Here is a 57,671-nt window from a genome sequence, read left to right as displayed (position 1 = left end):
ATCTCTTAAACTAAATACATGTATATTAGTTGCTACTAACAACTCATAATAATCTTGTCTTTCAAGTTCTTCATTAATTGTTCTATCTATTACTCAAGCTGTTCCACCTATGTGATCAATTTCAATTGATGGCTCTTGTAGTTTAAATTTATCTGTTTTTCATTTTTTAAGACCAATAAGTATATTAAAACTTCTGTCATTAATGTATTTATAATAATCAGAATCACTTTTTAAAGATTTTGTATTTTGTTTATCAATTTTTTTATAGTATTTCTCGCCATTGGAGTTGGTTAATAGAATTTCAAATTCACCTTTCTTATCATCAAAATTAGTTTTAATATCGATAACTTTACCAACATTAAATAATTGAGTAATTGATTCAAAATCCATGTAATAAAATAACTGACTTAAGTTTGATGGTAAAAATCCAAAAGGATTTCCTAAAATAAAACTATTAAAATCAAAGTTTAAGGATTTACTAGAACCAATTTCTTCTGCTTTAAAGTTTTTTAAATATGCTTGTTTTACCATTCCATCAACTGATATATGGTCATTATAAAAAGCTACTTTTTCTTCATCAGTTTTACCTAAATCACCATACCAACCAATATCTTTTGTGTGTTTTCAAAATTTATCATCAGTATTTGAATTATAAATACTTCTAAAATCAACTGGATTATTATAATTACCAGTTTTTAAAAACACATTCATATTATGTTTAGCCGTATGAAATTTGTTTGTAGATCTACTAATTGTATAAGCTGAATTATTTAACAAAAAATCTGAACTGAATAAATGGAAATCTGTAAAGTATTCAGGATTTTTTTCAACTTCATAAATCTTGTTAGGTTCATAAACTAATTTAGTTATATTACTTGGTGTGTAGTTAGAGTTTTCTGAATTATCTGAATGATTATTTTGATCATTAGGTTTTAGATTATTGTTGTCAGGTGTTTTAGGAATTTCTGGTTTATTGTCACTATGATTTGGTACATTTTCTGGAATTTTTTCATTTGGAGTTTCAGGTTTTTTATTAGTATTTGGAATTGTTGGAATTTTATTAGTGCATGAATAATTATGAGTACAACTAATAACTAATAAAGATGAACTAGTAATTAAACTAAATAAACTAATTAAACTTAAAATCTTTTTCATAACTTTTAAATAACATTTTTACATATATATTAATTATACTAATCTTTTAAAATAAAAAAATCTCATTTAAAATGAGATTTAATTATTAATATTCATTGTTATGGTATTGTTCTGCTAGTTGTTCAACTTCTTGAGTTCCAGTTAAACCAGTACCAGCTGGAATTAAATTACCTAACATAATATTTTCTTTTAATCCTTCTAATTTATCTTCTTTTCCTTTAATAATTGCTCTAGTTAATACTCTAGCAGTATCTTGGAATGAAGCAGAAGATAATCATGAACTTGATTCTAAAGGTGCTTTTTTAATACCAAAGATTTGAGCTTTTGATAAAGGTGGCCTAATTGATTTAATAATGCAATCTTGTACTACTTCTTTATAGTTTTGAATTGTAATAATTTCTCCAGGTAATAAATCAGAACCACCACTATCAGTAATTTTTACTTTGTTTAACATTTGTTTAATGATGATTTCAATATATTTATCTGAAATTTCAATACCTTGTAATCTATAAACTTTTTGAACTTCTTTTAAAATGTAATTTTGTACATCTTGAATTCCACCAAATTCTAATAATTGGTGTAAATCAATAGCTCCTTCAGTTAATTTTTGACCAGCAACAACACTTGAACCTTGTTCAACACGTAATACTGAGTTAAATTCAGTTTTATACTTTTTAACTTCTTCATTTTCAGTAACAATATTAATTACAAATACACCATTATAATCTTCAATTTCACTAACTACTCCATCAACTTCAGAAATTATAGCAACAGCGCCTTTTGGAGTTGTAACGTCTAATAATTCTTTAATACGTGGAAGCCCTTGAGTAATATCAACATTACCAGCAACTCCTCCTGTATGGAAGTTACGCATTGTTAATTGAGTTCCTGGTTCTCCAATTGATTGAGCAGCAATAACTCCAACTGGTTCACCAATATTAACAACTGAAGCAGTAGCTAAGTTTAATCCATAACATTTTTGACAAACACCACGTTTGTTATCACAAGTTAAAACCGATCTAATAACTACTGAACTAATTCCTGACATAATAATTTTTTCAGCAATATTTTTATCAATTAATGTATTAGCAAAAGCAACTAGGTTTTTATCATCATCATAAATGTCTTCAAATGTAAATCTTCCAACTAATCTATCTTTTAGTGGAACAATAACATTATCATGTTTTGTATCAATAATAGCTGATACTTCAAATCCTTTACTTGGTTCACAATCTTCATTAACAACAACAATTTCTTGACTAACGTCAACTAATCTTCTAGTTAAATAACCTGAATCAGCAGTTTTTAAAGCAATATCAGCCATACCTTTTCTAGCTCCATGAGTTGAAACAAAGTATTCTGAAACAGTCAATCCTTCACGGAATGATGACTTAATAGGAATTTCTTTAATATCTCCCTTAGTATCGTTCATCAATCCACGCATACCAACTAATTGAGTAAAGTTTGAAACATTACCACGAGCTCCTGAATCAACCATTACAAAAATTGGATTTTTAACATCTTTACGCAATACTGTTGCTAATTCATTTTGAATTTTATCTTTAACTTCTGATCAGACATCAATAATTCGACGTTTCTTTTCACTATTAGTTAACATACCCATATTGTAAAAATCAGTAATTTGTTCAACTTTTTGATCTGCTTCTTTAAATTCATCATATTTATGAGTAAAGGCAACAACATCTCCAGCTGAAATTGTAGTTCCTGATTTTGTTGAAAAACTAAATCCTAGATCTTTCATCTTATCTAGCATTTCAGCAGTTTTTCTAGCTCCATGAATTTCAAAGTATCTTTCAATAATAAGTGATAATTCTTTTTTCTTAATTGGTTGTTGAACTTGAATATTTTCAATTACATTATTAATGTCTTGTGAAAAATCATAAATAAATTCTTTAACCGCTTCTTTAGCATTTCAAATATTATTTGAATTGATTCATGGGAAATTATCATCAAAAATTTGATTAAAGTAAAGTTTTCCAACAGTTGTTAGTAAATAAGAATTTAATCTTTGATTTTTATCACTAAATTTTTGTTTAGGTAAAGCTGATAAAGCAATTCCAATTAATGAGTTTAAATGAATTTGACCACTATTATAAGCCATAAACGCTTCATCTAAACTTGAAAAAATCATTCCTTGACCTTTAGCGTTTTTTTCTTCAGTAGTTAAATAGTAGTTTCCTAAAATAATATCTTGACCAGGAGTAACAATTGCTTTTCCATCTTTTGGTCCTAAAATAGCACTTGAACCTAACATTAAAGCTCTTGATTCAGCAACAGCTTCTTTTGTAATAGGTACGTGAACTGCCATTTGATCCCCGTCAAAGTCAGCATTAAATGCAGTTGTAACTAGTGGGTGTAAACGAATTGCCTTTCCTTTAACTAACTTAGGTTCAAATGCTTGAATTCCTAAACGGTGTAATGTAGGAGCACGATTTAATAAAACAGGTCTATCTTTAATTACTTGTTCTAGTGCTTCTCAAACTTTTGGATCATTTTGTAATAACATTTTTTCAGCAATTTTTACATTTTCAGCATACTCATGATCTTGAAGTCATTGAATTACAAATGGCTTAAATAAAGTAATTGCCATTTCTCTTGGTAAACCTGCTTGATACATTTTTAGATCTGGTCCAATTGCAATAACTGATCTAGCTGAATAATCAACACGTTTTCCCAATAAGTTTTGTCTAAAACGGCCTTGTTTTCCTTTTAAAACACTAGTTAAAGATTTTAATGGACGTTTGTTTTTTCCTTGAACTGGTTTTGGTTTTCTTTCATTATCAAATAAAGCATCAACAGCTTCTTGTAACATACGCTTTTCATTATTAACAATAATTGAAGGCGCACCCATTTCTTTAACTTTTTTTAATCTTTCATTTCTAATAATGATTCTTCTGTATAAATCATTAATTTCAGAAGTAGTAAAACGACCACCATCTAATTGAATAATAGGACGAATATCTGGTGGAATAACTGGAATTACTCTCATAACCATTCATTCAGGACGTTGTTTAGAACGTTTTAAAGAATCAAAAGTTTCTAAACGTTTTAATAATTTAGTTCTTTCATTTGGGGTTTTTTTAGAATTTTCAAGTTGAATTTTGATTGCTTCAATTTCTTTAGTTAAATCTACTTTTTCTAATAGATATTCAACAGCTCTAGCTCCAATCCCAAATTTTGCATTAGTATATTTACTAATTAAACTAGTTGCTTCATCAATTGAAAATGGAATAGAAGTATTTTTTAATTCTTCTAATAATCTATTAGCTTTTTTAGTATCTCTATGCTCAGGATCATTAATTTGATCAATAACATCTAAAATTGATAGTTGTAGTTTTTCTCTAGTTTTAGTAATTCTTGATGAACCTAAATCTAAAACTTCTTTTTCTAGAAAATGATTTTGATTACCTTGTTCTAAAACAATATGAGAAACAAAGTAAACTACTTCTTCTAATTCTTTTGCTTTTAAATCTAAGATTGCAGCAATTCTATAAGGAGCAACTTTAAGCATTCAAATGTGAGTAACTGGTTCTTCTAACTCAATATGTCCCATTCTTTCTCTACGAACGATTGATTCAGTTAATTCAACACCACATTTTTCACATTTTTTCCCTTTATTCATAGGGTTAGCTTTTTTATATCTTCCACAAACACATTCATAATTTTTAGTTGGACCAAAAATTCTTTCATCAAATAAGCCATCTCTTTCGGCTTTTAATGTTTTATAGTTAATAGTTTCTGGTTTTAAAACTTCTCCATGTGATCATGAGCGAATTGTATCAGGGTTAGCTAATTCAATTTTTATTGCTTTTTTACGATTTAAATTTTCCATATTTGCCCCCAATTATTCTTCTTCATTATCTAGTTCAAATGATTTTAAAATATCATTTTCATCAACATAAGTTAAATCTTCAAATTCAGCATCAACATCTTGATCATCAATGTATAAATTATCAGTTTTGATTAGAATTTCATCATCATAATTATCAGCTTCAAAGTCTGTTTTATCATATGCATTAATTACTGATTTTTCACCAGTTTCATCAATCATATACATATTAAATCCTAGACCCATAATTTCTTTTGATAAAACATTAAATGATTCTGGAATTCCAGGTTCAGGAATTCTTTTTGATCTAACAATTGCTTCATAAGTTTTTGAACGACCTTTAATATCATCTGATTTAATTGTTAGAATTTCACGTAGTGTGTGAGCAGCTCCATAAGCTTCTAAAGCTCATACTTCCATTTCTCCAAAACGTTGACCACCATTTTGAGCTTTTCCTCCTAATGGTTGTTGAGTAATTAATGAATAAGGACCAACGTTACGTGTATGTATTTTATCATCAACCATGTGAGATAGTTTTAACATATACATAACTCCAACTGCAATTGGTTTATCAAATGGTTCACCAGTTTGACCATCAATCAAAGTAACTTTACCATAATTTGTCATACCAGCTTCAGCCATTATTTCTTCTAATTCTTTTTCATTTAATCCTTCAAAAACAGGAGTAATAACTTTTTGATTTAATTTTTTAGCAGCCATTCCTAAATGAATTTCTAAAATTTGACCAATATTCATACGTGAAGGAACCCCTTGTGGATTTAAGATAATATCAACTGGTGTTCCATCTTCTAGATGTGGCATGTCTTCAACAGGTAAAATTCTCGAAATAATACCTTTGTTTCCATGTCGACCAGACATTTTATCTCCTTCTTGAATTTTACGTTTTTGGACAACATAAACTTTAATTACTTCTATAATGTCAGCTGGTAATTCAATTCCATCAGGATTTGATGCACTTTTTGCTTTAAAACGTTTAATTGACTGAACAATTCCTTCTCCACCATTTGGAACTCTTAATGAATTATCTTTAACATTTCTAGATTTTTCACCAAATATAGCATGTAGTAACTTATCTTCTGGAGAAAGTTGAACTTGTCCTTTTGGAGTTACTTTTCCAACTAAAACATCTCCAACTTTTACTTCAGTACCAATAGCTACAATTCCTTCAGCATCCAAATGTCTTTTAGCTTGTTCTGACATATTAGGAATTTCTCTAGTTACTTCTTCTTGACCTTGTTTTGTATTTCTTACTTCTAAAGTATATTCATCAATATGAATTGAAGTAAAACGATCATCTATAACAATTCTTTCACTCATAACAATAGCATCTTCAAAGTTGTATCCATTATAAGTTGAAAAGGCAACAACAACATTTTGACCAATTGCTAATTCACCTTGATCCATTGATGGACCATCAGCAATAATTTCACCTTTTTTAACAACATCTCCAACTTTAACAATTGGTGATTGAGTTAATGAAGTTCCATTATTTGATCTTTCATAATCTGATAAGATATAAGTTCTAATTCCAGATTCTCCATCAGTAATAATTGTTTTTGAATCAACATATTTAACAATTGCATCTTCTTTTGCAACAATAGCTTCTCCTGAATCACGTGCTGCTTCAAATTCAATACCAGTAGCAACAATTGGTGATTCTGGTTTAATTAAAGGTACTGCTTGACGTTGCATGTTAGCACCCATTAAAGCACGGTTGGCATCATCGTTTTCTAAAAATGGAATACCACTTGTAGCAACTGAAACAATTTGTTTTGGAGAAACATCAATATAGTGAATTTCTTCAACTCTAGCCATATAGTCATCACCATTAAAACGTGAAACTATAATTTCATCTAGAATTTTTCCATTTTCATCTTGATTAACATTAGATTGAGCAATAATAAAGTTTTTTTCTTGATCAGCTGTTAAATATTCAACTTGATCATTTTGAATAATTCCGTTAATAACTTTTCTATATGGAGTTGTAATAAATCCATATTCATTAACTCTTGCATAAGTTGATAAGTTATTAATCAATCCAATATTTGGTCCTTCTGGAGTTTCAATAGGACAAATTCTTCCATAATGAGATGGGTGAACGTCACGTACTTCTAATCCTGCTCTATCTCTTGATAAACCACCAGGTCCTAAAGCTGTTAATCTACGTTTATTAGTTAATTCTGATAATGGATTAATTTGATCCATAAATTGAGACAATTGTGATAAATTAAAGAACTCACCAATAATTGCAGTTAAAGGCTTTGCGTTGATAATTGTTGAAGTTCTAACTTTATACAAATCACTTGTAGCTAATTTTTCTTTAACATTTTTATCAATACGGTTTAATCCCATTCTAAATTGATTTTGTAATAATTCACCAACAGTTCTAACTCTTCTATTTCCTAAATTATCAATATCATCAATTTCACCAATGTTATATTTTAAGTTTAATAAATAAGAAACAGTTGATAAAATATCAGCTACTGTTATAAATTCTTCATTAGATGAACTAGTTAAACCAATTAGACAAGTAGTATCAGTTTTTAGTTCACTATCTTTATAAACTCTAATTTTTTGAACTTTTCTAGTTCCTGGAATGTCAGATAAATATTTTAAATCAATACTCATTATATCTTGATCTAAAATATTAGAAATTTTTTGAATATTATTTTTAGTAACTTCAGTACCTTTAGCTATTAATACATTATTATTAGCATCAAGAATATCTTCAGCTATAACTCTATTTAAAATTCTGTTTTTAATAGAAAGTTTTTGTTTTAGTTTAAATCTTCCAGCTTTAGTTAAATCATATTTTCTTTTATCAAATAAAATACTATTAATAAATTTAGAAGCACCTTCACTAGTTGCAGTTTCACCTTGTCTAATCTTTTTATAAATTTCTTGAACTTGATTTGATCAATCTATTTTAAAATCACCAATAATTGAGTCTTGTTGTAAAGTTTCAACTAATACTTCATCATTATCAAAAATATTTAAAATATCATCTTTACTAATACCAAAAGATAATAATAAAGAAGTAGCTGTAGTTTTTCTTGATTTATCAATTTTTACATATAAAGGATTAATTGCATCATTTCCAATTTTTTTAGAATCAGTTTCATATTCTAATCAAGTTCCTCTACTTGGAATAATGTCTGCAAAATAAATCATCTCTCCAGTTTTACGATTTAATTCTTTATTAAAATAAGCTCCTGGAGATCTTACTAATTGAGATACAATAACTTTTTGAGAACCATTAATAATAAAAGTTCCAGCTTCTGTCATTAATGGAAAATCACCTAAAAACACTTCACCTGATTTATAAATAGATACATTACAAATCAATGAAGTTTTTTTATCTTCAATAATATCAATTTGAATTAGATCTGGTTTTTCTGATTTTTTAATAGTTAATTCAAAAAAGTATGAATTTTGAGATTGTTGTTTAAAAGTTATATTACCATTACCAGTTTTTTCTTCTAGTCAATGAGTTAAAACTTTTAAAGTATCTTCTTGATCAACACCATCAAATTCTTTTTGAATTTCTTCAGTTTTATTAACTGATAATTTTAAATTTGCATAAATTGGGGCATCATAAATTTTTGATTCTTCTCTTGCTTGTCTAACAGATAATCTAGGTTCTTTAAAACCTCAATTTTCTAAAGTTAAAACACTAGATCCATCAAATGATAAAATTGGGAAAAATTCATCTAAAACTTCTTGAATTCCTTTAGTTTTAAATCATTCAAAAGTTTCAGTTTGAATACCAATTAAATTTGGCAAAGAAAGATTCATTGATACTTTAGTATAATCACGACGTTCTACATTACGATTGATTTTTCTAATTTTATAAGCCATTGTATAGTCCTTTCATATTTACTAAATATTTAGATTTTTCTAAATATTTATCAACTAATACATATTTAACAACATGATCATTTGTTGTTTTTAAAACATTATCAAGCACTAGCTTATCTAATGTATTTTTAATTTGTTCTTCATTTAATAACTTAATTTTATTAATTGTTAATAAACTTTTTATGTTATTAAAAGATAAATTTGATGAATTTTCTAAAAATAAAGTTAAAACAATAAAACTAGCATCATCTTCAAATATTCACAACCTTTTTTTATCTTTTATAATTCATTTATAAACACAACTTGCATGGTTATACATATTAATACTTCTTAAATAATCATTGCTTAAAAGATCTATAAGATTATCAGCTTGAAAATCAGTATTAAGATTATTAAATTCTAATAAATAATTATTTAAGTTTTTTAAAAATCAACTAATAGGAATAATTAATTTATTTGAACTATTATGTTGAAATGAAATTCATTGACTAAATAAAGTTATAAATATTAAATTATATTTTTGAAATGGTGAAATCATAATCAAAGTACTAAATAATAAAAAGGTTTGACTATAAGTACAAAGACTATTAACTTGTAAAAAATTTAAATAATTAAACAAATTTTCTAATTCTTTACTAATTAATTGGCTAGATAAAGCATTAGAAGTTATTGTCTTAGTTTTTGGTGTTCTATAATAATTAGTTTTTAAATCAAGATCAAATTCTAATCCTAATAACAAAATACTTATTAGCATTTCTAAATTATCTTCATTAACTAAAACTTTAGGTTTTTTAATATATTCATAAGCATAAATAACATTAAAAATTAATCTTTCTAAATAATTAGTTGGCCTTTTACCTTTTTTAATTTCTTTAAAAATTTTTAAGATAGTTAAAAAATCTAAATTAGTTTTAGTTTCTATAATCACTAAAAAAGCAAGTTCATAAATTCTTAGTTTTTTTTCAACATCAGATTCTAAAAAAACATCATAAAAAGCTTTTGTATAATAACTTAAAAATCGATCTTTAGATACTTTATCAACAAAATTAAAAGTTAATTTTTGTTTTGTTGAATAAAAAAGTGGTGTTTTGAACATATTATTTTCTAATTTTTTATTGATTTTATTAAGTAATTTGGTGTTTAAAAAATAGTCAAAACTCATTAATTTTATCCTTTTATACTTAACCAAAAAAATAAGATAGAGTATAGCAGAAGCTCTTAACAACTAAACTACACTCGATTATTTAATTATATTTTTTTTTACTATAAAAAGCAATTAAACACACAAAAACTCACCCATTATGGTGAGTTTAAAATTTATTTAAAAATTCAACTATTTTAAATCAATTGAAGCTCCAGCTTCAACTAATTTAGCTTTCATTTCTTCAGCTTCTTCTGGTTTTACATGTTCTTTAATAGTTACAGGCATTGTTCCATCAACTATTTTTTTAGCATCCATTAAACCAACACCAGTTAATTCTTTAACTACTTTAATAACTGCAACTTTTTGTTGTCCAACAGAAGTCATAACAACTGAAACTTCAGTTGGAGCAGCATTTGCAGCTTCTGCTGGAGCAGCAGCAGCTACACCAACTGATGCAACAACACCAAAATGATCTTCAATAGCTTTAACTAATTCGTTTAATTCGTTTAATTTCATTTCTTCTAATGCTTTAATAATTTCGTCTTTTGTAATTGACATGATATTAATTCTCCTTTATATTTTTTTAAAAATATTGCTACTAATACATAATAGTTGTATAGCTTATTAATTTCTAGTTTCAGCAACTGCGTTAATAGCAGCCATAACTTTTCTCAATGGGTATAGTAAGCTTGAAGCAAACATTGAGTATAGTTCTTCTTTTGATGGTAATGAAGCAACTTCATTGATTCCAACAGTATCAACAACTTTTCCTTCATAAATACCAGCTTTTAATTTAAGAGCTTCATTTTTCTTAGCAAAATTTGCAACTAATTTAGCTGCAGAAATTGAATCTTCATTTGAAAAAATAAATACATTTTGCTGAGTTAAAAATGGAATTAAATCAACTAAACCTAATTCTTCAACAGCTCTTCTTACAAGTGAATCTTTATAAACCTTAATATCAATATTTTGTTTTAAGGCTTGAACTCTTAATTCAGTCATTTTAGCAACTGTTAAATGCTTGTATTCAGCAATTGCAACACCTTGAGCACTCTTAATTTTTGAAACAATTTCAGCAACTATTTCAGCTTTACGTGCATGAGCAGGTCTTGAATTTGACATTTAGACTCCTCCTTTTATTAAATAAAATAAAAAAATAAAAACCTTGGCTAGTAACACTAAACCAAGGACAAAACAAAAAATGTTTTTTAAAACAAGTTTTTTCCTCGGTAACATAATTAAGGGAATAACCCCGTTACTGTCTTAGGTATTAATAGCAATATAATATTATCATTTATTTTTAATATGTTTATATTTATTTACAAAAAAACGTTGGATTATATTTATTTACAAAAAAACAACTCACATCCCCCCGCTACCATAAACACGGACTAAAAATTTTGGAAAAATATTCAAAAAAAGACGAGATAATGGTTCTATCCCGTCTTCTATAGTACATATTTCTGGAACTTTTTATTTAATTCTTTTCTCAGGCTTTTAATACTTGTTCTCTGAATTTATATGTATGATCGAATATACTACTTGCTTTTTTTGCTACATTATTTTTAATTTTTCATTTTGACAAGTCTTGTGAAAATTTAGTCGCACGAAGGAACATTTCACCTAATTTCTCAACTTTCTCAACATTTCATTTGTCTATTTTTCCATTAAAAGATTTTGCATCTTGAAACATTGATTCCATATCTGTTACATTAGAAACATCTCAATCATTTAAATCTTGGTTAAAATTAATTGCCTCACGGAACATTTCAGACATTTGACTTACATTAGACACATTTCACGAATTAAGTGGTTGGTTAAAATTTTTTGCACCAATAAATAAACTTGTCATTATTTTTACATTTTCAGTATTTCATTTTGAAATATTTTGATTGAATTTTTCTGCTTCATAAAACATTGATTCCATATTTATTACATTAGAAACATTTCAGTTATCTAAATTTAAAACTTTTTCAAATTTAAAGTTTTTAAAAGCATTTTCTAGACTTTTAATTTTCAAAGGAAGATGTTTTGGAACTTTTTTTGTATTTTCTGGCATTTTATATATTTGTATTGTCTTTCCAAAATCATGATCAAGATATCTTTTTTTCAATGAATAACCTATTTGAGTAATAACTACATTTTGTACATTTTGCTCATTATTTTTTAGATTTGAAAACTTGTCATCTTGATCTTCAATAATTTTTTTATTATCATTTTCAATATAATATTTTGTAGCCACTCTATCTTTTAAAACACTTCCCAAGTGTACATCGAATTCATAAGTCCCTAAACGTAATTTAACCTTATTTTCTGGGTTATTATTACCTTCTACAAAAGTTGTATTTTCATCTCCATTAGCCAGTTTTAAGTTTTCAATTCCTTTTTCTTTAGCAAAAACTTTTATTTGGTCTAAGAAGTCTTTACGATTGTGAAACGTTGCAAATGCGTCTTCTTGTTCTTTTACAATAGCTTTTATGACCTCAGAATTTTTTTTATCATTTTCAGTATTTATTGGTTTTGGTTCATTTTTTTGCTTTTCTTCATTATTTTTATCTTCTTCTTTTTCTTCTTTCTTCTCTTCAGTAGGCTTAACTTCTTCTTTCTTCTCTTCAGTAGGCTTAACTTCTTCTTTTTTATCTGGAGTTTTTTGCGAAGTTTTATTACCACAAGCAATTACTGCAGCACTAGTTGTGGCAACTAAACCAACAGATCCTAATATTGTTAATAATTTTTTCATATAATGTCACTTCCAATTGGTTGTTTATCTTTTGATAAGACACATTATAATATATATATATATATATATATATATATATAGTGTCAATATATTTTTGATAGAACTGCTTTTAGAACCATTAGATATGAATAATTATAGAATATAAGATTATAGAAATGAACTTATGAGTAATCTTTAACAAGAAAAAAGCAAGATCTTGAAAATATCAAAATCTTGCTAATTTGTTTAGTATATAGTTTAAACTAAGTGTTTTAATTAATAAATATTGTATTATATTTTAGATTATTCGATTGTAAATTTAATTTTTAATGTACCAGGAGTTTTTGTTGACTTAACAGATCCAGATCCTTTTCTGTTCTCATAATCAACTTTTAATTGTCATAAATCCTTTTCTTCTTGACCTAAAATTTCTGCTATTTTTTTCTTAACTTTTAATTGAGAAACAGCATTATTTTCTTTTTTAAATTTACCCAAATCTAATGTATTAGAGAACGTGAATGTTAGAACATCAGAATACTTAGTAGATTTCAACTGATAAGGATGGGAAATTAGTTACAGGTATTTATGCTGTAGCTATTGCTAAACTTGGTGAAAATATTAAATTAACTGCTCAAGATACTTGAATTATTAATGGTACTTTTCCAACTAATATTTTTAGTTTAACAGGTGCTGCTTTAGTTATGTATTTTGCAATACCTAAAGAAAATAGAAAAATTTATGGTACTGGAATTATTTCAGCTTTATTACCTTCAGCTTTATCTGGAGCTACTGAACCTATTGAATTTACATTTTTATTTACTGCTTCTTTATTATTTGTTATTCATATTTTTTATACTGGATTTACTTATATGTTTATGTATTTATGTGGTTTTGCACAAGTTTCAACTAGAGGTAGTGGAATTATTACATGAGCAATTGTTAATTTAATTAATGCTAGAAATATTCAAGGATTTTGAGGATTATTTGTAATTGGTCTTTTAATGATGGGAATTTATTTTATTACATTTTATTTTATGATTATTAAATTAAATTTTAAAACTCCAGGAAGAAATAAAAATACTGCAAAACTAATTAGTAAAAAAGAATATAAACAAGCAAAACAATTAGAAAAACAAAAACTAGAAACAAAACAAAAAGATACTAAAGAAGATGAATTTGATAATGAATTCATTAACAACATTATTATTGGTTGTGGTGAAGCTGAAAATATTAAAATCATGGCAAATTGTGTAACTAGATTAAGAGTGACAATGCATGATATTAGTAAGTTTGATAAATCAATTGTTGATAAAACTAAACCTTATGGATATAAAGAAATTGGAAATCAAGTACAAATTATTTATGGTCCAAAAGTTACAACTATAGCCACTTTAGTTAGAGAAAAACTAGGTATTGAAGGGTAAATAATTTTTAAAAGGCTAGATAAAAAACAGAAATTTAGTATAATTATTAGTGTAAATATATGAAAGTAAATAATATGAAGAAATTATTAACAATTTTGGGTTCAACTTCTTTATTAGTTTTACCTACATTTTCTGTTTTAAGTTGTACAAATTCACAATGAACTAAAGCACAAGAATATACTCCCGAATCTATCCAAGGTGAAGTAAAAAATTACCTACAAAAAGCTATCTATAAGAATGATCAATGTGTGCAAATTGGGTTTTTTGAAAATAGTGATGGAAAAATCCAAATTGTTCCATTCAAACCAACTACGACAAAAGTACCATCAACTTTACCTAGCCAAATTACTAGTCTAAAAGAAGCATTTAAAGGGTTAAAAACTGCTAAAGTTGATGGAATTCAATACTGAGATACATCAAAAATAACTGATATGACTAGTGTTTTTGATACAACTGATGAATTTAATCAAGATATTTCAGAATGAAATACTTCAGAAGTTACAAATATGAGTTTTATGTTCACAAGAGCTAAAAAGTTTGATCAAAACTTAAATGAGTGAAAAACTAATAAAGTAACTTCAATGAGAGGAATGTTTAAACAAACTGATAGTTTTAATAATGATATTTCTTCTTGAGATGTTTCAAAAGTAACTGATATGCATAGTATGTTTCACTCAGCTAAGAAGTTTAACCAAAATCTAAATAATTGAAATACTGGTTCATTAACTAATATGGCAGCTATGTTTCAAAATACTGAAAAGTTTAACCAAAATCTAAATAATTGAAATACTGAAAAAGTAACTTCAATGACTAACACTTTTCAAAATGCAAAAGAATTTAATGGAAATATTGGAAATTGAAAAACTTATAGTGTAACAAGTATGAAAAATATGTTTACTGAAGCAGTATTATTTAATCAAGATATTTCAAAATGAAATACTTCAAAAGTAATTGATATGGCTTATATGTTTGAGGGTGCTGAAAAGTTTAATCAAGATATTTCAAAATGAAATATACAAGCTGTTGAAAACTTTAATGGAATGCTAAGACGAGCTAAAGAATTTGATCAAAATTTAAGCAGATGAGAATTTAAAAAGAAAATTGAATCTAATAAGAAATATGAATTTGCTAAAGATACAAAAATAGAAGAAAAAGGAAACAAAAAACTTCCAACTTGAAGACAAATTGTATCTAAATAACTAATTTAAATTAGCTATATTAATAACAAAGAGTGATTATAAGGACCACTCTTTTTTTATCTGTATATTAGTAAAAAGTTAAAATAATGTAAATACTATTAGCTGTTACACATAAAAAAACTCATATAGTTAATTATTGGAAAAAATAAGTTATTTTTTCATTATTTTTTTATCTTATTTTGTCAAAAAACTATTGATTTTAAATAAATCAAAATAAAATAAGAACTTTCTGTTAAAACCACTATAGGAATATATGAAAAATAGCTGAAATGCTATTTTTTTTGCTTATTTTGTCAAAATATCGATAAAACCTAGGATTTTTATAGAAAAAAATATATAAAAAAACAGCTAAAAACTATAGAAAAAGAAAGAAAAATATAATACAATTATAGTGACTAAAGCACTACATAAGGAGAAGGAAAATGCCTATACCAAAAGAGATATTAGCTGTCGAAAGACCAAAAAATACAAGAGTAAAGAAAAACGGAAATAGATATGATGTTATTAAAAGAACAAGTGTTTGAAAAAATGGAAAATCTGTTCCTGTAGAACTGGGTAAAATCGGTGAAATAATAAACTTTGAATATGTAGAAACTAAAACAAGTAGACTCAACTTTGCTTTGTGTGACATAAAACAATTCGGAAGAACTGAAATTGCTTATAAATTATCAAAAGATGTATTTGAAGATCTTTGCAAAGTTTATAATCCTTCAGATGCAAAAATAATTTATGCAATAGCAATTATTAGAGCAGCTTATGGAAATATCACTAATCGAGAAATTAATAGAAAATATCAATGTTCATTTTTCTCTGAACAATTTCCAGGTATAGGACTTTCATCTAGTAACATTTCAAGGTTTTTAGAAAAGTTAGGATATAACTACAGATGCATCAAACAATTCATTCAAAATAGAATCGATACTGTTTCTCCTGAATCTACTATTGTAATTGATGGTATGTTAAAAAAATGTAGTTCTAAAAGTTCTGATTTTACAAAATGATCGTGAAAAGCTAGAACTAAAGGGGTGCAAAACATTTCTGTTCTATATGCTTTTGACCTAAACAAAAAAGAACCCATTGCAAGTAAGGTTTTTCAAGGAAACACACTAGATACAATGGCGTTCAATAGATTTATTGATGAATTTTCACTAAATAATTGCTTAATCATGGGAGATAAAGGAATTCTTTCTAAAGAAAGTTTAGATAAATTAAATACTCAAAAGAAAAATGTTAAAAATCTTTTCCCTATTAAAAGAAACGATAAAAGAATCAAAGCTTTAGAGTTATCTAAATATGAAATGACTTTCAATTCTGATGAAGATATTATTTTATGTAAAAAAGCAAAACTAGATCAAGGCGAATTTTTATATTCATTTAAAAGCACAAATGACTACAGCCAAGAAGGAAGAGCTTATTTAGATAAAGTTAATCGTGAACAAAGTTTTAATAACGAACTTTTACAAGAAAAAGAAAATCTTTTTGGAACAATTACTTTTATTTCCAACGAAGATTTATCTTTAAAACAAATATATGATCTTTACAAAACAAGATGAGAAATTGAAGAATTTTTCAACTTCTATAAAAACATTGTTGAACTGGATTTTGTAAGAGTACAGCAAAACACAAGTGTAATTGCTACTGAATTTATAAACTTAATAAGTTCTATAATCACTTCAAGAATGAAAAAAGAATTTGAAGAAAAAGGATTAACAGAGAGATTCTCGTTTAATCAAATAATGGAAAGATTAAGTTCAGCTAATAAGTATTTAGATGGTACAACTAAAAAATGACACTATACAAGTGAAAAGAAATATACTGACAATATTATTGATATTTTAAACCTATAGTGGCAAAAATGATAAATTTCTTAATAAAATATTAAAAAAACCCAGTTTTAATTGGCTAAAAAACTGGGTTTACCATTACATTAACTCCTTTAGAATTAAATCAATTTTTATTTCATCAGAAGCAATTTTATAATAACATATATTAAAAAAGTTACAAGCATTTTTTTAAAAAAAGAAAAAATATTAAAATTTATGATAATTTTTCAATGTTTTTAAATAAGCTACTAATCCCAGATTTAGTAATTTCATAGCCCATTTTTTGCATTTCTTCAATTAGCTCATTGTATGAATAATCTGGAAAATTTAAACGTAAATTAGCTAAAACTTGTGCTTTTTTACTTAATAAATGAAATTGATTAGTTTGTTTTAAATAATTAATAATTTCAATTTGTTTTTTACCAGTAATTAATGTTTTAGTTTGATTAGAAATATCAAAATTATTTACTCTATTTATACTATTATAAACATCTCTAGAAATACGTTCGTTTTCAAATTGCATTACTGAATTAGAAGCATCAATTAATTTTAAAAAATCTGAAACCATAATAGATTTTTTAATATAACAAATATATCTATTACTAGTTCTTTCTAATAATTTAAATTTAAACCCTAAATCATTAGTTAATTCAATAAAATATATGGCATCAATTTTAGTTTTAAATTGTAAATCTAAATGATAATTACTAGTTTTTGGAGAATTAACAGAACCAATAGCAGTAAAAATTCCAGCAATATAAGCTCTTATAATAGAAGTTTTATCTTTAGTTTCTTTTTTAACTTTAAAAACATAAATCTTTTGATTATTTTGATCATAAATACGTAATTTTTGTAAAAACTTATTAATATTACCAATTAGAGTTAAAACAAAATTTTTATTCTTTTTTAATACTTGAGATTGAATAATAGAAATTTCAACTTGACCATCAAAAAGTTGTCTACAAAAACTTAATAAAGTTCTTGCTATTTTATTACTAATTGTTGAAAATCTAATTTTAGAAGTATTGTTTGAAAAGATTATGTCAGAGCTATATCTAATAAAACCTGAAAGATATGCTAGTTTTTGTTCTTCATTAAAACTATGCATTACAATTTCTTCTTTTACTTCTAAGGCAAATGACATAATATCACCTTCTAATTTATTTTTCTAATTTTAAAATATTCAACTTCGTATAATCAACCTGGTTTTCTAAAAACAGATGGTAAAAGATGTTGGCTTAAAATCATACCAATCAATCCCACTATAGCTGATAATCCAATAACAAATAATGAAAAATTCTTATAATGCATAATAAATAAATGATCATTTGGGCGTTGGGCTTCTAAAGCATATCTAACAATGTTTCATACTAAAAAGTAAGAAAACATTTGCACTCCAGCTTTTGTAATTGGATAATTATTTTTATTATTTAATTTATTTAGAACATAATTTTTAATTAGTTTTTTTTCTAAATAATCTTTTGAATCTATATTATTAGTTAAATTTATATAAGTTTGTGATGCATTATCATAAATATTTTCATTCAAAGCTTTTTTTCAAGCATCTTTGCTGCTTAATTTAGTTTCAGTTGACTTTAATCAAGGATTAAAGAATTGATAAAAACTAAATTTATGATCAATTTTATAAACATTATTATTTTTATCAATTGGTTTATCAAATAATTTTCAGATATTTGGAATAATGAACATAATCACAAGTCAACCTAATAATAGCGCAATTGATTCATAAATAAAAATTGGTGATAATAAAACAACATTTCCATTTTCTAAAGAAATATTATTAATAATTTGATTTTCTCCTGAATAAATAGACAAACAATTTTTTAAAATAAAATCAGGTAAAAATAAAGGTCTTGAATTAGTTTGTAAATAAGTTGAAAAAATTTTATCAATAGCTTTATCAGAATGAGATGGAATACTGTTTGCAATTTTTGCAACTGGAGTTCCTAAAACTTCATGATTAAAGAAGTTTCCTCATCTTCCAATAGCTTGTCCTAATAAAATATTTGGAATAATACAATCAGCATAAACTAATAATGAAACTTTAGTTTTTCTACCAATTATATAAAAAATTAATAGTCCAACTATACTTCCAACATAAACTCCACCATGAATTGCCATCCCACCTTCTCAAAATGCAAATAGTCCTCAAAAAGTTGAACCATTAGCATGTCTTCCGATTCCATCAGCATTTAATTTACCAAAAAAAGAAGCTCCAAATAGTGAGCATGGAATAATAAAAATTACTCCAATTGCTAATTCACTTACAGATAAATCTTTTTTATTGAAGTTATATAAACTAAAACCAATAGCAACAATCATTCCAAGTGTCATTGTTAAAGCATAAACTCTAATTCCACCAGTTCCATTAGATTTTGTTAAATAAACATCTTTAACATTTCCATATTCTAAAACAGTATCAAAACCTCTATTTTGTACTCAATCGATTCTAAAATATTTAGATGATAAAACTATTAGACTAATTATTAGAGCTGATAAAATTATTCATAAACTAGTATAAATTATTACTCTTTTATCAATTTTTAATTTTAAATTTGACTCCATTTTATCTCCTATTTTACTTCTTGAACATATTCAACTGCCATTTGTCCAGCAATTGCACCATCACCACAAGCAATAGCAATTTGTCGCAATGGAACATCTCTAACATCACCAGCAACAAATAGCCCTTTAATTTCTGTTTGCATTTTATCATTTGTTGGAATATAACCTTTTTCGTTTTCAATGCATAAATGTTTTACTGAATCAATTAAAGGAGTTGAACCAATATATGGAAAAATTGCACTAACAACTATTTTTTTTTCTCCATCTGGAGTAGTTATTGTAAGTGATTCAACTTTTTCAGTTCCATGAATTTCTTTTACTTGAGATTTTAATAAGAATTCAACGTTTGGTTGAGCTTTTAATTTAGCAACTTTATTAGCATCAGCTCTAAAGACATCTCTTCTAACAATTAAATAAACTTTATCGACCAATTGAGATAAATACATAGCTTCTTGAACCGCTGAATAACCCCCACCAACTACTGCAACTGGTTTGTTTTTATAAAAAGCTCCATCACAAACTGCACAATAACTAACACCTTTACCATACAATTCATCTTCACCTTTAATTCCTAATTTATTTTCTTGAGTTCCAGTTGCTAAAATTACTGAATAAGCTTTTTTAGTTTCGCCATTTGCTAGACTTATTTCAAAAATATCATCAGCATTTTTAAATATACTATCTACTCCAACAAATTCAACACTTGCATTTAAACTTAAAGCTTGAAGATACATTTTAGAAGCTAGTTCTGGTCCTTGAATTGTATTAAAACCAGGATAGTTTTCAATTAAATCGGTTTTAATTAATTTTCCACCTGGAGCAGATTGTTCATAAATAACAGTTTTTAATCCAGCTCTTGCAGTATAAATTGCACTAGTTAAACCAGCTGGACCACTACCAACTATAATAACATCATAAATTTCATTAGTAAGATTTTTCATACAACCATCCTATCTGTCTTCACTTATATGGAGAAATAAATTGCGTTAATAATATTATAAAGATTCCACTTATTAAAATTATACTTAAAATTATAAAATTAATTGCTTTATGATTTTGAATAAATAATTCATGATTTTGCCTAAAAGTTTCTAAAATAATTCTAATAATTAAATATCCTAAAATATAACAACCAGTTAAAACACCACTTCTAATTACTTTAAATTCGTTTGGATTATTTATTTTTTCAATTTCTTTACTAAAAACATTTATATTAAAAAATAAATTTCAAAATCCATATTTTTGATAATAATTATTTTTATTAATCATTAATAGTTCTTTATTTTTTTTAATTTCTTCACTTTTTAGATTAATGATTTTTTGATATTCTAAAGAATTTTTATTTAAATTATCTAATTTAAATTTATATTTTTTATTAATTAAATCTAATTGATGTTTACAATTAGATTTTGTGTTTTTAAAGTTTAATCTATCTTTTTGTTTAACTTTGATATACTCTTCAATTTTAGTTTCTAACTGACTAATTTTTTTATGATCAGGTTCATAATAATAAAATGCTTTATTTCATGCTTGATAAAATGAAAGTTTTAAAACAACAGTTTGTTTATTATCTATATTAACTATTACTTTTTTATACTTAATTGGAACAATGCTATTAAAGTTAATAATTTGTTCTTCATTTAAATATTTATATTGTTTATTAAATCAACCAGGATAAGCTTTAGGACATAATTCTCAAGGCTGAGGGTGATTAATTCATCTAGTTAAATTATTAATAACAAACATAATAATTAATCATAAAAATAAATTAACTATTGATTCATATAAAAATAAAGGTTGATGATAAGTGATTTTTTGATTTAAAACATCTTTAATAGTTTGATTATTATGATTAACAAAATTTTGTACTTCAGATCAAGTATTAGAATTAAAATCTCATCAATTATAATGATTAACTAATAGATCTGTTGGATTATTTAAATGGTGAAACTCAACAAAATTAGGAAAATAAAATAAGTTATTTTTAATAGATTCAGGTAATCAGTACAAACTATTATAATCAACTACTTGTCCTAAAATTTCATGATTATAAAAATTACCTCATCTTCCAATTACTTGTCCTAATAAAATATTTGGAATAATACAATCAGCATAAACTCATAAAGAAATCATTGTAGTTTTTGAACGTTTTAAAAATCAAGCAATACCTGCTAAAATTCCAAATAATAAAGACCCAAACAAAGACATTCCTGGTTCTCAGAAAAAAAAGATTCTATATCAAGTATTTGAATATTGATAAAAAGGTAGAAAAACTTTTCCAAAAATAGTAGCACCTAATATTCCAAATGGAACAATAATAAAAATAGAAATTTCAAATTCTTTTAAAGGTATAGCTTTTAATTTTAAACAAATAATACTAGCTATAATTACACTTGAAATTCCTAAAAACATAAAAATTGGATAAGCTGGAATTAATTGAAAAAATGATCTAGCTAAAGATGGATCTCCGTGTTTTTCTATTAACTCAAAATAAGTAGTTGACATTTTATTCTTTCTATTTTTTAGAACTTAAAAATTCTTTTGTTCTTTTATGAATTACATCAAAAACATTTTCAAATTGTTTTGATTTATTAATTTTAAATTGAGCAACAGCTGATTCAATAATATTAACTAAACTTCTTCCAGCACTAACTGGAATTTGAATATGCTCTATTTCAACACCAAGAATTTTAAATTTACTTCAATCATTTCCTAATCTGTCACTATTATCAATGTTTTGTTCTTTATATTCAACTAGTTCAACAACTAATTCAACAGGACTTTCATTCATAATTACTTGATACCCATTTGATTTAACAATATCAAAAATTCCAATTCCTCTAATTTCAATTAAGTTTTTTAAAATTGGATGTACTCTTCCAATAATTTTATTTGATTTATTAGTTAGAATGATGCGGTCATCACCAATAAATAAATGATTATGTTTAATTAAATCTAAACATAATTCTGATTTTCCTATTCCAGATTTACCTTTAATTAAAACCCCAGTTCCAAATATATTCATTAAAGCAGCATGTTCTTCAGCAGTTGGTGAAAAATAAATATCATAAATATCTTGAATCTTTTGAACTAATTGTATTGTAATTGGATAATCGCTTCTTAATAAAGGAAAATTTAGTCTTTTTGCAACTTTAATTAAAGTTTTATCTTTAAATTTATTAGTAATTATTAAAACAGGAATTCCACATTTCATCAATTGAGTATATTTTTTAATTTTAGTTTCTTTATCAAATTGCAACATATATCCACTTTCTTTAGTAGACATTAAAGTTGCTCGTCATTCGCTTTGGTCTTTAAAAGGTTTAAAATAGTCAGCTAATTCTAAACCAGCTCTATTAATTCCATAACTTTTAATTTCTGTATCTAGTTTATCTTGTCCTGAAATAATTTCAAATTTTAAATTATCAGTAAGATCTTTTATGGTGAATTTTTCCATACAACTCCTTTGAGCGCTACTATAATTTTACTATATTAATTTTTAAACATAAAAAAAGCGCTAATAAGCACTTTTTGTATTAGAATATTACAGCATCATTTCTTAAAATTCATTGTTTATTTTTTGAGTTTAAATCTTTTTTTACTAGAATATAAATTACTCTAATAGAAGTATAAGTTAATAGTGGATATAATACTAATTCTATTGGATAAACTATAAATTTAGTTAGACTATAAGCAACAGCCAAACTAGGTCCTCCAACTGTTGCAAAACTAATTGGATGGACTACAAAGATTACTAAAAATAATCCTATTGCATATGATCAAACCATTAGTCATACTCAATGTTTATTATTTTTAAAAACAAAGACTATTGAACCTAAAAATCCTAACATTGATTTTGCAAAAACAAATCCAATATGTCATTGAGCAGCACCAACAATCATAGTTCCAATTAGATCTGTTGCAATTCCTGCTAAAATTCCAGCAAGTGGTCCAAAAACCATCCCAATTAAAAAGTTAACAAAATAACCTAAAGTAATTCTTGTACCTAAAATTTGTAAAAAGTTTCTATTAACTACATATGATAAAATAACACTTAATGCTACTAGAGTACTTATTATAGTAATATTTTTAATTGTAAAAGTTTTTAATTTAAAACCTTCTATTCATAACCCTAAAACTCACATGCTAATTAGTAAAACACCAAATATAGCAGTAGTTATTCAATAAACTGAAAGACTGTTAAATTCCATTTTAACACCTTCTTTTTATATTAATATTTAATTATTTTTTAAAAAAGTATACACAAGTGGTATAAAGTATAAACTTCCACATATAATTATATTTTTTGAATTATTTTTTAAAAAAATTTTTCAATCTTTTATTTTATTTTTGTAATTTATATGTTTAATAGATCAAGATTTAATATAATCAAATTCACAAATATAAACCTCTTTAAAGTTCTTATCTAATAGTTCTAAAGATTTTAGATATTCTTTTGTAGTAATACTTGCATATAAAACTATAAATTCTTTATTTAATGATTTAACTGATTGGATTATTTTTTTTATTCCATCAACATTATGAGCTCCATCAATAATAATTTGATTTGGAAAAGTTTGTAATGTTGTAAATCTACCTAAAGGCGGTTCAAGTTCAAAAATATCTAGATCAAAAATATCTAGTTCTTCTAATACTTTTTTAACTAATCCTTTATTTGCTTTTTGATAAATAATTTTATCTTCATATAAATCTGTATAAATTAGTTCAACATTTTTATTAATTATTTGCTTATCAATTATCTTTTTATATTTTAAATTATCATGACTTATAAATAGTTTAGTATTTGGTTTTGCAATATTAATTTTATTATAAATAATTTGATCAATACTATTTCCTAGCATATCCATATGATCATATGAAATTGAACTACATAAACTAAATAATTGGTTAGTTAAAAAACTAGTAGTATCTCTTATTCCACCAATTCCAGCTTCACAAACAACAATATCAACTTTTTGTTCTTTAAAATATAAGATCATAATTAAAGTTCAAATCTCAAAAAAAAGTAATTGATATTTTTTAATTAAATAGTCAATTTTATTTAAATAGTTTTTTAAATCATTATCACTAATTGCTATGTTATTAATTTGAATTCTTTCATTTTGATATAAAAAAGCTGGAGAAATAAATAAACCTACTTTTTGATATTTTTTTAATAAACCTTTTGATAAATAAAATGAAGTAGATCCTTTACCATTAGTTCCAACTACATTAATAACTTTTAAAAACTTTTCTGGATGATTTAATTCATCTAAGACTTTATCAAAAACAACTTCTTTATTTAATCTTTGAATGATTGGGAATAATTCTTGATCAACACTAATCATTAATTATATAATCCTTTAAATATTTAGCTGTATAAGAAGTTTGATGATGAATTACTTGTTCTGGAGTTCCAGTTACTATAACTTGACCACCATACTCTCCACCATCAGGACCAAGATCAATAATATGATCTGAAACTTTAATAAAATCTAGATTATGTTCAATACATAAAACTGTATTTCCTAAATCAACTAATTTATTTAAAACACCAATTAATCTTTTAACATCATCAACATGCAAACCAGTTGTTGGTTCATCTAATAAAAACATAGTATTTCCAGTTTGTTTTTTTAATAAGTAAGTAGATAATTTAATTCTTTGAGATTCTCCACCACTTAAAGTTGTAGCATTTTGTCCTAGTTTAATATAACCTAAACCAACTTCTAAAATAGTTTCTAGCTTTTGTTTAATTTGAGGAATATTTTCAAAAAAGACATAAGCTTCACTAACACTCATATTTAAAACATCAGCAATTGATTTGTTTTTATATTTAACTGTTAAAGTTTCATCATTATATCTTTTACCATCACAAATTTCGCAAACCACTTCAACACTTGGCATAAATTGCATAGAAATTGTAATTACTCCATCACCTTGACAATGCTCACATCTACCACCATGAACATTAAATGAAAATCTACCTTTTTTATAACCTCTAATTTTTGCTTCTGGAAGATTAGTAAATAAATCTCTAATATCATCAAAAACTGAAGTATAAGTTGCTGGGTTTGATCTAGGAGTTTTTCCAATTGGTTCTTGAGAAATATAAATAGCTTTATTGATATTTTCTATACCTTTAATTTCTTTAACCTTTCCAATTGGTAAATACTCTTTTGATAAATTATTATGAATTCCCTTATAAACAATATCTTCTAGTAAAGTTGATTTTCCAGACCCACTAACACCTGTAATAGTTATAAATTTATTTAAAGGAATAGTTACATTAATATTTTTTAAATTGTTTTCATTAGCTCCAATAATTTCAATTTTTTTACCATTACCACCACGTCTAGTTTTAGGAACTACTATATCTTCTTTTCTTGATAAATATCTACCAGTAATAGTATCTGATTTTAAAATATCTTGATATGTTCCACTAAAAGTAATTTCTCCACCATACTCTCCAGCTCTAGGGCCAATATCAACAATTCAATCACTACTTTTCATTGTATCTTCATCATGCTCAACAACAATTAAAGTATTTCCTAGATCTCTTAAATGTTTTAAAGTTTTAATTAATTTATCATTATCTTTTTGATGTAATCCAATTGATGGTTCATCTAAAACGTATAAAATTCCAGTTAATTGAGATCCAATTTGTTTAGCTAATCTAATTCTTTGAGATTCTCCACCACTTAAAGTTGTAGCTGTTCTTGATAGATTTAAATATCCTAACCCAACTTCATTTAAAAAGTTAGTTCTTGAAATAATTTCATCTAAAACTAATTTTGCAATCATAGCTTGAGTTGGAGTTAAATCAATGTTTAATAAAAAATCTAATTGTTCAGAGATACTCATATTAGTATAATCAAATATAGATTTTTCATTAATTTTTACAGATAAAGCAATGTCATTTAATCTACTTCCTTTACATTGTTTGCATATTTTAGAAGACATAAATTTTGCATATCATTTTCTAGCTTCTTCTGATTTAGATTCAAAATACCTTCTCTTGATTAAAGCTGCATTACCCTCAATAAAATCATATTTTTCATATTTATTATTATTTTCAGTAACAATTTTAATATCAATTTCTCGATCACTTCCTCATAAAATTATATCTCTTTGTTTTTGAGTCAAATCTTTTAAAGGAGTGTTTAGATCAATATAGTAATAATCACATAAAATTCTAAATTTTTGTCATTCTATATTTTTTGTATGCATAAAATTTTTATAATAAACAACCCCACCTTGATTAATTGATAATTTTAAATCAGGAAGAATTAAATTTATATCTGGTTCTAAACTAACACCTAATCCATTACATAGTTCACAAGCACCAAGTGGAGCATTAAATGAAAATAATCTAGGTTCAAGCTCTGGAACTACAAAATCACAAACTTTACATGAAAAAGAAGTTGAAAATAATTTTTCTTGTTTATTAGAATTTGGAAATGCAATTTTAATTAAGTTATTTGAATATTTTAATCCCATTTCAACAGCTGTAAATATTCTTGAATTAATTTCATCATTATTATGATAAATAATTCTATCAACAACTATATCTATATTATGTCTTTGATTTTTTTCTAAATTAATTTGATCATCTAGCATTCTTAATTGATCATCAACAATAACTCTAATAAACCCATCATTTCTTAATTTTTCTAAAATATCAATATGAGTTCCTTTTTTATCTCTAATTACTGGAGATAAAATATGAATTTGTTCACCATCACTAGTTGACTGTTTAATATTTTCAACAATTTCTTTAATACTTACTGCTTTAATTTGACCATGATTATTAATACAATAAGGTTGACCAATTCTTGCATATAATAAACGTAAATAATCATAAATTTCAGTAACAGTCCCAACAGTTGATCTAGGATTGTGACTTGTGGTTTTTTGATCAATAGAAATTGCAGGAGATAAACCTTCAATAGAATCAACATCAGGTTTTTCATTACCACCTAAAAATTGTCTAGCATAAGCAGAAAGTGATTCAATATATCTTCTTCTTCCTTCTTGATAAATTGTTGAAAAAGCTAATGAAGATTTTCCAGAACCACTTAAACCTGTAAAAACAATTAATTTATTTTTAGGAAGTTCTAAATCAATATTTTTTAAATTATGCTCTCTAGCACCTTTTATAATAATTTTATCTGTTGACATGTTTTCTCCTAATTTGTATTTTTTTCATTTTCTAATTCAATAATTGTATCTCTTAAAATTGCCGCTCTTTCAAAATCAAGCTCTTTTGCTGCTTGTAACATTTCTTGGCGCAAATTATCAATAGTTTGTTGGATAGTTTGAAGTTTTTGTTTTTTATCTTTATTTTTTTTAGCTTTAGCTAATGTTTTTTTAGTTTGTTCACTTAAAATAGATTCACTAATAGCTTTTGAAATAGTTTTTGGAACAATATTGTGTTTTTTATTAAATTCTTCTTGGATTTTTCTTCTTCTATTAGTTTCTTTAATTGCTTCATCCATTGCCTGACTAACAGTATCAGCATACATAATAGCTTTACCATTAACATTTCTAGCAACACGACCAATAGTTTGAATTAAAGAACGGTAATTTCTTAAAAAACCTTGTTTATCTGCATCTAAAATACATACTAAACTCACTTCAGGTAGATCTAATCCTTCTCTTAATAAGTTAACTCCAACAACAACATCATAAACCCCTTTTCTTAGATCATTTAAAATTTCACTACGTTCTAGAGTTTTTAATTCTGAGTGTAAATAAGCAACTTTAATGTTTTTTTCTTGTAAAAAAGCAGTTAAATCTTCACTCATTCTAATAGTTAAAGTAGTAATAAATACACGCTCATTTTGTAATTTTCTTAAATGAATTTCATTAATAATATCATCAATTTGATTGGTTGTTTTTCTTATTTCAATTTGTGGATCTAATAATCCAGTTGGACGAATAATTTGTTGAACTACTTGATGATTAACTAAATCTAGTTCATAATCTCCAGGTGTTGCTGAAGTATAAATTACTTGTTTAATTAAACTATTAAATTCATCAAAATTTAAAGGTCTGTTATCTAGAGCTGATGGTAGTCTAAAACCATATTCAACTAGAGTTAGTTTTCTTGATCTATCAGTATTATACATTCCTCTAATTTGAGGAAGTGTGATATGAGATTCATCAACTATAGTTATAAAATCATTATTAAAATAATCTAATAAAACATATGGTCTTTGACCCTTAGATCTAAAATCTAAATGCGAAGAATAATTTTCAATTCCACTACAAAAGCCAAATTCTTCAAGTGACTCAAGATCATATTTAGTTCTTTGTTCTAGTCTTTGAGCTTCTAAAAGTTTGTTTTCTGATTGTAATTCAGCTAATCTTTGAACTAATTCATTTCTAATATTATTACAAATTGTTTTTAATTTGTCTTGTGGAGTTATATATGATTGAGCAGGATGAATAGTAACAGTTGTAATATTGTCTAAAATAGAATTTGTAATTGTATTTAAAGTATGAATACTTTCTATTTCATCATCAAATAATGAAATTCTAAACATAATATTATTTACTCAACCAGGAACAATTTTAACAACATCACCTTTTGCTGAAAAGCTTCCTAATTGATTTTCAATATCATTTCTAGTATATCCAGATCTTACTAGTCAAGTTAATAATTCATTTCTTTTAATTTTTTGACCAACTTTTAATTCAATAAAAGCTGAAGAATACTCTAAAGGATTTTGTAAAGCAAATAAAGCAGCAACACTAGCTACTACTATAGTATCATTTCTTGTTAATAAAGCGTTACAAGCACTTAAACGCATCATATCTAATTCCATATTTTGTCTAGAATCTTTATCAATATATAAATCTTTTGAAGGAATATAAGCTTCTGGTTGGAAAAAATCAAAGTTTGAAACAAAATATTCAACTCTATTTTCTGGAAACATTTCTTTTAATTCATAATAAAGCTGCATTGCTAAAGTTTTATTATGTGCAATTACTAAAGCTTGTTTATTATGTTTTGCAATAATATTTGCTATTGTAAAAGTTTTTCCAGTACCTGTTGCTCCTAATAACACTTGGTGTTTTTTGTTTTCTATAATTGCTTTATTTAATTTTTCTATAGCTTGATTTTGATCACCTGAAGGTTTATATTTAGTTACTAGTTTGTACTTATTATTTGCTATAAACATTACTTTCTCCCATAACAAAAACCCAGAATTTTCTTCTGGTTTTTAATATCATCTACTTTTTTATTTTATCACTATACTTACTTTTTATTTTAGCTATATTATTTTGATTAAATATTAAACTTATATTTTTAAAAGATTATAAAAATAAAAGTATCTTAACTAAATTAAGAATTAAAAAATTTTATTAAACTAAACAATTAATATTAAGTAAAACTTATATTTTTAATAGTTTAAAATATAACTATAGATAGAAGTGATTTTAATGTACTTTTTTTATTCTGAAGATATATTTTTATTAAATAATCAAATTAAAAAAACTATTAAAGAGTTACAACAAAAAGATCAATATGATGTTTTAAGTTTTTCTTTAATTGAAGATGATTTTAATACTATTTATGATAATGTTACTAATTTAAATTTTTTTAGTTCTAAATCAATTATTGTAATTAGTGATGCTTATTTTGTAACTGAAATAAAAACTAATTTTAATAAAAACTATAGTTTAAATAAGTTAGAAATAATGTTAAAAAACTTTAATCCTAATAATATAATCATTTTTACTTTAAATTCTAATAAATTTTCTAAAAAACTAAAAATAGCAAAGTACATTGAATTTAGTTTTAATGTTAAATACTTATCATTATGAGATGAAAAACAAACTATTAAATATATAATCGATTATTTAAAGTCTAAAAATAAAATTATTGATATAAATTTAGCTAGTCAAATATATAATTTATTACCAAATGATCTACAAATAATTACTAATGAAATTAATAAATTAGCTAATTTAAAATCTGAACTTAATATAGATATTATTAAGACTAATTTAAATAAGTATCATAATGAAGATATTTTCAAATTAGTTGATGCTTTTATTAATAATAATATTGATAAATTTATTAAATTTTATCATGATTATATTTTATTAAATGATGATATTATTGGTCTTATAAGTTTAATTGATATTAATTTAAGTTTTTATAGAGATGTAGTTATTTTAAAAAAACAATTTAAAAGTGAAGAACAAATTTCAACTATTTTAAAATCTCATATTTATAGAGTAAAATTAGCTGTTAATAATTCTTATGATATTAACACATTAAATGATAAAATTAAGATAGTTTATAAAATTTATAAAGGAATTATTAATTGAAATATTAACAAAAAAACACTTGTTGAATATATGCTTATAAAAAACATGAAAGGATAAAAATGAAAGAATTGTATTTAAAATTGCTTAATTTAAGTTTAAATATTTTAAAAACAAATAAACTTAAATATTTTATTTTAAAAAATGAAGAGTTTAAGTTAAAGTATTTAAATTTAATTAATGATATTTTAACTTTAGAAACTAATCATAATCAAAGCTTAGATGATAAAGTATTTGCTAAAACTTTTGCAAAGGCTTTTATTTTAATTACAAAACCAACTACTAAACAACGTTTTGAAGTAAATGATGAGATTACTATAGAACAAATTGAAAATAATTATAAACAATTAGTTTCATATATAGTTAAAGAATTTAAAGTTGTTAAAAGTAAATTAGTTAGTGAAAATGAACAAATTAGTGAAGAAATCATTAATCAAAATGCTATTTTAACTGATCAAGTAATTAGTAGAATTGAAGCAAGATTATCAAAACAAGAACAATCAAAAGAACAAAAAATTAGTGAGAATTCTTCAAAAACAACAACTGTTGTAACTGAAACACAAACTCAACAACAAGTTGAAAACAAACAAGCTCAAACTAGTCAACAAACTGATTTTTTAAATTCTTTTAATTCTAATATGTTTTCTAATTTAAATAATGCAGATTTACCAGTTTTACCAAGTCAAGATCCAAGATTTTATCCTTATAAAGGTAAACCTAAATTTATGCCTTATTTAAAAATTGCTTTATGTGTTTTAGCAGTAATTTCAACAATTTTATTAGTTTCAAGTTTATTATTTTTATCATATACGACAATTGATATTAGTAGTAGTAATTATGCAAATATAATAGAGTCAAATAAAAATTGATCTGATCTTATAAAAGTTGGTGACAAAGAACTTTTAAAAGCTTGACCAATAGGTATTTCTCAAATAGTTTTAATGTTTAAAAGAGCGTTTGGACTACCTATTTTAATTTATATGATTCCAACTATTTTAATTTGTACTTATACTAAAAAAACTTTTTCTAGTCCTAGAGAAAAATATCGTATTCCTTTATTTCCTGTTATTTTCTTTATTATGTTTTTTATTGGTTTAACAGTTAATTTATATGAATTTACTTCACTTGAAAAATTTAAAGAAGCTTGAAAATTATTTTTAAGCGGAATGACAAGTAAAGTTGATATTGATATTAATAAATTTTTTGAATTAGTTTTAAAAGATCATGCCTTAAAATTTCAATTAGGAAGTGCTTTAGTTATTAGCTCATTAATTGTTACTATTTTAACTTTGCTTTTAGCTATTGTTTTAATTTTTGTTAACCCTAAAATAGATAGACAAAAAATTGTAAAAGCTACACTAGAACATCAAAAAGCAGTAATGGCTATTATGCAAGGTCAAAAATATGAAATTGATCCTAGCTTATATGAAGAAGATGAAATTGAAATTAAACATCCTTCAAAATTAAAATCATTCTTTTTAAAACTTAAAAACAAAAAGAAAAAAGAAGATAGTGAAGATACAAATAATTAATAAAAAACCCTAACTCAACATTAACTAATAAGTTAAATAAGAGTTAGGATTTTTATTTATCTGGAAGCGGTTCATTTTATTTAAAAATAATAGAACTGGAGTAGTTAGTATAATATTAGAACAAACTAATAAACTTATTTTTTTATATCAATGCTTTTTCATATTTTATTAATTTCTACAATTTGTTATTCAATCATTTATTAATTACTTATAAAATTTCTCATTTTTGCAATGATATTGTTATAACTTAAACACTGATTTTATCTAATAATAAAATTAAAAATCAATACAATATATCAATAAATCTTAAATGAATTAAAACTAAACTAAAAGTTGTTTTTTATATAATTTAATTAATGAATAATAAGAAAGGATTATATGAATTTAACTATCATTTTAATAATTTTAGTAGTAATATTAACTATTATTTCAACTAGTATTTTATTCTATTTAATTAAAAATAAAAATAGTGATTCTAAAATTGATCTAACTAGTTTAAAAGATAAACTTGAAACTAATAAAGACTTAATCAATAAACAAATAGAAAAAGATACTGAAATTACTAAAACTAATCTAAATAATTTAAAAGATGCAGTTAATGACCAAAAAAAAGATCTAGCAAAATCATTAGATAAACTAGAAGAAAATATTAAAAAATTTAATGAAATTACTAATAATATAAACACAATTGATAAAAAAGTAGATACATCAGTTAAAAACATTAATGAATTATCTTTAATTTTTAAAAATAGTAAAACTAGAGGAAACTTAGGTGAGTTTACTTTAGAATGGATTTTGACTAATATTTTAGGTGAAAAAACAGATAATGGAATTTGACAAACTCAATATAAATATAAAAACTCTAATGTAATAGTTGATGCTATTATTAAAACACAAATTAATGATAAAAAAATTGCAATTGATTCTAAGTTTCCTTTAACAAAAGCAAATGTCTTAATTTCAGAAAGTAATGATAGTTATTTATATAAACAAGCTGAAAGTGATTTTAAACAAACAATTAAAAATATGATTAAAGAATTAAATAATAAATATATTTCTAATTCTGAAAATGTTTCTAGTGTAATTATGTTCATACCTTCTGAAGCTATATTTGAACTGATTTGATCTAAATTTACTGATATCTTTAGTGAAGCTATTAAAAATAAAATTTGAATTTGTTCACCAACTACTTTACCAGCTGTTTTGTATTCTCAACAAATTAGTATTAAAGAATATAAGATTAGTAAAAATATTAATGAAATTCAAAAACTAATTAAAACAATAACTGATGATGTTAAAAGACTATTAGATAGAAATGAAAAAATGTCTAAGATTTATGAAAAGTATAAAACAGAAACAGAAGAAGTTTTTAAAGAATTTCAAACTTCAGCAAATAAAATTGATAAAAATTATTCTAAATTAGAATCAATAAATATTAATGATAATCAAGAATAGTTTTAATAATTTAGTATCAACTTTCTCAAAAACCTATGGCAGTGTCTTTTATTATAAAAAAACATCGTAACTTGATATAAACATTATGTATTTTTTACTTGTTTAAATATATAAAAAATCTACTTTAAAAGTAGATTTTATTAAAACCTAAATAATTTATCTTTTTGAGATAATTCTAAAACTACATTAGAATTTTTTCAAACTTTATCTGGAATTTTATCTTTTAAAATTGAAATAGTCAATTGAGCATTACTATTTAATAAATAGTTGCTAATACTAATTAATTGATTATCTGACATTAATTCTTTTTTGTCATTTAATAAAAAGTGTAAGCAATTAATGTTAAAATGATCAGCAAATTGTATATAAGCTAGATCATAACAAATAATTTCACCTTGTTTTTTACCAGAACTATGATTTAGTACTGATAAATTAAACTTATAATAAGGTTTACTTTTTTCATTTTCTATTGAATATGTTAAAAAATATCTTTCATTATATAAGGTATCTGATAGTCTTTGAAAATATTTATTAAAAGTATTAAGTCTTTCATCTAGTTTATTTTTAAATTCTTTTGAATACAAATCATTACTTAATAAACTAATTTTTTGTTTTAATTTGAAAATTATTTCTTCAGAATCATTGATTTGACTTAATTTAGTTTCATACTCACCTTTTTCATAATGTTTTTTATTCAGTTGAGTAATAATTTTATCTAATTCTTTAAAAGTATCATCTTTTGAAAGTCTAATACTTAGATCTTTTTCAACTTTTAATAATTCATTTAATTGATTTTGTAAACTTGACATTTGTTTAAAAATTTCAGGCAGTTCTTTGCTAGCAAAAGCGATTTTTTCATCTAACATTTTGTTGTGAAAATTAACTAGTTGATCAAAAGTTTTATGTAATTTTGGAATAAATAAATTAGTTTGGTTATAAATTAGTTCTAATTGTTTTGTATCAACTGAACTTCTATTTGAATTCATTCTATTTATAAAATCATTAATGTTATTTTTTCTTATTTCTAATAAACCAATTTTATTTGAAAGCATAGAAATATTATGTTTAATTTCATTAAAAGCATCTAGATTTATTTGAAAATCTTCATCAATATTTAATGTTTCTTTTTTCTTATTTAATTCATTAATCTCATTATCAATAAATTTTAAAGTATCAACATATATTTGTTTATCTGAATTAGATGATAAAAGCTTTTTTAAATGATCTTGTTCAAATTTTAATTGGTTTTGAAAATCTAATAATTCTTTAGAATTTGAAAAACTAAAGCCTAGTAAAAACAAGTGTAAAATTTCATATTGAGCATCTTTTGCAGTTGAATGAAGTGTTTTTAAAGTATTGTTAATACTTTGATCTTTATATCTTAAATTATGAGAAATAATTTCTCTAAATGAAGGTTTTTCTGATTGATGGTTTGGAAAAATTACATCTAATAATTCTTTTGCTAGTTCATTTTTACTAGCTAAATCCTTATCATTTACTCGAATTATTTTTTCTTTTTTTGTATTTAAAAAGTTTCTTTGTATAGTAACTTTATTTGAAAATGGATTATCTAGATTTTCTACTAATTCTAAAGTAATTAAAACTTTGCTATTAATTAAAAAATTTTTAACTATCTCATTTGTAGTTTGTGATTCTATACCTTTATAAATATCATCAGCATCACCTGCTAAACAAAAACTAATTAGTTTTAAAACTGTGCTTTTTCCAACGTTATTACCAGTTTGAGTAAGATCATTAATAGGAGTATTATCAACAATCAAATTTAATCCTTTTTTAAATTCTAGATCTCTTATAACTTGATTAGGTGTTGAAATTTTTAATCTTTTTATAAACATAAAAGAACTACTCCCTGGTTATTTATATCAATTTTATTAATTAAATATAATCAATCTAAAGATAATAAAAATAAGTTAAATGGCATATTTTCTATTTTTTTAATACTTGCATATAAATCAATCATATCTAAACTACTTTTTTTATATAAAGTTTTTAAAATTAGAGATGCATTATAATAAACACTTAATTTTGGCTGAATATTATCTGGTAACAACATATATTAATTAATCTCCACTTCTTTAAATATCTTACATCTCATAAAAGCATCTACTAGTATTATATCAATGTATAATAATAAGCTTTCAATTTCTAAAACTTTTAAATTACTACTATTTTTTGTAAGCGATTTGATTTTATTTTTACACTTATCATAAATTTTGTCAGGACTATATTTATTCAAACTAGCTAGATTATTATATATTTGTTTAATAGTTTGTAAAACTGCAAAACTCTTATTATTTGCTTGGATGTCGTATTGTTCATAGATATTAGAAACAATTGGACTAAAAAGATAATATTCTTCTATTATATATTTTGTTTCAATCAAATTATTAAAGTTTATTTTATCTTGTATTCTAAAGGGTTCAACTTTAGAGATATCAACCTTATTTTCATTTAAATTAATTTCAGATAAACTATTAATAATTTCAGCAAGTATTGAAACATTAATATTTTTTTGTTTTAAATTACTAACTATTTCTTTGTCTAAAAGATTTGATAATTGTTCTAACTTATCAACATCTAAAAATTGAACTTTATCAAAAAGAATATTAAAGTCAATTAAATCATTTTTTAAATCAAAATTTAAATTATAAGGATTTTTAATATTAGACCAATTATTATTAGTGCTTATAATAAGTGATAAAAACTTGAAATTGTAATCTAAATAATCTTTATAAATTTGTTTATTTAAAGAATCTTCTAATTTACTTTTTGTAAAAGTAGTTGAAACTTAAATTAAAATTTTATTTTTAGTATCAATTAAATAAAAACCTGAAATATTAGATTTGATTGTATTTGCATTTATTAAAGATCAACCATAAATAATGTTAAGTATATCTTTTAAAATATTTTCTGAAATTTTATTAGTATCAAAAAGTTTAGCAGTATTAAAAGCTCTTATTTCATCTTGTAATCTAGTTAATTGATTAATTATGTTATCAATGTAAGTTTTTCTTTGCATCTAACAACTCCTATTAAAAGTTAAGTTATTAGTCTAGTTTAAAACTAATACTTTCTTCTTAATTATTTTAATAAAATAAAAATTAAAAAATAGCCTTAAGATTAAAAATAGGCTATTTTTGAAATTATCAAAATATTTTCTTATACACAAACTTAATACATCAGTAAGATAGTAATTCTTTTTTAATTAAGCTTTATTAATTGAACCTAGAATTTCTAGTTTTTGTTTAATTACTTTTTTCATTTGATCAATTGCAAAACGACCAAATTTTCTAGCATCATAACTAGTTGGGTTTTCTTTAAATCATTGTTTTAAACTATTTGCATAAACTAGTTTTAAATCAGTTCCAATATTTATTTTACAAATACCAGAATTAATTACTTTTTTTAAATCAGTATCACTAAGTCCGCTTGATCCATGTAATACTAAAGGAGTATTTATTGAATCTCTAATTTCTTTAATACGATCAAAGTTTAAATTAGGTTCAGTTTTAAAAATTCCATGACTTGTTCCAACTGCTATAGCTAAAGCATCAATTTGAGTTAAATTAACAAATTTAATAGCTTTGTCAACACTAGTATATTTATTTTTATTTGAATCTGTATCATCTTCTTTACCACCGACATGACCAATTTCAGATTCAACTTCTACATTTTTTGATTTTGCATAGTTAACTATTTCTAAGGTCTTATTTACATTAGTATTAAAATCATCTAATGAAGCATCTAACATTACTGATGAAAACTCATTATCACAAGCTCATTTAATTAGATTAAGATCATAACCATGATCTCAATGTAAAACTATAGGAACTTTAGTATTACTAATAATTGCATTAGCACTAGCTATAACTATTTCTTTTCCTATATATTTAGCAGCAGATTCTGTTATCATTGCAATTATTGGCGAATTTGATTCTTCAGCAGCTTCAACTATTGCTTTTAACATTTCAAGATTATCAAAATTAAAAGCACCAATTGCATAATGATTTTGTCTAGCTTTTAATAATTGATCTTTTAAACTAGCTTTCATAAAAATCCTTTACTTAATAAAATAATTTTTTTGTTTTAATAAAGTGAAGATATAACAAAAAACGACAACTTATATCTATTAAAATTTTACAATAGATTTAAAATTATTTTAAACTTTTTTAAACTTTTTTAAAATAAATTGTAAAATAAGGTTAGGGAGCAAGATACGATGTTAAAAGATCAAAGAAGACAAAAAATTCTTGAAATAGTAAATGAAAAAGATTTTGTTACTAATAGACAATTAGCAAAATTATTGTCTTCTACTATTCAAACTATTATTAGTGATATTTCTGAACTAGATAAAGAAAAAAAACTTTACAAAGTTTATGGTGGAGCAAAATCTGCAAATTCACTAGCAAAGCGTTATGAGTTATTTGATGAAGAAAAACAACATATAAATATAGATATAAAAGATCTTATTGCACAAAAAGCTAGTGAATATGTTAGTAATGGTGATCTGATCTTTTTAGATACTGGAACAACAACAAAGCAAATGATCAAATACTTAATTAATAAAAAAATAATTGTTGTTACTAATGGATATTCAATAGCTTTAGAGTTAGTTGAACAAGACATAGAAGTAATTTTATTAGGTGGAACAATTAATCCATCTACACATGCAACAATCGGTGAACTTGCTCTGAAAAATTTAGATAATTTTTATTTTGATAAGGTTTTTATAGGAATGAATAATTTATCATCACAACATTTTTACACAACAAATATTAAAGAAGCATTAATAAAAGAAAAAGCTATTAAAAATTCTGATAAATCTTTTATATTAATGGATTCTTCTAAATTTGGTTCTAAAAATGTAATTAAAGTAGATGTTTTAAAAGAGACTATTTTAATAAGTGATAAAGATACAGATGAATATAAAGGACTAATTATAAATCTTGAATAAGGATCCATATGACAAAACAACAAAAACAACTAGCATTAATTGAAAAAATTTTTATTAATGTTGGTGGTAAACAAAATATTAAAGATGTTTATAATTGTGCAACAAGATTAAGACTAACACTTTATGATGACAGTTTAATTAAATTAGACAATTTAAAAGCTTTAAAAAGAACACAAGGTTGTTTAATTTCTAGTGGGGAATTACAAATTATTATAGGATCAGAAGTTAGTCAAATAACTAATCTTTTAAAAGAAGAACTACAAATTAATATAGATAAAAATTAATGGATTTGAAATTAAAAATTCATTAAATGTAAATAATAAAAAAGTAGGACTTACTAAAAGATTTGTTAAATCAATTTCAGCAATATTTGGTCCACTAATTCCTTTTTTAATTGGGTTTGGATTAATTATGGCTTTACAACAAATTTTAATTAGAATTGGTTGAGTAGATTTAATTAAATCAGACTCAGTGTTTCAAAAAAACTATAATATTTTTGATTTAGTTATAAATACAATAGCTAACTCAGGATTTAAATTAATAGGAGTAATGGTAATTTGATCAACAACTAGATATTTAAAAGGAAATATTGCAATTGCTATTGCTTTAGGTTTAATTATGATTTCACCAATTATTCCAGAACAAGGATTACATTTGTTAAATATTGGTTCTTGAGAAATTGTTATAAAACCATTTTATTCAACAATTTTAGTATTTATTTTTACTGGAGTAATTATTTCTTATTTTCAAAAATTAATGAATAAATATTTTCATTCAGTTGCTAATTTTATTTTAAACCCACTTTTATCATTACTAATAGGCGGATTACTAGCATTTTTTGTTATTGGTCCAATAATGTCAATAATCGAATCATATGTCTTAAAAGCATTTAATTGATTTGTAACTTTACCTTATGGAATTAGTGGTTTAATTATTGGATTAACTTGACAACCACTAGTTGTTTTAGAAGTTCATAATGTTCTATTTTTTACAGCTGTTGCTAATCTAACAATTACTAATAACCCATCAATATTTTTAGCGGCTGCTTTTGCTGCAGCTTGAGCTCAAATGGGTGCAACTATTGCAGTTGGTATTAAATCTAAAAAAAATGTAGATAAATCAGCAGCTATTGCTGCAGCTTTACCTGGAATAATTTCAGGACCAACTGAATCTTGTATTTATGCAATTAATTTACCAAGATTTAAACCATTTATTTTAGGAACTATTGCTGGAGGAATTGGTGGTTGATTAATTTCTATATTTAATGTTGGATTAAATAATCTAGCTGGTTTAGGTGGAGTTGCAGGATTTTTAGCTTATACTGATAAACTTGTTTTAGCAATTATAATTGATCTAGTATCATTTGTTTTAGGTATTTTAATTACTTATTTATTTTGAAATGAACAACAAGCTGAAGAAATATTATTTAAAGATATTACTAAAGAATTAAAAATTAAAACTGGACACTATAGTTCTAAATTACAAACTCTTTTAATAAAACTAAAAATTAAAAAAGAACAAACTAGTGAAAAACAAACTGAGATTATAAAAACATATAAAGATATAGATTTGCTATATAAAGATATTAAAAAACTTTCAAAACAAACTGTTAAATACGAAAAACTAGTTGAGAAATTAAAGCAATTAGAAACTAAAAATTATAAGATTAAAAATAATATTTTAACTAAAAGGCTTAAAGAACAAAAACTTAAATTACAAAATCAAATTAAAACACAAAAAGATATAGTTATTAAAGATTCACAAACTAACTATACAAAAATCAACAATTATATTAACCAATTAGAAACACTAACTAATAAAAATCTAAAAGATTTTAAAACTAAATATTATAGTGCAATTAATAAAATAGCTCTTGATTACAAACTGATTAATTAGAAAGAAATAAAAATGCATAATAAAATTTATATTGTTTCATTAAGTCCATCAATTGACTATATTTTAAAATTTGATAATTTTTTAAAAAATAAAACTAACAATCATTTTAATTTAAATGATATTTCTTGTGTTTACTTTTAGGGTAGCAGTCCCCAATATTTAATTGTATATAATCATTATGTTTTTTATAACCTAATTGTATTATTTCATTAGGGTTAGTAGATGAATATTTAGTTTTTACTTCATTTTCTAAAACATTTTTTAGAACAAACGGAATTTCTATGTCAAAATATTTAAGTTTTAAATTATTTTTATTATTACCAAGAGTTAAAGTCTTATTAGCTAGCTTTTTATTCAAAAGTTCTAATTTATCCAACTCTTTAATACCCTCGTTTTTAGCATAAACTTTAATTTGATCAACAACATCTTGGAAAGTATGAAAACTACCAAAAGCTTCACTTTGTTGATCTAAAATATTTTTAATTTTATTAATTGTTTGTTTATCTGGACTAAGAGTTTGGGTTGGTTTTTCAGTTTTTGGACTAAGAGTTTGGGTTGGTTTTTCAGTTTTTTTTGTCGTTTCTTTTGTTTGCGATGTACAACTTATTACTAATAAACTTGTAGTTGGAATTAAAGTAACCACACTTAAAAACTTTAAGATATTTTTCATATACTTTCCTTTCTTTTCTTTTTGAGTTTACAAAAAAAAAAAAAAAAAAGTAAATAAACTGGGATAAAATTATTTTTTTTATTATGTGAATTCAATTGTTCTGATTTCATTTCACACATTACACTTAATAAAAGATTTTGTTTTTTTTCTTCAGCATAAACTTTAAAAATAAAATCACCTTTAGTTCCTTTTAGATCATCTTCATTTTTAATAACAATATTATCTTTTATTAAAGTTGATGTTTTAAAAGCAAACATTGATGCCTCGTTAAACTGATTTAAGCAATAGTTTTCTAATTCTTCACCAACTAATTTAATATTTTTAGTTAGTTTTTCTCTTTTAATAAATTCTAAATCTTGTTCTAGTTTATTAATTTTATTATTTGTAGTTATTAATTCAGTAAGTTCACTTTTATGTTTTCAGTCTTTATTTTCTAACTCGTATGTATTTTTAGTTAAATCATTTTTTTAATTGATTAATTTGTTGTTCAAATTGTTCTTTTTGTTTGTTTAATAAAATATTATATTGGATTATATTGGTTTTCTAATTGTAATTTAATTAATTTTTCTTGTTGATTTAATTTCTCATTTAATAATTTAATATTTGATTCTAATTCTAATTTTTGACTAATTAATTGTTCAAATTCTTTTTTATTGTTTTCTAATTTTTCAATAAGTGTCGTTTTATTAGTAGCTTTTAAATCTGAAATTTCAATAGTTGATTCAAACTTTTTATTATATTCATTAATTAAATCTTTTTCAAACTTTTGTTGTTCATTAGTTTTTAATAACTCTCAATTTTGTTTTTCTTGTTTTATTTTTTCTAAATAAACTTGATCTTTTTTATGATTAAACTTCCTTTAATAGCATCTTCTAATAATTGGATTTGATATTTATTAATAATTCTAAATTTTACACTAGACATAATACCTCCAAATGTTTATTATTATTTTACTAATTATAACTAGCTCTTTTTTATTGTTATACAATAAGATAAAATTCTATAGATTTACTAAAAAATTTAATTACTATTTAATTACTAATTTAAAAATATAAATTATTTATTTTTTTAATCTAATAGTAATATCATCAAATTTATAAATTTATATAACTATTTTTTAAGCATTTTATAAAAAATAATGTTGTACAATATTAGTAAGTAACTACTATAAAATTAATTAGCTGACAATAATATTTAATAATTAAAACAAGATTGTTTCATTTTGTTTTGTTTTAATATTTTTTATTTAGAAAGGAAAAAATGTCAAACAAAAATAATAAAAAAAATCTAGAAATAAATGACACAGAAAATGAAAATCAAATTAATAGTTATGATGATGGTGACCAATTAAATATTAGTATTGATGAAAAAGAATTTAAACCATATGTATTTAAGCAAAAAGAAGTTAAAAGACAATATCAAAAAACAAATATACCTACTAAAATTTTTGCTTTAGGTGGATTAGAAGAAGTTGGAAAAAATACTTATTGTATTGAATATGATAATGAATTGATTATGATTGATGCAGGAGTAAAATTTCCTGAATCAACTATGCTAGGAGTAAGTGCTGTTATTCCAGATTATTCTTATTTAGTTGAAAATCAAAAAAAGATTAAAGCATTATTTATTACTCATGGTCATGAAGATCATATTGGTGGAATTCAATACTTAGTTCAACAAGTAAAGATTCCTATAATTTATGCTCCAAAATTAGCTGCTATGTTAATTAGAGATAGATTAAAAGAATATAAAATTGAAGACAAAACTATTGTTAAAGAATATGATGCTGATGATGTATGAAAAACTAAAAACTTTAAAGTTAGTTATGCTGCATTAAACCACTCTATTCCTGATGCATTTGGAATTTTAGTCCAAACTCCTAATGGTAATATTTTTTCAACAGGAGATTATAAATTTGACTGATCACCACTAGGACATTTTGCTGAACTTACTAAATTAGCTTCAATGGGTGAAAATGGGGTTGAATTATTAATGGCAGATTCAACTAATAGTGAAGTTGAAGGATATACACAAGGTGAAAAAAGTATTATTTCAAATATTGATAAATTGTTTTTACAAGTTAAAGGAAGAATCTTTTTAACAACTTTTGCTTCAAATGTTCATAGAATTCAACACATTATAGAAACAGCTCACAAATATAATAGAAAAATTGTTATTTTAGGTAGATCATTTGAAAGAATTATTAAAATCATTCGTCAAATTGGTCATTTAAAAATTAGTGAAAAAGAATTTATTAAATCAACTGATATTGATAAATATAAACCAGAAGAATTAATGATTTTAACAACAGGTAGTCAAGGTGAACCAATGGCTGCTTTATCTAGAATTGCTAATAATAAACATTTATCAATAAATATTATTCCTGGTGATACAGTTGTATTTTCATCCTCACCAATTCCAGGAAATAGAGCTGATGTTGAAAAGTTAGTTAATAAGTTAACTAGAGTTGGAGCTAAAGTTATTGAAAATACTTCAGATAATAAAATACATACTTCAGGTCACGCTAGTCAAGAAGAACAAAAATTATTATTTAGTTTAATCAGACCAAAATATTTTATGCCAATGCATGGTGAATACCGTATGTTAAAAAAACATGTTGAAACTGGTGAAAGTGTTAATTTAGAAAAAGGTAATGGTTTTATAATGGCTAATGGTGATGTATTAGAACTATTACAAGGTAAAGCTAAAATTGGAAAACGTGTTGAAGCTGATGCAGTTTATGTTGATGGAAAAGATATGACTGGAAAAGCAAGTAATGTTATTAGAGAAAGAGAAATTCTTTCAAAAGATGGATTAATTGCTGTTGTAATTTCATTAGATTCACAAACTAATAGATTAATAGCTCAACCTAGAATTATTTCTCGTGGTAGTTTTTATGTAAAAGATGCTGGTTCAATAATTAGTGATTCAATTCAAATTATTACTAATGCAGTTAATGAAGTATTAATGTCATCAAAACCAACTTTTGCAGCTATTAAAAAGGCTATTAAGTCTTCTTTAAGTCCATACATTTTTAGAGTAAAAAAAAGAAATCCATTAATTATTCCAGTGATTTTAAATAAAAAAACTTAATAGATAAATCAAGATTATATATTTGTTATAGTTAATCAATTAATATATAATATCTTTTGTATTAAAGGAGCAAAAAAGTGAAAAATAATAATTCAAGTTTTTTTAGTTCACCAAGAACTCAAATAAAATTTTTTCAATGAGTTGGAACAATTTTTGCTGTAATTGGAATGCTTATATCTCTTTATTTTTTAAGTAAAATTGATGTTAAAGCATTAGATCAATCTAAACAAGTATTACTTGCATTAGGTTATGCAATTATGGGATATATGTTTTGAAAAACTATTATTTCAGCAGTAATTATTTTAAGATTTGTTAAAAAAAGTACTGATGAAGAATTAGTTGCAAATAGATATATCTTAGCTAGTTTAAGTTTAAATTTAGGAGGATTTTTAACCCCTTGAGTTTTAACAAGTTTACCAAATGTAACCACTCAATCAACTATTAAACCTAAATGATTTTTATCAAGATCATTTGCAATTATTACAACAATTGGTTCAGCTATATTTTTAGGTGTTTTATTTTGACAATTAAAAACAATTAATCCTAATACAAATTGATTTGACCAATCTAAAGAATGATATTGAATTTTAGTAGGATTTATTATTGGTAATGGTATTTTATTAGTAGTTGGACTATTAGCATTTATTCTATTTTTTAATAAAAATTCAAAAGAACGTTTTGAAGGTAATACATTTACTAGCTTTTTAATGAAAACTATTGCTGTATTTTATTTAGTGATTGTAACTATTGAATTAATAGTATTAATGATTTATTCAATATTAAGATTAATTGGAAATATTATAAATACAGCTGCTAGAGTATTACAAGCTGATAATGCATTAATTGGTGTTTTATACTTTTTATTTGGATTATTAACAATGTTTTTCCAAATCTATTATGTAATCTTTTTAACAATGATGATTAGTCAAACAATCAAGGGGATTTGAAGAAAAGATGGTGTAATTACTATTAAAGTATATGACAAGCTTAAAGAAAAAGAAGATAAATATCAATTAAAACACAATAGATAATGATTAACTTTTAATATAAGTTTTTATCTAACCCCATATTCTAGACTAAAAATCTAGAGTATGGGGTTTTTATATGACTAAAATAAGTTTAAAGATTAAATTACAAATTATTAAAAAAGGGAAAAACTTAATAAAAAGAAACATATACGTATATATCGAATATAAGCTTTGTATTTTAACTACACATATTTAATAGATCATAAAAAATTTAATAGATAAAAAAATAGTTAAGAAAGAATTTCTAATACTTTTAAAAAAGATTTGAAATTTATAGACGCAAAAAAATCTCTAAAATTAAAAGGTTTTATTGTTAACTATGAAAAAATTTCTTTCTCAATATTAGTAAAAAAATAGTTGCATACATAACCAAATTTAAAAATTAATAGCAATAAAAACCTGTAGTTTTTATAGTAGAAAATTGTTTTATTTTTTATTAAAACTAGTTCTGGTTTAAATTTAATAAATTCAATGTTATCAAAAGAACTTAAAAAAATTAAGAATAACAAAGGATTGAAAATTCATTCAGTTTATCAAAAAAAATTATTATTAAAAACATATAATTCAAGAACAAAAAAATTAGAAAGATTATTTTTGTTAAATTCAAAAAAACACCTATTATAATATATAAATTTTTAATTAACGTTTATGGTATTAGGTAATTATTGATAAATATTTTTTATAATGTTTATAATATTATTCAATTTTGCTTACATATTTTTTAAGTTAATAACAAGAACTACAAATACCCTATGGTTAATAATAGTATTTTAAATAGGAACTGTAAATATTAATATTTTGGTTATATTATATTTATATAGAGATTTAATAAAATATTATTTTCATATCAAAAATTTATGCTTAAATTTATAAACAATTATAAAAAAATATTTCACTTAATATTGCAATATTAATAACTAGAAATGATCTTTATAATGATTTATTTTTTATTTGCTATGTGTTATAAGTAAATAAAATATTTAACTATCATCTTTGCATTGTATATTTTTGATAAATTAACTCTTGTTTTATATTAATAAATTTATAAAAATTAATAATCCAACCAACCGTGTATGTATGCTTGACATTATCGTGGGTTATTATACAAAATGGTACTATAAGTTATAATTATATTATCAAAGAAATTAGAGAATAATAGATCTATTCTAACAAGCCTAATTTATCTTTGAGTTCATGGGAAAACCTTGAACAATCACTTTTAACCCTCAATACGATTCCTGAGATCTCGTCAACTAACTCACTAGGTAATCCATTGGGGTATTTTTTTATGTATAAGAGTGTTTTGTCTAATCCACTATGAATTCTTCTTGTTTGGTTTATCATTGTTAGTATTTTTAAATCTTCTTTTCTACTTTCATCTAATTGTTTTCTTCTAACAAAATCAACTTCAACTCAATCAGTTGAACCAATTTCTAATGGCTTTGCAATATAGCGTTTAGTATCTGTTCTAAAGTAAAGTTGTTCATCTGAACCAATTACAAGTTGAATATTTTCTTTTTTATAAAATCTAAAACGTTTACCAAATTCATCGTATGGAGCATAAATTTTAGTTTTATACTCTGCTACACCATTTGCAAATTTTCTAGGTATAGGTAGGTCAAAGAATTTTTCAACTTCATTTTCACCTAGTTGTCTAAATGCATTATCTCTTTTTCTTTTTTTACATTTACTATTAACAAAATCTATTAATTTGTGTTTTATTTGATTTGCTTGTTCAATTGTTTTTATATCATTTTGTTTAAAGAAGAAAGGTGCATTTTTTTGGACTGTATCTCACATTCTTTCAACATGTGGTTTTGCATTAGCATTAGATGAAGAAATCACCTCTATACCCCTATTTTCAAGCTCTAAACGCGTTCTAGCGTTATTTCTTTCATCTTTTTTAAAATTAGCTCTATTATCAGTAATAATTCTTTGAGGATAGCCATAAGTTCTAAATATTGTTTCAAAAATTTTTTGATAAGAATTTAAAGATTCTTCGTATTCTTCAAAACACATATCAAGTATTTGATTAGTTCCAACATCAACAGCCATAACACATGTTGCTATTGTGTTATTTTGAAAATAATAATGAGTACATCCATCTACTTCTATTACCTGTCCAAATTTATAATTGTTTGCTACTGCTAGTCTGTGTTTTTCTACGTTTTTAGGCACATAAAAAACTAGCTCATTGCTATACCTAATTAATTTTCCTTCTTCTTGTTGTCTTCTTATTTTTTTAACTTCTTTTTTGGTTTTACGTTTGCAATAAGGGCTTGCATAACCTTGTTGTATTAGTCTCCTATTTAAAGTTGAATAAGAAATTTTATTTTTAGTGTTAGTTGACATAAGAGTGCTGTGATAGTTTTCTAAAGTTAAATAAGAACAACTAGCATTATTTACATCTCCACCAGTTATTTTTACTTGTTCTTGGTATTTTTCACCTAAATTATGTATTATCTCATCACTATATTTTTGAGCATTTTTATTATTAGTGTTTTTATGTGAAAGAATTAGCTCTGCTTCCTTGTTCTTTCATTTAATATATTCACTTTTATATTTTTTTACAGTAGAAAGTGATTTTTGAAACTGTATAGCGATTGATAACAACTTTCTGTTAGGCTCTTTTTCAAAAGTATCTATTATAAGTTTCTTTTTTTCATTAAACTTTTTATTTTCTTGGATAACAAACATTAGACCTCCTGTTCAATTATAAGACCACAGATCTGTGGTCTTATAATTGGTCTGGTACCATTTTGTTTAATAATCCAACCAACCGTGTATGTATGCTTGACATTATATATATATATATATATATATAATGAATTTCAGCTATATAGAATACATAATATGTAGCTAAAATAACCGGTTTTTGAAAGGATAATTAATGAAAAAATTATTAACTTTACTAGGTTCAGTAGGTTTAATTGCATCAACTAGTGCTGCTGTAGTTGCATGTGGTGATAGATCAAATACTGAAATAAATAATAATGGAACTTCTGAAAAACCATCAGAAATGACAAAAGAAGATAAAAAAGAGGAAGAGTCTAAAGCTGATGGAACAACTCCAGGTAAAGCTGATGGAACAACTCCAGGTAAAGCTGATGGAACAACTCCAGGTAAAGCTGATGGAACAACTCCAGGTAAAGCTGATGGAACAACTCCAGGTAAAGCTGATGGAACAACTCCAGGTAAAGCTGATGGAACAACTCCAGGTAAAGCTGATGGAACAACTCCAGGTAAAGCTGATGGAACAACTCCAGGTAAAGCTGATGGAACAACTCCAGGTAAAGCTGATGGAACAACTCCAGGTAAAGCTGATGGAACAACTCCAGGTAAAGCTGATGGAACAACTCCAGGTAAAGCTGATGGAACAACTCCAGGTAAAGCTGATGGAACAACTCCAGGTAAAGCTGATGGAACAACTCCAGGTAAAGCTGATGGAACAACTCCAGGTAAAGCTGATGGAACAACTCCAGGTAAAGCTGATGGAACAACTCCAGGTAAAGCTGATGGAACAACTCCAGGTAAAGCTGATGGAACAACTCCAGGTAAAGCTGATGGAACAACTCCAGGTAAAGCTGATGGAACAACTCCAGGTAAAGCTGATGGAACAACTCCAGGTAAAGCTGATGGAACAACTCCAGGTAAAGCTGATGGAACAACTCCAGGTAAAGCTGATGGAACAACTCCAGGTAAAGCTGATGGAACAACTCCAGGTAAAGCTGATGGAACAACTCCAGGTAAAGCTGATGGAACAACTCCAGGTAAAGCTGATGGAACAACTCCAGGTAAAGCTGATGGAACAACTCCAGGTAAAGCTGATGGAACAACTCCAGGTAAAGCTGATGGAACAACTCCAGGTAAAGCTGATGGAACAACTCCAGGTAAAGCTGATGGAACAACTCCAGGTAAAGCTGATGGAACAACTCCAGGTAAAGCAGTGAAATAATAGAGAATAATAGATCTATTCTAACAAGCCTAATTTATCTTTGAGTTCATGGGAAAACCTTGAACAATCACTTTTAACCCTCAATACGATTCCTGAGATCTCGTCAACTAACTCACTAGGTAATCCATTGGGGTATTTTTTTATGTATAAGAGTGTTTTGTCTAATCCACTAAGAAATTTATCATTTTTGCCACTATAGGTTTAAAATATCAATAATATTGTCAGTATATTTCTTTTCACTTGTATAGTGTCATTTTTTAGTTGTACCATCTAAATACTTATTAGCTGAACTTAATCTTTCCATTATTTGATTAAATGAGAACCTCTCTGTTAATCCTTTTTCTTCAAATTCTTTTTTCATTCTTGAAGTGATTATAGAACTTATTAAGTTTATAAATTCAGTAGCAATTACACTTGTGTTTTGCTGTACTCTTACAAAATCCAGTTCAACAATGTTTTTATAGAAGTTGAAAAATTCTTCAATTTCTCATCTTGTTTTGTAAAGATCATATATTTGTTTTAAAGATAAATCTTCGTTGGAAATAAAAGTAATTGTTCCAAAAAGATTTTCTTTTTCTTGTAAAAGTTCGTTATTAAAACTTTGTTCACGATTAACTTTATCTAAATAAGCTCTTCTTTCTTGGCTGTAGTCATTTGTGCTTTTAAATGAATATAAAAATTCGCCTTGATCTAGTTTTGCTTTTTTACATAAAATAATATCTTCATCAGAATTGAAAGTCATTTCATATTTAGATAACTCTAAAGCTTTGATTCTTTTATCGTTTCTTTTAATAGGGAAAAGATTTTTAACATTTTTCTTTTGAGTATTTAATTTATCTAAACTTTCTTTAGAAAGAATTCCTTTATCTCCCATGATTAAGCAATTATTTAGTGAAAATTCATCAATAAATCTATTGAACGCCATTGTATCTAGTGTGTTTCCTTGAAAAACCTTACTTGCAATGGGTTCTTTTTTGTTTAGGTCAAAAGCATATAGAACAGAAATGTTTTGCACTCCTTTAGTTCTAGCTTTTCACGATCATTTTGTAAAATCAGAACTTTTAGAACTACATTTTTTTAACATACCATCAATTACAATAGTAGATCCAGGAGAAACAGTATCGATTCTATTTTGAATGAATTGTTTGATGCATCTGTAGTTATATCCTAACTTTTCTAAAAACCTTGAAATGTTACTAGATGAAAGTCCTATACCTGGAAATTGTTCAGAGAAAAATGAACATTGATATTTTCTATTAATTTCTCGATTAGTGATATTTCCATAAGCTGCTCTAATAATTGCTATTGCATAAATTATTTTTGCATCTGAAGGATTATAAACTTTGCAAAGATCTTCAAATACATCTTTTGATAATTTATAAGCAATTTCAGTTCTTCCGAATTGTTTTATGTCACACAAAGCAAAGTTAAGTCTACTTGTTTTAGTTTCTACATATTCAAAGTTTATTATTTCACCGATTTTACCCAGTTCTACAGGAACAGATTTTCCATTTTTTCAAACACTTGTTCTTTTAATAACATCATATCTATTTCCGTTTTTCTTTACTCTTGTATTTTTTGGTCTTTCGACAGCTAATATCTCTTTTGGTATAGGCATTTTCCTTCTCTTTATGTAGTGCTTTAGTCACTATAATTGTATTATATTTTTCGTTCTTTTTCTATAGTTTTTAGCTGTTTTTTTATATATTTTTTTCTATAAAAATCCTAGGTTTTATCGATATTTTGACAAAATAGGCAAAAAAAATAGCATTTCAGCTATTTTTCATATATTCCTATAGTGGTTTTAACGGAAAGTTCTTAATCCACTATGAATTCTTCTTGTTTGGTTTATCATTGTTAGTATTTTTAAATCTTCTTTTCTACTTTCATCTAATTGTTTTCTTCTAACAAAATCAACTTCAACTCAATCAGTTGAACCAATTTCTAATGGCTTTGCAATATAGCGTTTAGTATCTGTTCTAAAGTAAAGTTGTTCATCTGAACCAATTACAAGTTGAATACTTTCTTTTTTATAAAATCTAAAACGTTTACCAAATTCAACGTATGGAGCATAAATTTTAGTTTTATATTCTGCTACACCATTTGCAAATTTTCTAGGTATAGGTAGGTCAAAGAATTTTTCAACTTCATTTTGACCTAGTTGTCTAAATGCATTATCTCTTTTTCTTTTTTTTACATTTACTATTAACAAAATCTATTAATTTGTGTTTTATTTGATTTGCTTGTTCAATTGTTTTTATATCATTTTGTTTAAAGAAGAAAGGTGCATTTTTTTGGACTGTATCTCACATTCTTTCAACATGTGGTTTTGCATTAGCATTAGATGAAGAAATCACCTCTATACCCCTATTTTCAAGCTCTAAACGCGTTCTAGCGTTATTTCTTTCATCTTTTTTAAAATTAGCTCTATTATAAGTAATAATTCTTTGAGGATAGCCATAAGTTCTAAATATTGTTTCAAAAATTTTTTGATAAGAATTTAAAGATTCTTCGTATTCTTCAAAATACATATCAAGTATTTGATTAGTTCCAACATCAACAGCCATAACACATGTTGCTATTGTGTTATTTTGAAAATAATAATGAGTACATCCATCTACTCCTATTACCTGTCCAAATTTATAATTGTTTGCTACTGCTAGTCTGTGTTTTTCTACGTTTTTAGGCACATAAAAAACTAGCTCATTACTATACTTAATTAATTTTCCTTCTTCTTGTTGTCTTCTTATTTTTTTAACTTCTTTTTTGGTTTTACGTTTGCAATAAGGGCTTGCATAACCTTGTTGTATTAGTCTCCTATTTAAAGTTGAATAAGAAATTTTATTTTTAGTGTTAGTTGACATAAGAGTGCTGTGATAGTTTTCTAAAGTTAAATAAGAACAACTAGCATTATTTACATCTCCACCAGTTATTTTTACTTGTTTTTGGTATTTTTCACCTAAATTATGTATTATCTCATCACTATATTTTTGAGCATTTTTATTATTAGTGTTTTTATGTGAAAGAATTAGCTCTGCTTCCTTGTTCTTTCATTTAATATATTCACTTTTATATTTTTTTACAGTAGAAAGTGATTTTTGAAACTGTATAGCGATTGATAACAACTTTCTGTTAGGCTCTTTTTCAAAAGTATCTATTATAAGTTTCTTTTTTTCATTAAACTTTTTATTTTCTTGGATAACAAACATTAGACCTCCTGTTCAATTATAAGATCACAGATCTGTGATCTTATAATTGGTCTGGTACCATTTTGTTTAATAATCCAACATTTGAATAATATTAAAAAATAAAAAAGCTGTTTAGTTTATAATTTAATTAATATAGAAAAGGATATAGTTTATGTTACAAAAACCTCGTGGAACTCAAGACTTTTTTTTAGATGAAACAAAATTATGAATTAAAGTTGAAACTAAATTAAGAGAAATTTTAAAAAAATTTAACTATAGTGAAATAAGAACTCCAATTTTTGAATCAAAAGAACTATTTATTAGAAGTATTGGTTCAACTAGTGATATTGTTTCAAAAGAAATGTATGAATTTGTTGACAAAAAAAATCGTAGTTTAGTTTTAAAACCAGAAGGAACAGCTAGTGTTGTTAGAGCTGTTGTTGAAAATAAACTATATGCTGAAGACTATTTACCTTTTAAAACTTATTATATTAGTCCAATGTTTAGATATGAAAGACCACAAAATGGAAGATATCGTCAATTTCATCAATTAGGAATTGAAGTTTATGGAAGTGATTCAATTCAACAAGATTATGAAGTTTTAAATATAGCTAACAATATCATTAATGATTTTAAGTTAAATAAAAATATTAAAATTTATACAAATTATTTGATAACTGGAAAAAATAGAGAACAATACATTTTAGAATTAAAAAAATACTTAGCTGATTTTAAATTATGTAATGATTGTAATATTAGGATTGAAAAAAATCCTTTAAGAGTATTAGATTGTAAAATTGATGACAAACAATTTAAAAATGTTCCTAGTATGAAAGATTTTTTAACTAGTGAAGAACAAAAAAGATATCAACAAACACTTGACTTATTTAAACAAATGAATATTTCAACTATTCATGATGATAAATTAGTTAGAGGTTTAGATTATTACACTGGATTTATTTTTGAAATAAAATATGAAACTAAAAATATCGAACAAACTATTATAGCTGGTGGTAGATATAATAATTTAGTCTATGAAATTGGAAATATTAACTTAGCAGCTTGTGGTTTTGGAATGGGTTTAGAAAGATTTATAAACATTATAAAAGAAAAAAACAATGATCTAAGTAAAAATAATCAAAGTATTGATCTTTATACAATATGTTTAGATCAATCTGCTATAAAACTAAATCAACAAATCTTAGAATTATCTAGATCAATTGGTTTAATATCTGATAGTAACTATTATAATCTTTCTTTAAAATCTGCGTTAAAAAAATCAGATAAACTAAATCCAAAATATTTAATTATTCTTGGTGAAAAAGAAGCAATATCTAATCAATTTGTAATTAAAAATAAAATTAATGAAACTGAAGTTAAAACAACATTAGCTAATTTTGTTAATGATCTAAAATAAGGAGATATATGAAAAGAACACATACTTGTGGTGAATTAACATTACAAAATGTTGATCAAAAAGTTATTCTACAAGGTTGAATAAAAAAAATTAGAAAACTAGGGGCAATGGTTTTTATTGATTTAAAAGATAGATATGGAGTTACTCAATTAGTTATTGAACAAGAAAATATTAATTTAATTGATAATATTAAAAATGAATACGTAATTGAAATTAATGGAATTGTTGTTAAAAGAAAATCAGTTAATAAAGAATTAAGTACTGGAGATATTGAAGTTATTGTTAAAGATCTTTTAGTAATTAATAAATCTGAACTAACTCCTTTTGTTTTAGAAAATGATGTTAATGTTAATGAAGATACTAGATTAACTTATAGATATTTAGATCTAAGAAGACAAATTATGCAAAATAATTTAATTACTAGAGCAAAGATTAATCATATTATTAGAAATTATTTAACTGATTTAAATTTTTTAGAAGTAGAAACTCCTTATTTTGCAAAATCAACTCCAGAAGGTGCTCGCGATTTTTTAGTACCTTCAAGATTAAATAAAAATAAATTTTATGCTTTACCTCAATCACCGCAATTATTTAAACAATTATTAATGATTTCTGGAATTGATAGATATTATCAAATTGTTAGATGTTTTAGAGATGAAGATTTAAGAATCGATCGTCAACCTGAGTTTACTCAACTAGATTTAGAAATGAGCTTTGCAACTAGTGAAGATGTAATGCAAATTAGTGAGACTTTAATTAAAAAAATTTTAAAAGAAATTAAGGACTTTGAAATTAAAGAACCTTTATTAAGATTAAGTTATAAAGATGCTATTGATTTATATGGTAGTGATAAACCAGATTTAAGATATGATTTAAAAATTCATACTTTAAATGATATTTTTAAAAATAGTGATATTAAAATGTTTTTAGATTCACAAAATAAATATATAAGAGCTGTTTGTATTGATCAATTATTAACCAAAAAACAACTTGAAGAACTTAATCAACAAGCAAAACAATTTCACTTTAATTCAATAGCTTTTATTAAAGTAGAAAATAATACTTGATCAGGAAGTTTAGCTAGTCAACTAACTGAAATACAAAAAGAACAATTAATAAAAGAATTTGATATCAAAAATAAAGCTACTATTATTTTAAATATTGGAAAATATGAAGAAATTTCTCAATTAATGGGAGCTATTAGAATTAATTTAGCTAAAATGTTTAATTTAGAAACTAAAGATGATTTTAAATTATTATGAGTTGTTGATTTTCCTTTATTTGAATTTAGCGAACAAGAAAATAGATATGTAGCAGCTCATCACCCATTTACAAGTCCAAAAGAAGAATCATTAATAGATTTTGATACTAATAAAAAAGATGCATTAGCTTGTGCTTATGATTTGGTTATGAATGGATTTGAAATAGGTGGTGGAAGTCAACGTATTACTAATTCTGAAATTCAACAAAGAATGTTTGATGCTGTTGAACTAAGTCAAAAGCAAGTAGAAGCTAATTTTGGTTGATTTATGAATGCTTATAAATATGGTGCTCCTTATCATGCAGGAATTGCTTGAGGATTAGATAGAATTAGTATGATTCTAACTGATTCAAATTCTATTAGAGATGTAATTGCTTTTCCAAAAAACTCACTAGGAGTTGATATGATGAGTAATGCTCCTGATTTAGTAAGTGACAAACAATTAGATGAGCTAAACATAAAAACAATTGAATAAAAATAAAAAGTAGGCTTAGCCTACTTTTTTCCTGTCATATAATCATCAAAATTTCGATCTCAATCAAGTCGTTCCATTCTTTCTGAATAATATAACTTATTATTATAATCATATATGCCAATACTTGCTAATTGTTCAAATTCTAAAGTTTCAAATAACAATATTGAATAATATAAAAATGATTGAAAAATTATAAGAAATTTTAAAAATTTATTAGCTATTTCTAATTGTTCTGGATAAACTAAAAATCCATCTTCATTAATATCTTCCATAAAATCACTTATAGTTTCATCTAACATATAAATGTAATCTATATATTTTTCTTCATCTTTAAACTTAAGTGCTCTTGTTATTTTATTAATAAGGGTTTTTTGAATTTCTTTAAAATCAGCAATATCAACTACAATTTTTAAATCATAAAGTTCTTTTAAAAAATCTGGCAAAGCAGCTTTTGTATATGCTATATAAGCCTCTTTAATATTTAAATCTATGCCTGTTTCTTTTAAAAATCCAGATTTACTATCAATTTTTTTATAAAAAGTAGAAAAATTATCAAAAACATTTAACAATTCATGAAGTTCAATTATAAAAATTTCATAAAAATCTCGTTTAATATATCTCTTAAAATCAGCTATTACAAATGTTGGTATAACTTTCAAATACATTTCTTCAATTCATTTTTTAAAAGCTGAAATTTCTGGGTTTTTTGTTCATTCTTCAATTGCTTTTTTTGAAAATTCAGTTGTTAATTTACCTGATTCTTGAGAAATTGAATAAATCTCATCAACTAGTATTTTTAAAAAACTATAATCGTACTTAAACATATTTTCTTCCTTTCTATAATTAGGCAATATAATTTAATCATCTATTTTTAAAATTGCAACAAAAGCCTCTTGTGGAACTTCTACAGTTCCAATTTCTTTCATTTTTTTCTTACCTTCTTTTTGCTTTTCTAATAATTTCTTTCTTCTAGATTTATCTGCAGCATGAAGTTTTCAAGTAACATCTTTTCTATAAGCTTTTATAGTTTCTCTTGAAATTACTTTATTTCCAATTGTTGCTTGTACTGGCACTTCAAAATTTTGTCTTGGAATTAATTCTTTTAATTTTAAAGTTAAAGCACTTCCTCTTTGATAAGCAAACTTTTGATTAACTATCATTGAAAATGCATCAACCATTTCTCCATTTAATTTAATATCCATTCTCACTAATTTTGATTCTTTATAACCAATAAGCTCATACTCAAAAGAAGCATATCCTTTAGATATAGATTTTAATTTATTAAAAAAATCAAAAATAATTTCTGCTAATGGCATTTGATAAATTAAAATTCGCCTATTATTGTCAATCACTTCCATATTTTTATAAATACCAAGTTTGTTTTGGCATAAATTCATCAAATCTCCAATATATTCACTTGGTGTTGCTATTTTAATTTCAACAAATGGCTCTTCAATTTTTGAAATTTTTTGAGCTTCAGGTAGTAGTGCAGGATTATCTAATTCTATTACTTGTTTATTTGTTAAATGAACTTTATAAACTACACTAGGAGCAGTTGCAATCAACTCAAGATTATATTCTCTTTCTAGTCTTTCTTGAATTACTTC

Annotated in this window: 43 protein-coding genes, 1 pseudogene and 1 other annotated feature (2 of these 45 only partly in view); of the genes and pseudogenes, 14 read left to right on the top strand and 30 right to left on the bottom strand. The window is 24.5% G+C overall.

The features are described 5' to 3' along the window. The 8 genes from V2P32_RS04065 to V2P32_RS04030 all read right to left on the bottom strand — a co-directional run. On the bottom strand, window positions 1-1,155 hold the 5' portion of the coding sequence (locus V2P32_RS04065) for an MAG2960 family serine endopeptidase lipoprotein (protein WP_434343424.1). The gene continues 1,032 nt to the left of window position 1, outside the view; the window shows 1,155 of its 2,187 coding nt (coding positions 1-1,155); its start codon is at window positions 1,153-1,155; the stop codon falls past the left edge of the window. Window positions 1,156-1,240: 85 nt separating this feature from the next. After that, window positions 1,241-5,008 carry a DNA-directed RNA polymerase subunit beta' gene (gene rpoC / locus V2P32_RS04060; protein WP_434343423.1) on the bottom strand — a complete coding sequence of 1,256 codons (3,768 nt, stop codon included), beginning with the start codon at window positions 5,006-5,008 and terminating at the stop codon, window positions 1,241-1,243. A 12-nt stretch (window positions 5,009-5,020) separates the two neighbouring features. Continuing rightward, entirely contained in the window at window positions 5,021-8,884 is a 3,864-nt protein-coding gene (locus V2P32_RS04055; protein ID WP_434343422.1) for a DNA-directed RNA polymerase subunit beta, read from the bottom strand. Continuing rightward, window positions 8,874-10,046: a hypothetical protein gene (locus tag V2P32_RS04050; RefSeq protein ID WP_434343421.1), complete on the bottom strand. Its 1,173-nt coding sequence runs from the start codon at window positions 10,044-10,046 to the stop codon at window positions 8,874-8,876. Before V2P32_RS04050 ends, V2P32_RS04055 begins: the two co-directional genes overlap by 11 nt. Window positions 10,047-10,217: 171 nt before the next feature. Next, on the bottom strand, window positions 10,218-10,586 hold the full coding sequence (gene rplL, locus V2P32_RS04045) for a 50S ribosomal protein L7/L12 (RefSeq protein ID WP_434343420.1): 369 nt from the start codon (window positions 10,584-10,586) through the stop codon (window positions 10,218-10,220). Between the two features lie 66 nt (window positions 10,587-10,652). Next, entirely contained in the window at window positions 10,653-11,150 is a 498-nt protein-coding gene (gene rplJ, locus V2P32_RS04040) for a 50S ribosomal protein L10 (protein ID WP_434343419.1), read from the bottom strand. Between the two features lie 26 nt (window positions 11,151-11,176). After that, window positions 11,177-11,314 (bottom strand) — a sequence feature (ribosomal protein L10 leader region). A 191-nt stretch (window positions 11,315-11,505) separates the two neighbouring features. Then, window positions 11,506-12,768, bottom strand: a complete 1,263-nt coding sequence (locus V2P32_RS04035) for a BspA family leucine-rich repeat surface protein (protein ID WP_434343418.1) — start codon at window positions 12,766-12,768, stop codon at window positions 11,506-11,508. Between the two features lie 282 nt (window positions 12,769-13,050). Beyond that, window positions 13,051-13,242 carry a hypothetical protein gene (locus tag V2P32_RS04030; RefSeq protein WP_434343417.1) on the bottom strand — a complete coding sequence of 64 codons (192 nt, stop codon included), beginning with the start codon at window positions 13,240-13,242 and terminating at the stop codon, window positions 13,051-13,053. A 65-nt stretch (window positions 13,243-13,307) separates the two neighbouring features. Here V2P32_RS04030 and V2P32_RS04025 point away from each other — a divergent pair. The 3 genes and pseudogenes from V2P32_RS04025 to V2P32_RS04015 all read left to right on the top strand — a co-directional run. Beyond that, a pseudogene (locus V2P32_RS04025) lies at window positions 13,308-14,171 on the top strand (PTS transporter subunit EIIC); the annotation flags it as partial. Between the two features lie 74 nt (window positions 14,172-14,245). Beyond that, window positions 14,246-15,370, top strand: coding sequence for a BspA family leucine-rich repeat surface protein (locus V2P32_RS04020; RefSeq protein ID WP_434343416.1), 1,125 nt, complete (start codon window positions 14,246-14,248; stop codon window positions 15,368-15,370). A gap of 422 nt (window positions 15,371-15,792) precedes the next feature. After that, entirely contained in the window at window positions 15,793-17,217 is a 1,425-nt protein-coding gene (locus tag V2P32_RS04015; protein WP_434343415.1) for a transposase, read from the top strand. A gap of 190 nt (window positions 17,218-17,407) precedes the next feature. On the opposite strand, the gene whiA is transcribed toward V2P32_RS04015, so the two are convergent. The 9 genes from whiA to uvrB form a co-directional block, all read right to left on the bottom strand. Further along, the gene (gene whiA / locus V2P32_RS04010; protein WP_434343414.1) at window positions 17,408-18,337 is read right to left on the bottom strand and encodes a DNA-binding protein WhiA; all 930 of its coding nucleotides are present in this window, start codon (window positions 18,335-18,337) and stop codon (window positions 17,408-17,410) included. A gap of 11 nt (window positions 18,338-18,348) precedes the next feature. After that, a complete protein-coding gene (locus tag V2P32_RS04005; protein ID WP_434343413.1) occupies window positions 18,349-19,779 on the bottom strand; it encodes a prolipoprotein diacylglyceryl transferase in 1,431 nt (476 codons plus the stop codon). Window positions 19,780-19,787: 8 nt separating this feature from the next. Beyond that, a complete protein-coding gene (trxB, locus tag V2P32_RS04000) occupies window positions 19,788-20,720 on the bottom strand; it encodes a thioredoxin-disulfide reductase (RefSeq protein ID WP_434343412.1) in 933 nt (310 codons plus the stop codon). After that, on the bottom strand, window positions 20,704-22,284 hold the full coding sequence (locus tag V2P32_RS03995; protein WP_434343411.1) for a prolipoprotein diacylglyceryl transferase family protein: 1,581 nt from the start codon (window positions 22,282-22,284) through the stop codon (window positions 20,704-20,706). The genes trxB and V2P32_RS03995 overlap by 17 nt, the downstream gene beginning before the upstream one ends. A 10-nt stretch (window positions 22,285-22,294) precedes the next feature. After that, a complete protein-coding gene (hprK, locus tag V2P32_RS03990) occupies window positions 22,295-23,236 on the bottom strand; it encodes an HPr(Ser) kinase/phosphatase (RefSeq protein WP_434343410.1) in 942 nt (313 codons plus the stop codon). Window positions 23,237-23,315: 79 nt separating this feature from the next. Further along, window positions 23,316-23,990 (bottom strand): folate family ECF transporter S component, encoded by a 675-nt coding sequence (locus tag V2P32_RS03985; RefSeq protein WP_434343409.1) that lies wholly within the window; start codon window positions 23,988-23,990, stop codon window positions 23,316-23,318. Window positions 23,991-24,017: 27 nt separating this feature from the next. Next, window positions 24,018-25,127, bottom strand: coding sequence for a Mur ligase family protein (locus V2P32_RS03980; RefSeq protein WP_434343408.1), 1,110 nt, complete (start codon window positions 25,125-25,127; stop codon window positions 24,018-24,020). Continuing rightward, window positions 25,120-27,960, bottom strand: a complete 2,841-nt coding sequence (gene uvrA / locus V2P32_RS03975) for an excinuclease ABC subunit UvrA (RefSeq protein WP_434343407.1) — start codon at window positions 27,958-27,960, stop codon at window positions 25,120-25,122. Before uvrA ends, V2P32_RS03980 begins: the two co-directional genes overlap by 8 nt. Before the next feature lie 8 nt (window positions 27,961-27,968). Then, window positions 27,969-29,966: an excinuclease ABC subunit UvrB gene (gene uvrB / locus V2P32_RS03970; RefSeq protein ID WP_434343406.1), complete on the bottom strand. Its 1,998-nt coding sequence runs from the start codon at window positions 29,964-29,966 to the stop codon at window positions 27,969-27,971. Window positions 29,967-30,228: 262 nt separating this feature from the next. On the opposite strand from uvrB, the gene holA reads away from it, so the two are divergent. The 3 genes from holA (at window position 30,229) to V2P32_RS03955 (ending at window position 34,106) form a co-directional block, all read left to right on the top strand. After that, on the top strand, window positions 30,229-31,179 hold the full coding sequence (holA, locus tag V2P32_RS03965; protein WP_434343405.1) for a DNA polymerase III subunit delta: 951 nt from the start codon (window positions 30,229-30,231) through the stop codon (window positions 31,177-31,179). Between the two features lie 2 nt (window positions 31,180-31,181). After that, window positions 31,182-32,651, top strand: a complete 1,470-nt coding sequence (locus tag V2P32_RS03960; protein WP_107669381.1) for a hypothetical protein — start codon at window positions 31,182-31,184, stop codon at window positions 32,649-32,651. A 378-nt stretch (window positions 32,652-33,029) separates the two neighbouring features. After that, entirely contained in the window at window positions 33,030-34,106 is a 1,077-nt protein-coding gene (locus V2P32_RS03955; protein WP_434343404.1) for a DNA recombination protein RmuC, read from the top strand. Between the two features lie 140 nt (window positions 34,107-34,246). Here V2P32_RS03955 and V2P32_RS03950 read toward each other — a convergent pair whose 3' ends face one another. From V2P32_RS03950 to V2P32_RS03930, 5 genes are all read right to left on the bottom strand, one after another. Beyond that, window positions 34,247-35,962: a DUF2326 domain-containing protein gene (locus V2P32_RS03950; RefSeq protein WP_434343403.1), complete on the bottom strand. Its 1,716-nt coding sequence runs from the start codon at window positions 35,960-35,962 to the stop codon at window positions 34,247-34,249. Further along, entirely contained in the window at window positions 35,953-36,180 is a 228-nt protein-coding gene (locus V2P32_RS03945) for an ABC-three component system middle component 6 (RefSeq protein ID WP_434343402.1), read from the bottom strand. Before V2P32_RS03945 ends, V2P32_RS03950 begins: the two co-directional genes overlap by 10 nt. A 3-nt stretch (window positions 36,181-36,183) precedes the next feature. Further along, window positions 36,184-36,561 (bottom strand): ABC-three component system protein, encoded by a 378-nt coding sequence (locus tag V2P32_RS03940; protein ID WP_434343995.1) that lies wholly within the window; start codon window positions 36,559-36,561, stop codon window positions 36,184-36,186. Between the two features lie 354 nt (window positions 36,562-36,915). Next, on the bottom strand, window positions 36,916-37,146 hold the full coding sequence (locus tag V2P32_RS03935; protein WP_434343401.1) for an SMEK domain-containing protein: 231 nt from the start codon (window positions 37,144-37,146) through the stop codon (window positions 36,916-36,918). A gap of 186 nt (window positions 37,147-37,332) precedes the next feature. Continuing rightward, window positions 37,333-38,178 carry a class II fructose-bisphosphate aldolase gene (locus tag V2P32_RS03930; RefSeq protein WP_434343400.1) on the bottom strand — a complete coding sequence of 282 codons (846 nt, stop codon included), beginning with the start codon at window positions 38,176-38,178 and terminating at the stop codon, window positions 37,333-37,335. Window positions 38,179-38,346: 168 nt separating this feature from the next. Here V2P32_RS03930 and V2P32_RS03925 point away from each other — a divergent pair, with 168 nt between their 5' ends. From V2P32_RS03925 to V2P32_RS03915, 3 genes are all read left to right on the top strand, one after another. Beyond that, window positions 38,347-39,081 carry a DeoR/GlpR family DNA-binding transcription regulator gene (locus tag V2P32_RS03925; protein ID WP_434343399.1) on the top strand — a complete coding sequence of 245 codons (735 nt, stop codon included), beginning with the start codon at window positions 38,347-38,349 and terminating at the stop codon, window positions 39,079-39,081. A gap of 8 nt (window positions 39,082-39,089) precedes the next feature. Next, a complete protein-coding gene (locus tag V2P32_RS03920; RefSeq protein WP_434343398.1) occupies window positions 39,090-39,365 on the top strand; it encodes a PTS transporter subunit EIIB in 276 nt (91 codons plus the stop codon). A 127-nt stretch (window positions 39,366-39,492) separates the two neighbouring features. Beyond that, window positions 39,493-40,977, top strand: coding sequence for a PTS transporter subunit EIIC (locus tag V2P32_RS03915; RefSeq protein ID WP_434343397.1), 1,485 nt, complete (start codon window positions 39,493-39,495; stop codon window positions 40,975-40,977). Between the two features lie 106 nt (window positions 40,978-41,083). Here the strand turns inward: V2P32_RS03915 and V2P32_RS03910 are convergent, their stop codons facing one another. After that, complete coding sequence (locus tag V2P32_RS03910) at window positions 41,084-41,647, bottom strand: hypothetical protein (RefSeq protein WP_434343396.1); 564 nt, start codon at window positions 41,645-41,647, stop codon at window positions 41,084-41,086. Beyond that, window positions 41,632-41,991, bottom strand: coding sequence for a DUF2130 domain-containing protein (locus tag V2P32_RS03905; protein WP_434343993.1), 360 nt, complete (start codon window positions 41,989-41,991; stop codon window positions 41,632-41,634). The genes V2P32_RS03910 and V2P32_RS03905 overlap by 16 nt, the downstream gene beginning before the upstream one ends. A 916-nt stretch (window positions 41,992-42,907) precedes the next feature. On the opposite strand from V2P32_RS03905, the gene V2P32_RS03900 reads away from it, so the two are divergent. Together V2P32_RS03900 and V2P32_RS03895 are read left to right on the top strand one after the other, a co-directional pair. Continuing rightward, window positions 42,908-44,740 (top strand): ribonuclease J, encoded by a 1,833-nt coding sequence (locus tag V2P32_RS03900; RefSeq protein ID WP_014584480.1) that lies wholly within the window; start codon window positions 42,908-42,910, stop codon window positions 44,738-44,740. Window positions 44,741-44,817: 77 nt separating this feature from the next. Continuing rightward, on the top strand, window positions 44,818-45,771 hold the full coding sequence (locus tag V2P32_RS03895) for a hypothetical protein (RefSeq protein ID WP_434343395.1): 954 nt from the start codon (window positions 44,818-44,820) through the stop codon (window positions 45,769-45,771). A gap of 1,158 nt (window positions 45,772-46,929) precedes the next feature. On the opposite strand, the gene V2P32_RS03890 is transcribed toward V2P32_RS03895, so the two are convergent. Then, window positions 46,930-48,465 carry a hypothetical protein gene (locus V2P32_RS03890; protein WP_434343361.1) on the bottom strand — a complete coding sequence of 512 codons (1,536 nt, stop codon included), beginning with the start codon at window positions 48,463-48,465 and terminating at the stop codon, window positions 46,930-46,932. 193 nt (window positions 48,466-48,658) lie between these two features. Here V2P32_RS03890 and V2P32_RS03885 point away from each other — a divergent pair, with 193 nt between their 5' ends. Beyond that, complete coding sequence (locus tag V2P32_RS03885; RefSeq protein WP_434343394.1) at window positions 48,659-49,723, top strand: lipoprotein; 1,065 nt, start codon at window positions 48,659-48,661, stop codon at window positions 49,721-49,723. 193 nt (window positions 49,724-49,916) lie between these two features. On the opposite strand, the gene V2P32_RS03880 is transcribed toward V2P32_RS03885, so the two are convergent. The 3 genes from V2P32_RS03880 to V2P32_RS03870 all read right to left on the bottom strand — a co-directional run bounded on the left by V2P32_RS03880 (window position 49,917) and on the right by V2P32_RS03870 (window position 52,932). Beyond that, window positions 49,917-51,341, bottom strand: a complete 1,425-nt coding sequence (locus tag V2P32_RS03880) for a transposase (protein ID WP_434343382.1) — start codon at window positions 51,339-51,341, stop codon at window positions 49,917-49,919. Between the two features lie 186 nt (window positions 51,342-51,527). Continuing rightward, window positions 51,528-51,935: a hypothetical protein gene (locus V2P32_RS03875; RefSeq protein ID WP_434343393.1), complete on the bottom strand. Its 408-nt coding sequence runs from the start codon at window positions 51,933-51,935 to the stop codon at window positions 51,528-51,530. Next, window positions 51,898-52,932, bottom strand: a complete 1,035-nt coding sequence (locus tag V2P32_RS03870) for a hypothetical protein (protein WP_434343392.1) — start codon at window positions 52,930-52,932, stop codon at window positions 51,898-51,900. The genes V2P32_RS03875 and V2P32_RS03870 overlap by 38 nt, the downstream gene beginning before the upstream one ends. Window positions 52,933-53,083: 151 nt before the next feature. Between V2P32_RS03870 and hisS the strand changes: the two genes are divergently transcribed. Then, window positions 53,084-54,328, top strand: a complete 1,245-nt coding sequence (gene hisS / locus V2P32_RS03865) for a histidine--tRNA ligase (protein WP_434343391.1) — start codon at window positions 53,084-53,086, stop codon at window positions 54,326-54,328. A gap of 8 nt (window positions 54,329-54,336) precedes the next feature. Next, window positions 54,337-56,064 (top strand): aspartate--tRNA ligase, encoded by a 1,728-nt coding sequence (aspS, locus tag V2P32_RS03860; RefSeq protein WP_434343390.1) that lies wholly within the window; start codon window positions 54,337-54,339, stop codon window positions 56,062-56,064. Between the two features lie 20 nt (window positions 56,065-56,084). Here the strand turns inward: aspS and V2P32_RS03855 are convergent, their stop codons facing one another. Both V2P32_RS03855 and lepA read right to left on the bottom strand, forming a co-directional pair. Beyond that, on the bottom strand, window positions 56,085-56,888 hold the full coding sequence (locus V2P32_RS03855; RefSeq protein WP_434343389.1) for a hypothetical protein: 804 nt from the start codon (window positions 56,886-56,888) through the stop codon (window positions 56,085-56,087). A 33-nt stretch (window positions 56,889-56,921) separates the two neighbouring features. Further along, window positions 56,922-57,671 carry the 3' portion of a translation elongation factor 4 gene (lepA, locus tag V2P32_RS03850; protein WP_434343388.1) on the bottom strand. It continues 1,053 nt past the right edge of the window, so 750 of the gene's 1,803 nt are visible here — the last part of the coding sequence; its start codon lies off the right edge, out of view; it ends in the stop codon at window positions 56,922-56,924.

This window comes from Mycoplasma sp. 06067-C1-B144P-99-0482-3 (genome assembly GCF_051053925.1).
GTDB classification, from domain to species: domain Bacteria; phylum Bacillota_I; class Bacilli_A; order Mycoplasmatales; family Mycoplasmataceae; genus Mycoplasma; species Mycoplasma leachii.
This window is presented reverse-complemented; position numbering and strand designations above follow the sequence as displayed.